Source organism: Gardnerella sp. DNF00497B, assembly GCF_049262725.1.
Classification (GTDB): domain Bacteria; phylum Actinomycetota; class Actinomycetes; order Actinomycetales; family Bifidobacteriaceae; genus Bifidobacterium; species Bifidobacterium leopoldii.
This window is the reverse complement of record NZ_CP058400.1, coordinates 1,211,102-1,268,772: the sequence shown is the minus strand read 5'-3', so window position 1 is coordinate 1,268,772 and position 57,671 is coordinate 1,211,102. Positions and strand designations below refer to the sequence as shown.

At 44.3% G+C, this 57,671-nt stretch carries 48 protein-coding genes, 3 tRNA genes, 2 pseudogenes and 1 riboswitch (1 of these 54 cut by a window edge); of the genes and pseudogenes, 36 read left to right on the top strand and 17 right to left on the bottom strand.

What is annotated here, in order from left to right; genetic code table 11:
- The first annotated feature begins 19 nt into the window (after positions 1-19).
- From rpmB to rsmD, 6 genes are all read left to right on the top strand, one after another.
- Positions 20-214, top strand: a complete 195-nt coding sequence (gene rpmB / locus HXT26_RS04850; RefSeq protein ID WP_004105392.1) for a 50S ribosomal protein L28 — start codon at positions 20-22, stop codon at positions 212-214.
- Positions 215-305: 91 nt separating this feature from the next.
- Complete coding sequence (locus HXT26_RS04845) at positions 306-2,744, top strand: DEAD/DEAH box helicase (protein WP_174143441.1); 2,439 nt, start codon at positions 306-308, stop codon at positions 2,742-2,744.
- 289 nt (positions 2,745-3,033) lie between these two features.
- The gene (locus tag HXT26_RS04840; protein WP_064340538.1) at positions 3,034-4,182 is read left to right on the top strand and encodes a PfkB family carbohydrate kinase; all 1,149 of its coding nucleotides are present in this window, start codon (positions 3,034-3,036) and stop codon (positions 4,180-4,182) included.
- Between the two features lie 72 nt (positions 4,183-4,254).
- Complete coding sequence (locus HXT26_RS04835; RefSeq protein WP_032842335.1) at positions 4,255-5,193, top strand: nucleoside hydrolase; 939 nt, start codon at positions 4,255-4,257, stop codon at positions 5,191-5,193.
- A gap of 60 nt (positions 5,194-5,253) precedes the next feature.
- Positions 5,254-6,687 (top strand): MFS transporter, encoded by a 1,434-nt coding sequence (locus tag HXT26_RS04830; protein WP_112928504.1) that lies wholly within the window; start codon positions 5,254-5,256, stop codon positions 6,685-6,687.
- Positions 6,688-6,847: 160 nt separating this feature from the next.
- On the top strand, positions 6,848-7,432 hold the full coding sequence (gene rsmD / locus HXT26_RS04825) for a 16S rRNA (guanine(966)-N(2))-methyltransferase RsmD (RefSeq protein WP_004105380.1): 585 nt from the start codon (positions 6,848-6,850) through the stop codon (positions 7,430-7,432).
- A gap of 487 nt (positions 7,433-7,919) precedes the next feature.
- Here rsmD and trmD read toward each other — a convergent pair whose 3' ends face one another.
- From trmD to cysS, 7 genes are all read right to left on the bottom strand, one after another.
- Complete coding sequence (gene trmD / locus HXT26_RS04820) at positions 7,920-8,786, bottom strand: tRNA (guanosine(37)-N1)-methyltransferase TrmD (protein ID WP_422112101.1); 867 nt, start codon at positions 8,784-8,786, stop codon at positions 7,920-7,922.
- 31 nt (positions 8,787-8,817) lie between these two features.
- Positions 8,818-9,417, bottom strand: a complete 600-nt coding sequence (rimM, locus tag HXT26_RS04815; protein ID WP_032835294.1) for a ribosome maturation factor RimM — start codon at positions 9,415-9,417, stop codon at positions 8,818-8,820.
- Position 9,418: 1 nt separating this feature from the next.
- Entirely contained in the window at positions 9,419-9,652 is a 234-nt protein-coding gene (locus HXT26_RS04810; RefSeq protein WP_004105376.1) for an RNA-binding protein, read from the bottom strand.
- Between the two features lie 2 nt (positions 9,653-9,654).
- Complete coding sequence (gene rpsP / locus HXT26_RS04805) at positions 9,655-10,116, bottom strand: 30S ribosomal protein S16 (protein WP_004574047.1); 462 nt, start codon at positions 10,114-10,116, stop codon at positions 9,655-9,657.
- A 116-nt stretch (positions 10,117-10,232) separates the two neighbouring features.
- Complete coding sequence (locus tag HXT26_RS04800) at positions 10,233-11,381, bottom strand: endonuclease/exonuclease/phosphatase family protein (RefSeq protein ID WP_410299483.1); 1,149 nt, start codon at positions 11,379-11,381, stop codon at positions 10,233-10,235.
- Complete coding sequence (gene ffh / locus HXT26_RS04795; RefSeq protein ID WP_004105368.1) at positions 11,378-13,048, bottom strand: signal recognition particle protein; 1,671 nt, start codon at positions 13,046-13,048, stop codon at positions 11,378-11,380. The genes HXT26_RS04800 and ffh overlap by 4 nt, the downstream gene beginning before the upstream one ends.
- A gap of 75 nt (positions 13,049-13,123) precedes the next feature.
- Entirely contained in the window at positions 13,124-14,761 is a 1,638-nt protein-coding gene (gene cysS / locus HXT26_RS04790; protein WP_004105366.1) for a cysteine--tRNA ligase, read from the bottom strand.
- A gap of 193 nt (positions 14,762-14,954) precedes the next feature.
- On the opposite strand from cysS, the gene HXT26_RS04785 reads away from it, so the two are divergent.
- The 6 genes from HXT26_RS04785 to rpmF all read left to right on the top strand — a co-directional run bounded on the left by HXT26_RS04785 (position 14,955) and on the right by rpmF (position 19,691).
- Positions 14,955-16,292 carry a nicotinate phosphoribosyltransferase gene (locus HXT26_RS04785; RefSeq protein ID WP_004105363.1) on the top strand — a complete coding sequence of 446 codons (1,338 nt, stop codon included), beginning with the start codon at positions 14,955-14,957 and terminating at the stop codon, positions 16,290-16,292.
- 233 nt (positions 16,293-16,525) lie between these two features.
- A complete protein-coding gene (locus HXT26_RS04780; RefSeq protein ID WP_004105359.1) occupies positions 16,526-16,855 on the top strand; it encodes a DUF3039 domain-containing protein in 330 nt (109 codons plus the stop codon).
- 127 nt (positions 16,856-16,982) lie between these two features.
- On the top strand, positions 16,983-17,531 hold the full coding sequence (gene coaD, locus HXT26_RS04775) for a pantetheine-phosphate adenylyltransferase (protein ID WP_032835291.1): 549 nt from the start codon (positions 16,983-16,985) through the stop codon (positions 17,529-17,531).
- Positions 17,532-17,546: 15 nt separating this feature from the next.
- A complete protein-coding gene (locus HXT26_RS04770) occupies positions 17,547-18,584 on the top strand; it encodes a hypothetical protein (protein ID WP_004105355.1) in 1,038 nt (345 codons plus the stop codon).
- A gap of 2 nt (positions 18,585-18,586) precedes the next feature.
- Positions 18,587-19,216, top strand: a complete 630-nt coding sequence (locus HXT26_RS04765) for a YceD family protein (RefSeq protein ID WP_004574043.1) — start codon at positions 18,587-18,589, stop codon at positions 19,214-19,216.
- A gap of 280 nt (positions 19,217-19,496) precedes the next feature.
- Positions 19,497-19,691, top strand: coding sequence for a 50S ribosomal protein L32 (gene rpmF / locus HXT26_RS04760; protein ID WP_004574042.1), 195 nt, complete (start codon positions 19,497-19,499; stop codon positions 19,689-19,691).
- A gap of 554 nt (positions 19,692-20,245) precedes the next feature.
- Here rpmF and rnc read toward each other — a convergent pair.
- Positions 20,246-21,067 carry a ribonuclease III gene (gene rnc, locus HXT26_RS04755; protein ID WP_004105351.1) on the bottom strand — a complete coding sequence of 274 codons (822 nt, stop codon included), beginning with the start codon at positions 21,065-21,067 and terminating at the stop codon, positions 20,246-20,248.
- A 127-nt stretch (positions 21,068-21,194) separates the two neighbouring features.
- Here rnc and HXT26_RS04750 point away from each other — a divergent pair.
- From HXT26_RS04750 to HXT26_RS04735, 4 genes and pseudogenes are all read left to right on the top strand, one after another.
- A pseudogene (locus HXT26_RS04750) lies at positions 21,195-22,967 on the top strand (ABC-F family ATP-binding cassette domain-containing protein); the annotation flags it as partial.
- 93 nt (positions 22,968-23,060) lie between these two features.
- Positions 23,061-23,291, top strand: a pseudogene (locus tag HXT26_RS04745) (ABC transporter C-terminal domain-containing protein); the annotation flags it as partial.
- A gap of 66 nt (positions 23,292-23,357) precedes the next feature.
- The gene (gene rph, locus HXT26_RS04740; protein WP_004105347.1) at positions 23,358-24,119 is read left to right on the top strand and encodes a ribonuclease PH; all 762 of its coding nucleotides are present in this window, start codon (positions 23,358-23,360) and stop codon (positions 24,117-24,119) included.
- Between the two features lie 22 nt (positions 24,120-24,141).
- Entirely contained in the window at positions 24,142-24,828 is a 687-nt protein-coding gene (locus tag HXT26_RS04735) for a non-canonical purine NTP pyrophosphatase (RefSeq protein ID WP_004105345.1), read from the top strand.
- 31 nt (positions 24,829-24,859) lie between these two features.
- Here HXT26_RS04735 and HXT26_RS04730 read toward each other — a convergent pair.
- Both HXT26_RS04730 and HXT26_RS04725 read right to left on the bottom strand, forming a co-directional pair.
- Positions 24,860-24,940 (bottom strand) — tRNA-Leu (locus HXT26_RS04730).
- A gap of 70 nt (positions 24,941-25,010) precedes the next feature.
- A tRNA-Thr gene (locus tag HXT26_RS04725) sits at positions 25,011-25,083 on the bottom strand.
- Between the two features lie 330 nt (positions 25,084-25,413).
- Between HXT26_RS04725 and pgi the strand changes: the two genes are divergently transcribed.
- The 10 genes from pgi (at position 25,414) to HXT26_RS04675 (ending at position 38,268) form a co-directional block, all read left to right on the top strand.
- Positions 25,414-27,108: a glucose-6-phosphate isomerase gene (gene pgi / locus HXT26_RS04720; protein WP_004105339.1), complete on the top strand. Its 1,695-nt coding sequence runs from the start codon at positions 25,414-25,416 to the stop codon at positions 27,106-27,108.
- A 171-nt stretch (positions 27,109-27,279) separates the two neighbouring features.
- Positions 27,280-27,440, top strand: a riboswitch (M-box (ykoK) riboswitch).
- Positions 27,441-27,544: 104 nt separating this feature from the next.
- Entirely contained in the window at positions 27,545-27,691 is a 147-nt protein-coding gene (locus HXT26_RS04715) for a hypothetical protein (protein WP_004574037.1), read from the top strand.
- A gap of 260 nt (positions 27,692-27,951) precedes the next feature.
- Positions 27,952-29,700: an ABC transporter permease gene (locus HXT26_RS04710; protein WP_004574036.1), complete on the top strand. Its 1,749-nt coding sequence runs from the start codon at positions 27,952-27,954 to the stop codon at positions 29,698-29,700.
- A 104-nt stretch (positions 29,701-29,804) separates the two neighbouring features.
- Entirely contained in the window at positions 29,805-31,319 is a 1,515-nt protein-coding gene (locus HXT26_RS04705; RefSeq protein WP_101886172.1) for a nitrate/sulfonate/bicarbonate ABC transporter ATP-binding protein, read from the top strand.
- Positions 31,320-31,565: 246 nt separating this feature from the next.
- Positions 31,566-31,931, top strand: coding sequence for a 50S ribosomal protein L19 (gene rplS / locus HXT26_RS04700; RefSeq protein ID WP_004105329.1), 366 nt, complete (start codon positions 31,566-31,568; stop codon positions 31,929-31,931).
- Positions 31,932-31,959: 28 nt separating this feature from the next.
- Positions 31,960-32,748 carry a signal peptidase I gene (gene lepB / locus HXT26_RS04695; protein ID WP_004105326.1) on the top strand — a complete coding sequence of 263 codons (789 nt, stop codon included), beginning with the start codon at positions 31,960-31,962 and terminating at the stop codon, positions 32,746-32,748.
- 65 nt (positions 32,749-32,813) lie between these two features.
- Positions 32,814-33,557, top strand: a complete 744-nt coding sequence (locus HXT26_RS04690) for a ribonuclease HII (RefSeq protein WP_422111958.1) — start codon at positions 32,814-32,816, stop codon at positions 33,555-33,557.
- Between the two features lie 12 nt (positions 33,558-33,569).
- Positions 33,570-34,673, top strand: a complete 1,104-nt coding sequence (locus HXT26_RS04685) for a LacI family DNA-binding transcriptional regulator (RefSeq protein WP_422111957.1) — start codon at positions 33,570-33,572, stop codon at positions 34,671-34,673.
- A 268-nt stretch (positions 34,674-34,941) separates the two neighbouring features.
- The gene (locus HXT26_RS04680) at positions 34,942-37,506 is read left to right on the top strand and encodes an ABC transporter (protein WP_410294709.1); all 2,565 of its coding nucleotides are present in this window, start codon (positions 34,942-34,944) and stop codon (positions 37,504-37,506) included.
- Positions 37,507-37,557: 51 nt separating this feature from the next.
- Positions 37,558-38,268 carry an HNH endonuclease family protein gene (locus HXT26_RS04675; RefSeq protein WP_422111956.1) on the top strand — a complete coding sequence of 237 codons (711 nt, stop codon included), beginning with the start codon at positions 37,558-37,560 and terminating at the stop codon, positions 38,266-38,268.
- A gap of 56 nt (positions 38,269-38,324) precedes the next feature.
- Here the strand turns inward: HXT26_RS04675 and HXT26_RS04670 are convergent, their stop codons facing one another.
- From HXT26_RS04670 to trxA, 3 genes are all read right to left on the bottom strand, one after another.
- Entirely contained in the window at positions 38,325-39,920 is a 1,596-nt protein-coding gene (locus HXT26_RS04670; protein ID WP_064340570.1) for an MDR family MFS transporter, read from the bottom strand.
- 164 nt (positions 39,921-40,084) lie between these two features.
- Entirely contained in the window at positions 40,085-41,071 is a 987-nt protein-coding gene (locus HXT26_RS04665) for a G5 domain-containing protein (protein ID WP_422111955.1), read from the bottom strand.
- A 132-nt stretch (positions 41,072-41,203) separates the two neighbouring features.
- The gene (gene trxA / locus HXT26_RS04660; RefSeq protein ID WP_004110313.1) at positions 41,204-41,545 is read right to left on the bottom strand and encodes a thioredoxin; all 342 of its coding nucleotides are present in this window, start codon (positions 41,543-41,545) and stop codon (positions 41,204-41,206) included.
- Positions 41,546-41,652: 107 nt separating this feature from the next.
- Here trxA and serS point away from each other — a divergent pair, with 107 nt between their 5' ends.
- On the top strand, positions 41,653-42,939 hold the full coding sequence (gene serS / locus HXT26_RS04655; RefSeq protein WP_004574030.1) for a serine--tRNA ligase: 1,287 nt from the start codon (positions 41,653-41,655) through the stop codon (positions 42,937-42,939).
- A 196-nt stretch (positions 42,940-43,135) separates the two neighbouring features.
- Positions 43,136-43,220 (top strand) — tRNA-Ser (locus tag HXT26_RS04650).
- 411 nt (positions 43,221-43,631) lie between these two features.
- Here the strand turns inward: HXT26_RS04650 and HXT26_RS04645 are convergent.
- The 4 genes from HXT26_RS04645 to HXT26_RS04630 form a co-directional block, all read right to left on the bottom strand.
- Complete coding sequence (locus tag HXT26_RS04645) at positions 43,632-44,903, bottom strand: hydroxymethylglutaryl-CoA synthase (protein ID WP_422111954.1); 1,272 nt, start codon at positions 44,901-44,903, stop codon at positions 43,632-43,634.
- Positions 44,904-44,948: 45 nt separating this feature from the next.
- Positions 44,949-46,331, bottom strand: a complete 1,383-nt coding sequence (locus HXT26_RS04640) for a hydroxymethylglutaryl-CoA reductase, degradative (protein WP_410297129.1) — start codon at positions 46,329-46,331, stop codon at positions 44,949-44,951.
- Positions 46,332-46,418: 87 nt separating this feature from the next.
- Positions 46,419-47,696 (bottom strand): acetyl-CoA C-acyltransferase, encoded by a 1,278-nt coding sequence (locus HXT26_RS04635; RefSeq protein WP_422112100.1) that lies wholly within the window; start codon positions 47,694-47,696, stop codon positions 46,419-46,421.
- 1,082 nt (positions 47,697-48,778) lie between these two features.
- Positions 48,779-49,360: a xanthine phosphoribosyltransferase gene (locus HXT26_RS04630; RefSeq protein WP_004110321.1), complete on the bottom strand. Its 582-nt coding sequence runs from the start codon at positions 49,358-49,360 to the stop codon at positions 48,779-48,781.
- A 188-nt stretch (positions 49,361-49,548) separates the two neighbouring features.
- Here HXT26_RS04630 and HXT26_RS04625 point away from each other — a divergent pair, with 188 nt between their 5' ends.
- From HXT26_RS04625 to HXT26_RS04590, 8 genes are all read left to right on the top strand, one after another.
- A complete protein-coding gene (locus HXT26_RS04625) occupies positions 49,549-52,476 on the top strand; it encodes an ATP-dependent helicase (protein WP_422111953.1) in 2,928 nt (975 codons plus the stop codon).
- 142 nt (positions 52,477-52,618) lie between these two features.
- Positions 52,619-53,032: a DUF4418 family protein gene (locus tag HXT26_RS04620; protein WP_101885908.1), complete on the top strand. Its 414-nt coding sequence runs from the start codon at positions 52,619-52,621 to the stop codon at positions 53,030-53,032.
- A 38-nt stretch (positions 53,033-53,070) separates the two neighbouring features.
- Entirely contained in the window at positions 53,071-54,282 is a 1,212-nt protein-coding gene (locus HXT26_RS04615) for an FtsX-like permease family protein (protein ID WP_101885909.1), read from the top strand.
- A 2-nt stretch (positions 54,283-54,284) separates the two neighbouring features.
- Positions 54,285-55,103, top strand: a complete 819-nt coding sequence (locus HXT26_RS04610) for an ABC transporter ATP-binding protein (protein WP_422111952.1) — start codon at positions 54,285-54,287, stop codon at positions 55,101-55,103.
- A 328-nt stretch (positions 55,104-55,431) separates the two neighbouring features.
- Positions 55,432-56,058 carry a 30S ribosomal protein S4 gene (rpsD, locus tag HXT26_RS04605; protein WP_004105277.1) on the top strand — a complete coding sequence of 209 codons (627 nt, stop codon included), beginning with the start codon at positions 55,432-55,434 and terminating at the stop codon, positions 56,056-56,058.
- 192 nt (positions 56,059-56,250) lie between these two features.
- Positions 56,251-56,925: a histidine phosphatase family protein gene (locus HXT26_RS04600; RefSeq protein ID WP_119526963.1), complete on the top strand. Its 675-nt coding sequence runs from the start codon at positions 56,251-56,253 to the stop codon at positions 56,923-56,925.
- Positions 56,926-57,072: 147 nt separating this feature from the next.
- A complete protein-coding gene (locus HXT26_RS04595; RefSeq protein ID WP_415689211.1) occupies positions 57,073-57,519 on the top strand; it encodes a DUF948 domain-containing protein in 447 nt (148 codons plus the stop codon).
- Positions 57,519-57,671, top strand: partial view of a hypothetical protein gene (locus HXT26_RS04590; RefSeq protein ID WP_004105270.1) — the 5' portion only. The gene runs 93 nt beyond the window's last position; only the first 153 of its 246 coding nucleotides appear in the window; the start codon lies at positions 57,519-57,521; its stop codon lies off the right edge, out of view. Before HXT26_RS04595 ends, HXT26_RS04590 begins: the two co-directional genes overlap by 1 nt.

Here is a 57,671-nt window from a genome sequence, read left to right as displayed (position 1 = left end):
AAGAAAATAGGAGTCCATTATGGCAGCTCGTTGCGCAGTATGTGGCAAGGGACCGCAGACCGGTTTCAGCGTTTCACATTCGCACATTCGCAATAAGCGCACCTTCCGCCCGAACCTTCAGCCGGTTCGCACCACCATTGATGGCGAAAACGTTCGCCTTCGTGTGTGCGTAAAATGCATTAAGGCAGGCAAGGTTCAGCGCGTTGAGGCGTGAATCGCGTGTTAAATGTAAGGCCCTGAGCAGTGCTCGGGGCTTTTTTGTATTTGCATATTTTTTCGCGCGCACGTTATATTCCTGATTGCGGATGATTTATAATCGAAATATGCTAAATACGCCCACGAACTCAGCCAAAATGCATACTTCGCTTTCTGCGATAATCAGCAATAAGCGACGCGTTTCTGCATTAAAATCTTTGGGCATAGTCACAGTTGAAGACGCGTTAACTTACTACCCGTTTAGAGTTACAAGTCCACTGAGAATTGCGAACTTAAAAGATGTAAAAATTGGCGAAGAAGTGGCTTTCTATGCGCAAGTTCAGTCAATTAACGTTGTGCCTATGAACGCTCGTCGCGGTTTTAGAATCGAAATTAACGTTTTGCAAGATATGCAAGCAGTAGCTCAACTTATTTATTTTTCTAAAAATCGTCAATACGCTCAGTGGCTTTCTGCAAAGATGCATGTTGACGAAATGGTTGTTGTTGGCGGCACGTCTAGTGCTTTTAATGGTAAATTGCAATTTACGCATCCTCAAATTTTAACCGTATCTGCTGTAGAAGAAAGCGATAGCTTACATCAATCTCGCGATACTGTAAGAAGTGTGGAAGATGGTTTGGCGCGTATGAGTGCTCCTATGCCCGTGTATCATGCAAATTCGCGAATCTCTAGTGAGCATATTCACGAAACTATACTTTCTATACTTTCTGCACTTTCTAAAGATTCTGAAGATTTCGCAGCTTCCGCAGCTTCCGCAGATTCTAAAGATTCCGCAACTTGCACTACTGAATCCCTGCAAATCCCAAACATTACGCCTGAATCAGTGCTAAAAAAACGTAACCTCATGACTAGAGCGTCAGCAATATACTCAATTCATAATCCGCAATCAGTTGACGAATTTTACAAAGCTGTTGACTCGTTGCGCTATGAAGAAGCTTTTATTTCCCAAGTAGCTGTATTGCGATCTCGTGAAGATTCTAAAGATAATCAAGCAAAATCCTGTAATAATTCTCTTATAAGAAATGAATTTGTGGAAAGTTTGCCGTTTGAGCTTACTGCAGGTCAAAAAGATGTAATTGATGAGATTGTACGTGACATGCGTGAGCGCCATCCGATGCGTCGCTTGCTTCAAGGTGAAGTTGGTTCCGGAAAAACAGTTGTTGCGCTCGCTGCAATGCTTGAGGCAGTTGGATCAGGATATCAGGCTGTGCTTGTGGCTCCTACTCAAGTTCTGGCGTCTCAACATGCCGAAAATTTGCGCCAAATGATTGCGCGCGCGAATCTAAAAGTGCCTGTAATCGTAGTAACTGGCGGCATGAGACTTGCGGATCGCAGACGTGCGCTAGCGAGTGTTGCAAGTGGGGAGCCTTCGCTTATTGTTGCAACTCATGCAGCGTTCTCGTCGACTTTTAAGCCGACTAATTTAGCTTTGGTAATTATTGATGAGCAACATCGTTTTGGTGTTGAGCAGCGCGATGTTTTGTTACGCAAAATGAGTGTAGATCCGCATGATAGTGCTGAAAAGTCTTTTACACCGCATCTTTTAGTAATGACTGCAACGCCTATTCCGCGCTCTGCTGCTATGACGTGGTTCGGTGATTTGGATGCTTCATATTTAACTGAATTGCCTGGAGGCAGAAAACCTATTCGCACTTTTGTTGTACAAGAATCGGATGCGAATACTATGGCGAGAATGTTTGCGCATATTCGTGCTCGCATTGATGCAGGTGAGCGTGCGTATGTTGTTTGCGCGCATATTGATGATGATTTTAATGAGGATTCTGGTAGGGATTCTGGTAGGGATTCTGGTAGTGCTTCTGCTAGGGATTTTGATAGCGATGAATCTGAAGGTTTTGAAGATGTTTCGCAATCTGTGCAATCTAATCAATCTGAAGAAAATAGCGCAGATTCTTTGCGTAAACTTCACACAGTTAACGGCATTTTGAAGCGGCTTTCAGCTTTGCCGCAATTTAAAGGCGTTACTTTTGCTAAGCTTACTGGTCGCGACGATGATGCTACAAAACGCGAAACGATGGAACATTTTGCACGCGGAGATGTGCAAGTTCTTGTTGCTACAACGGTTATTGAGGTCGGTGTTGATGTGCCTCAAGCGAGTTGCATTGTGATTTTTGACGCGGATCGTTTTGGCCTTGCGCAATTGCATCAGTTGCGTGGACGTGTTGGGCGTGGTGGCACGAATTCTTGGGCATTTTTGGTTGCGCAAACTGAGGATGGAAGTCTTGCTCAAGAACGTTTGCAAGTTGTTGAAAATTCGCTAGATGGTGCCGTAATTGCTAAAAAAGATTTGGAATTGCGCAATGTTGGCGATGTTCTTGGCGATAAGCAGTCGGGTGGTCGCTCGAGTTTGAAGATTTTGCGAGTTGTTAAGGATGCAAAGATTATCGCTATGGCTCGTGAAGATGCGTTGGAGACTTTGCAAAAAGACGCTCATCTTGTTTCGTTGCCGTATCTTGCAGGTGCAGTGCTTGATTTTACGAGAGGCGGAAGTACGCAAATCGTAAGCAATTAAAATTCTAAAGTTCTGAATTTGCTCGCAAAATATCTTATAAAATTAAAATATTGTATGAATAAAATATCCTATAAAGAAAAGTATAAAGAAAAAATTATTGCATATTTATGCACTTAATTTAGTAAAAAATACTGTAAGAAACTATTTTTAATTGATAATTAATATCAACTTTTGTTAGATATAATATAAAAAAACAACAAAATTACATAAATTTACGTGCATATTATGAGAATTGTGAATATCCTAGATAGTAGGCATCATTTGTAATCACAATAGAGATGAGGCGACAATGACTGAACGCGAACAACAAATCTTGACTTGGATTCAACAAAACCCGATGATTAGCCAGCAGGAACTTGCAAATCTCGCAGGAATTACTCGTTCAGGTGTGGCCGCTCATATTTCCAATTTAATTCGCAAAGGCTATTTACGAGGTAAGGGATATATTGTTACTCCTCCAAGTTATGTGACTGTTGTTGGCGGAATTAGCATGGATGTTCTTGGCATTGCTTGCGGAGATTTGATGGATTACACGTCTAATGCCTCCCACGTGCGCTACATGCTAGGCGGTGTTGGAAGGAATATTGCAGTTGCGTTGGAGCGTCTTAATATTCGCACAAGCATGGTTTCTGTCTACGGTGGCGATCACAACGGAGAACTTTTCCGCATTGATGCTGCTGCAAACGGCTTAGATATCGGTTATGCGAAGCAACTTCCTGAGTCGATGACTGCTTCGTACATGTATGTTGGTGACGCTTCTGGTCAGCGTTTGCTTGCTTTAGACGATATGAGTATTTACGATCACATGACTCCTGATTTTTTGCGTGAGCGTATGTCTATTATTGAAAATGCTGATATTTTGGTGTTGGATACTAATATTCCGCAAAAGTCAATTGAGTGGCTATGTGACCGTTATCGCCGTCCTATTGTTGTTCGTGCAGTTACGGATGCAAAAGCTCCTCGAGTGCTTTCTAGATTGTCTCGTATTGACACTCTTATTTTAGATACTGCTGAATCGCAGGCTTTAACTGGCATTAATGCTGTTGACGAGCGTTCTGCAATTCGCTGTGCGAATGTGCTTCTCAAGCGTGGAGTAAAACGTGTATTTGTAAATGCCGGTCGCGCAGGAGTTGCTTATGGTGTTGCAGATGAGGGAGTGTCGTTCTATCCTGTCCCAGTCAAGCGCGTCCAGAGAATGATGCTAACTCGCGGAAATAGCAATGCTGGTGTTAAAGCAGTCGGCAACGACAACGGTTCTAGCGATGCTGCTACTGCGGCGCTTATTTACGCGCGATATAACGAATTTGATTCTTCAAAAACTGGCAGATTTGCGGTTGCTGCTGCAGCTTTGAATACTGAATCTATGCAGCCTGTACATGAGTCGTTTAATCCAGAACTTATTTCTCAACGCATGACGAATATTCATGAGCATGCTTAATTTTGCGTTCTTATGCGAAGTGCATTCGTCACGATTTGCTTCCAAAATACATGTGTTTATGAAGGAGTTAGTATGACTTCCATCATCCTAGATTGTGACCCTGGTCATGACGATGCGATGGCAATTTTATTAGCTGTTGGCAATCCTAGTATCGATTTGCTCGGCGTAACTACGGTTGGTGGAAATCAAAGCCTAGAAAAAGTAACATACAATGCTCGAGCAACTCTAGAAATAGCTCATGCAACTAATATTCCAGTTCATGCCGGATGCGACCGTCCTATGGTTCGTCCTCTAAAAGTTGCTGCTGCTGTTCATGGAGAAACAGGATTAGACGGAGCAAATATTCCAGTGCCAACTAAACCTTTGGATAAAGGGCATGCTGTTAACTGGATTATTGACACAATTATGAGCCATGAGCCTGGCACGATTACGCTTGTACCAACCGGACCTCTTACGAATATCGCTATGGCTGTGCGATTGGAACCTAGAATTGTCAGCCGCGTTAAAGAAGTAGTTCTTATGGGTGGTGGCTATCATAGCGGCAATTGTAGTGCTGTTGCTGAGTTTAATATTAAGACAGATCCTGAAGCTGCGCATGTTGTGATTAATGAAAATTGGCGAGTTACGATGGTTGGCTTAGACTTAACTCACCAAGCTTTGTGCACTTTAGAGATACAGAAGAAAATTAATTCTATTGGAACGCCTGTTTCTAAATTTGCTTGCGATCTTATGGATTACTTCCGTAAAGCTTATAAGAATAATCAAGATTTTGTTGATCCTCCAGTGCATGATCCTTGCACAGTCGCTTATTTGATCGATAAAAGTGTTATTAGCACAAGGCGTTGCCCACTTGATGTTGAAATAAACAGTGACTTAACTCTTGGCATGACCGTTGCAGATTTGCGTGGTACTGAACCTTCTGAAGAAGAATGCCATACGCAAGTTGCTACAAAACTTGATTTCGATAAATTCTGGAATTTGATTATAGATGCGATTAAGCGCATTGGATGATTGTTGGTGACTTTTGAATGACGTTTGAATGACTTTACGTAATTAAGCGGAGGTTAGATTATGGCTGAGGTTGAATCTCCAACATTTTCTACGCGTATGCTAGATAAGGGTGGACGTTCCGTTTTGGCGTTAATGGTGGCGTTTCTTGCTGCTATCTTTGCGTTCCAGCTAAACGTTTCTATGCTTTCGCCAGTATTGACGACGATGTCAAAAGAACTTCATACTACAGATACTCAAATCGCTTTAACGCAAACAATATTCTTTACTGCTGCAGCATTATTTTCGCTATTTTTGCCGCGATTGTCTGATCTAATTGGGCGTAAAAAAGTACTTTCCGGAATTCTTATCTCAACTCTTTTTGGAAGCATTATTTCTGCGCTAGCTCAAGACGTTAATATGCTTATGCTTGGGCGTATTTTGCAAGGTGCTTCCGGTCCTGTATTGCCAATGTGCTTAATTATGTTGCGCGTGCGCGTACAGCAAGAAAAAAGTTACGCAAAGTTGATGGCAATATTAAGTTCCGTAAATGGCGGTATTGCTGGATTTGATGCTTTATTAGGTGGTTGGCTTGCCAGTAAATACGGATTCCGTTCTGTTTTCTGGATTATGGCTTCAATCGCAGCTATTGCTGTTATTATGATTATTGTTTTAGCTGATGAATCTCGCTCGGATGCTACTAGCAGAATGGATTGGCTAGGAGTTGTAACGCTCGGAATTGCGTTTCTTGCAATATATCTTTCTATTAATGAACTTAGTAATAAACTAGCTAAATCTAACTGGCTTATGGTGCTTATTCTTGTGCTTGTTGCTGTGCTGTTTTTCGCAATATTCTGGAAAATCGAAGTTTTAAGCGCGGCTCCGCTGGTTTCTACAACATATATGAAGCAGCGTCGTACATGGGGTTTGCTTTTGTGCACTTTATTGACAATGACTGGCGTGTTTGCTTTGATAAATGGCGTTGTGATAAAGCTTGCTAACGATAGTAAGTTTGGTGCAAATATTGGCACAAATATGGTAAGTTTCGTAACTCTTACTCCTTACGCAATTATTGGGCTATTGTTTGGCACTATTTCGGGCGTGCTTGCTGCAAATTACGGGTACAGGCTTGTGTTGCGTATTGGAATTGCGTTTAGCATGATTTGTGTTGCTTTTGGTGTGTATGTTGCTTATATGCCGTCTGCTTGGGCTTTGGTGCTGTTTTCAGTGTGGGTAGGTGTGAGCTATTCTGGCATGGCAAATATTATGCTTAATGGCTTGGGTATTGTGCTTTCTCCAAAAGATAATCCGGGATACTTGCCGGGTATGAATGCTGGAGCTTTTAATTTGGGAGCCGGCTTAAGTTTTGCAATTTTGTATGCTGTGATGACGAATGTTGCGTCTTTAAGTGGCGTAACATGCGGATACGCTGCTGCGATGGTTGCCGGCGTCGTTTTGCTCGCTTTTGCGCTCGCTTGCTCGTTCTTAATTCCGGATCCTAAGGCGGCGGATAAGTAATATTGTAAAGTTTCGCCGTTTTTTGGCGCGCAAACGGCTTTTCCTTTACACAGCTGCACAGTTTCTGCCGTTTTTTGGCGCGTAGCCGACCGAAACTTTACACGCGCGTAAAGTTTCTGCTGCCGCGTGCGTGTCTGCAGGTTCCAGCTAAGCTAGAAGTATGCACATTATTGCTGGACGTTTTAAATCTTTGCCGCTTACTTCAGCGCAGTCGTGTACAAGACCTACTACAGATCGCACAAAAGAAGCGATATTTTCTAGGCTCGATTCGTGGGATGTTATGCACAATGCGCGCGTACTTGATCTATTTGCTGGCACGGGAGCACTCGGAGTTGAAGCGCTATCTCGTGGCGCGCGTGAGCTTGTTTCTGTTGAAGCAAATTCGCAAGCAGCTGCGCTTATACTTCGTACGTCGAAAGCGTTGCAGAGTTCAAAGGCTTGGGATTCTGCGCTTTCTATGAGGGTTCTTCGAAAGCGCGCGGAGCAGTTCGTTGCGGATTATAGTGGGGAAGCGTTTGACTTGGTTTTTATTGATCCGCCTTATGCTTACGAAACTGCGGATTGCGAAAGTTTATTGGCTTCGATGATTGCGAGCGGAGTTGTGAGCGTTTCTGCAGATACGTTGATTGTGTTGGAGCGTAGCGCGCGAAGTGTTTTGCCGACTATGCCTGAGGGCTGGGAGCTGTTTGATACGCGTAATTACGGAGAAACTTCCGTGTTGTTTATTCAGCCTTCTCGCGACTAATTTATTTTTCGGCTTCGTTACAATCTGTTTTCGCACTCAGGCTGTGGCGCGAGTTTTGGGGGATTTCTCTCCTCGCACGTCCCGTCCTTCAGTCGCTTTGGCTGTTAGATGTTTTGCTGTCTGCTTTGTTCTTTAAAGAACGTTGCTCCATCAGTCCTCTTTTAGTGCTCGTAAAGAAATCCCCCAAACTCTGCGTGTTTAATCGTTAATAACCGTGTCTATCGCAGAGATTTTTCGATTTTTCTTCTTCGCTTGGCGAATCAGCAGCCTGCGGCTCTGACGTTCGCCGCGCTCAGTGCGAAAAATCTCAAATCTCTACCACACGAATATTAGTACATTGAAGTTAGCGTACTAAACAGGTGGTGGTGTTATGGTGAAGGGATTTTGTGTTGTACGTGCGGCAGCAATAATGTTAGTGTTCTCTAATCAACAAGTAATTAACGTTAGCAGGGCAATACTGTTGCCGGAGTATTTCTGGCTTTTGTTGCTAGAGTAAGTTTTTGCGCGGATGATCGCCAGAAACTTCCCATCCGAGCGACATAAGTGTTTTTCGATCCGCCTTATCTATCTTGTGGCAGTCCAATTTTTCAATCAAATCAGGACGAATTTCGCTTGTGCGAGATATAGCTTCATCTCGACGAAAACGATCAACTTTGGCGTGATTTCCGGAAGTGAGTATTTCCGGAACGCTTATACCGCGCCAAGTAGTTGGACGCGTATATTGATGGTGTTCCAAAAGTGCGTCCGATCCTGTGTACGACTCTTCAACAATCGACTCAGGATTTCCCATAAACCCAGGGATTAAGCGTGTAATTGCCTCAAGCATAACGCTTACTGCAACTTCTCCGCCATTTAGCACGTAATCGCCAATTGAATACTCGCGTACGTCAATTCCTTGCGCGCGGTAATATTCTGGAATCCTAGCGTCGTAGCCTTCGTATCTACCGCATCCAAACACCAAATGATTTGCGTTGCTTAATTCCGTTGCGTCTTTTTGCGTAAATAGTGGGGCAGAAGGGTTCGGGAATATAAGGATTGGTTTAGTTGAGTCTATTTTATTAGGCGCGATTTTTGCTTCTTCGCAACTATCGCATGTATCGCACGTATTTTTTACTTCAGATTTTGGCAAGTTAAGCAGCTCGTCTAAGCATTCCGCCCAAACTTCAGGCTTCATAACCATGCCAGCGCCACCGCCAACCGGCGTGTCGTCAACCGATTGATGCACATCGTGAGTCCATTTGCGTAAATTGTATGCGCGAATTTGCAATAAACCATTATTTTGTGCTTTGCCTAACAAACTTAGGTCTAGCATGCGAAAATATTCTGGGAATACGGAAATAATATCGATGTCCATCATAAGGCACTCTACTACGAAAACTACAAAACTACAAAAGCCCCGGAATTAAACCGCCAGGAGGATCAATAGTCAAATACCCGTTTGCAACATCAACTTCCGGCACAATAGCTTCAACAAATGGCACGAGCGCTGTTTTATTCTCTTCGTCAATCGGATGATCTAAACGGATTTTCAGTAACGATTGCGCGCCGTCGAGCACATCCACGACTTTTCCAATAACTTTAGGAGTAAGCCCAAGCTGATTTTCTTCGCACAAACGCGCTTGCAAACCGACCAAATCCTTAATATACCAAGCATTTTCAGCAGCAAGCTCTTGCGCATCTTCTGCATGCACATACAATTCAGTGCCATTAAGTGCTTCCGCATCGTTGCGATTTTGTGATTCTTCGAATAGTAAAATCCAACGATTTTTGAACGTTCTTGCGTTCTCAATAACGAACTCGCGCTCGCCGTTTGCAGTGCACAATATATTTCCAGGCTCAAAACGTTCATAAGGCTCATCTGTAAAAATTTGTACAGTGACTTCACCTTTTAAACCTTGGGCTTTACCGATACGACAAACCCTCAGCAGGTCATTACGACTTTGCTGAGGGTTGTCAAAAGATTGTTGGTCTAATGCCACGTTCATCTCACTTACGTACGTCCATAATGTCAACGCGCACATTGTGGTTGCTCAAAGCTTGCACAACAATGCGAATTGCATTAGCGGTACGACCATTGCGTCCAATAACGCGACCGATATCTTCAGGATTCACGCGTACTCGAAGCAATTCGCCGCGAGCATTTTCGTGAGAACGTACCGACACGTCATCTGGAAAATCTACGATGTTCTTAATGAGATGTTCAACAGCTTGAGCCAGCATGATTACTCAGCCTTTTCCTCGGCTTCGGCAGCTTCAGCTGGGGCTTCTTCGGCTTCGTTTGCAGCGGCTTCAGCTGCAGCCTTAGCCTTAGCAGCGGCTTCAGACTTAGCGGCCTTCAGCTTCTGAGCTTCAGCTTCAACAGCTTCAACGCGAGCCTGTGCGTCTGGGCCAGCTTCAGAAGTCTTCAACGTGCCTTCGGCGCCGTCGAGACCCTTGAACTTCTGCCAGTCGCCAGTGATCTTCAAGAGCTTCAACACTGGTTCGGTTGGCTGTGCGCCAACGCCAAGCCAGTACTGTGCGCGCTCAGAATCAATCTGAATCATAGATGGCTGCTTGTTTGGATCGTAAACGCCGATCTCTTCGATGGACTGACCGTTGCGCTTGTTGCGTGAATCAGAAATGACTACACGGTAGAAGGCATAGAACTTCTTGCCCAATCGCTTAAGACGAATCTTGGTTGCCAAAATGGCTCTCCTTATAACTAGAGTCGTGGAATTTCGTTCGGGTGTGGGGCACTCCTTGCGAGCTTCCACATGTTCCTCACGTGATCGGGAAGAGGGCGCCGATTCACGCGAATAACTTATCCATTATGCCTGCGCGCTTGGACGTTTTTATCTAGTGATTGTAGGTCGATTGCTGCGATGTAGGCTAGGTGATCAGTGCCGTCAACAACTATATTCTTTTGCCATAGTGCGTTAGATTTACAGTTTTTTGCGCAAAATAGCACATGGTCAAGTGTAAGATTTGGCCACTTAAGCCATGTAGGCCATGTGCGTAGACGCTTTCCAAGCGAAAGTGCAACGTCTGTAAATCCGTATTTCAAAAGCGAGCGAAAGCTTGGGTGGTCGACTGTGGAATTAAGATCGCCAGTAACAATAGTAAGAGTTGCTAAATCGCAAGTTTTCGAAGTGGATTCGTCAACGCAATAAGTAGAATCAATAGTCGCAAGTGCGCGAATTCCATTACTCCAAGCAGCACACCCACGCATCGGTGACTTTGGATGTGCAGAAGCAAATTTCACTACAACTTTTTCAGTTGCACCAAAATCTAAGCAAGTTGTAACGCGAGGCACGCTTGCAGCTTCAATTTTTACGGAATTATTGCAAGTAGAAATCGCGGAATATTGCGTAAAAATAGCGTTGAATCCGCCGTTATTATGCTCACTTTGCGCACCTACGCACGAAGTTGGGAAAATTTCGTATATTCCAAGTTTCTCAAGATTTTTTACTAAAGACTCGCTTAATTCTTGTAAAAGTAACGTATTTACGTGATATTTTTTCGTTATTTCTATTATTTCGGATGCGCTCGCTTTTCCGTATCTGCAATTAAGAGTCATCACGCGTATTTCTTGATGCCGTTTCTTGCAGCTTTTGCGCGACGACCTGCTTTCGTGCAACCTACGTAATTTTGCAAACCAGTACGGCGTATGCGACTTAAGCGAAATCAAAAATAGCACAGCGTACGCAATACATAAATATCCGTAAGATTTCGCGTAAGATTGCGCTAAATTAAGCGATTTCGTCACTTTTTCTGCGCAGCATGTATACAGCAAAAAACCGCCAAAATTACACAAAAACAGTGCTCCCATAACGTAAGTTGCAAGTGGAAGCAGCGCAATAATATACGGAAGTGGGTTATATTTATCCGCACCTGTTGGCAGCCAACGCATCAACTGCCACAAAAGAAGCGGCACAAATATAACCCACAAAAACGCCAATACTAAAATCATCGACCGAATAAGCCAGCTAATCCGCCGCCAAAGTTAGGTGGCAGTTGATTATCTTGATTTGCATCTTCGGAATTCATAAGTTCCTTAAGTCCTTCAGGAAGATTCTGAAGATTGGGTTGCTGCGGCTTTGCAAAAGCAGAACCTGCAACATCGTCGCTAGTAGATTCGCCAGAAAGACGCTCACGCAACGCGCGCTCTTCAGCTTCCCTGCGCATTGGATTTCCGGACTTTCCGCCCTTCTTCTTGCCTTTCTTATCTTTGCGCTTCGACTTACTGCCGGCTCCACCGAATCCAGGAATTCCGCCCATGCCAGGCATTCCAGCGCCTCCGCTCATTCGCTTCATCATTTTTGCAGCCTGCTCGAAACGTTGCAAAAGTGCATTAACTTGCGAAACGCTCACGCCTGAACCAGCAGCAATTCTCGCGCGGCGAGATCCGTCAATAATCTTCGTATTTCTACGCTCTTGAGGAGTCATAGAGCGAATAATTGCCTCAGTTCGGTCAATTTCCTTATCGTCAAACTGCTCAAGCTCCTGACGGTGAGCTGCCATTCCAGGCATCATGCCCAAAAGCTTCTTCATTGAGCCAAGCTTACGAACTTGCTGAAGTTGCTCCAAAAAGTCATCCAAACCAAAGCTGCCTTCAGCTATTTTTGCAGCAGCCTTGCGTGATTCTTCTTCGTCGAACTGCTTCTGTGCGTGCTCAATAAGCGTCAAAATATCGCCCATATCGAGTATGCGTGAAGCCATTCGATCAGGATGGAAGATTTCAAAATCCTTCAAACCTTCACCTGTAGAAGCAAACAAAATCGGCTTTCCAGTAACGCTTGCAACCGAAAGTGCAGCACCGCCTCGAGCGTCGCCATCAAGCTTAGAAAGCACAACGCCGGTAAAGTTTACGCCATCGTTAAAAGCTTGAGCAGTGCGAACAGCATCCTGACCAATCATTGCATCAATAACAAACAGCACTTCTTGCGGTTGCACGGCATCGCGAATATTGCGTGCCTGCTTCATAAGCTCTTCGTCAACACCCAAACGACCTGCGGTATCAATAATCACAGTGTCATACATTTTTTCGCGCGCATAATTAATAGAATCGCGCGCAACCTTAACAGGGTCGCCTTTAGTGAACCATGGCAAAGAAATCGCGCTTCCGCCTGTTTGCACACCCTTTTCTGGAGCAAATACAGGAACTCCTGCGCGCTCGCCAACAACTTGCAGCTGTGTGACTGCATTAGGTCGTTGCAAATCTGCTGCTACAAGCAAAGGAGTATGACCTGCATCCTTTAGCCAGTAGCCTAGCTTTCCAGCAAGCGTAGTTTTACCTGCACCTTGCAAACCTGCAAGCATAATTACAGTTGGAGGGTACTTCGCAAAATTAAGCTGCCTATCTACACCTGCGCCCAATACTTGCGTAAGCTCGTCGTTTACAATTTTCACAACTTGCTGAGCTGGATTTAAAGCGTGCGAAACTTCCTCACCAAGAGCGCGCTCGCGAATTCGAGCAGTGAATGAGCGTACTACTTCCAACGCAACGTCTGCATCGAGAAGTGCGCGACGAATCTCGCGAATTGTGCCGTCAATATCGGATTCTGATAGCTTGCCTTTGCTGCGCAAATGCTTAAAAGCATTGGAAAGGCGGTCTGTTAACGAACTAAATGCTGCCATAGTTTTCCATTCTACCTGTTGTTGCTAACGTAACTTTAGTGCAATTGCTAACTAATACTTTTGCGTTACTTTCGTTTATTGCAAATGCCAAGATGATCCTTGCGAAGTATCGACAATTACAATTCCTGCGTTATTTAACGCGTCGCGAATAGCATCTGCAGTAGCAAAATCCTTTGCTTTTCTAGCATCTGCTCTAGCTTTAAGTTGCAAAGTAATTAAAGAGTCCAAAGCTGAGTATTCTTTGCTTTCCTTGCCATTTGAGCCTTCTGCAGACGATTGATTATCGTTCGAAGCCCACGTTTTTGCGTAAGGATCCAAGCCCAAAGTATCTAACATAGCTCGCACTTGCAAAACAGCGAGATATATGAGCTTTTGTACGCTTTCGCTTTGTGCTTGTGAAGAATCTTTGCTGCAGTCGTCAATAAGAGCATTTCCTTGACGAATTGTAGTAAATATTTCTGCGATTGCGCCAGAAACGTTAATGTCATCGTTCATAGCGCGAGTAAAATCTTCTGGAAGCTCGTCTGCGTTAACAGAGTGCACTTCTTCGCAAGTTGGCTTCTTGTCAAGCAATCTGCCAGCTCTCTCAAGGAAGTTCATAATGCGATCGTAAGCCGATTTTGACTCCACCAAAGCTTGGTCGGACCACTCCAGCATTGCACGATATTGCACTGCTCCCAAAGCATAACGCACAACCCAAGCCGAATTATTTGCCAAAACTACTGGTACGGAAAGTCCATTTCCTAAGGATTTGGACATTTTTTCACCTTTTGCGGTAACCCATGCTGAATGCATCCACACATCAGCGCTTTCCCAGCCAGCAGCACGCGTTTGTGCCATTTCGTTTTCGTGGTGAGGGAAACGCAAATCCAGGCCGCCTCCGTGAATATCGAAATCGTCTCCAAGATATCGATGGCTCATAGCAGAGCATTCAATATGCCAACCAGGGCGTCCTTCACCAAAAGGAGTTTTCCAGCGCGCATCCGGCTGATCGAAATCGCAAGGTGCTTTCCAAAGTGCGAAATCCCTAGGATCATGTTTGTCTGGTGAAGCATCTGCAGGATCTGTTGGATTGTAAATATCGTTTTCAGCAGCGTCTACGCTTGGACCCTTTGCGTCTGCAATAGCTGCGGCTTCGTCTGCGCAAGTTTCATTTTGGTTCTGATTTTGGTGTGTTAATTCGCCGTAATGCTCCCAACTTGGCACGTCAAAATAAACATTTCCAGTAGGATTTCCGTCGCTGTCATTAATAACATATGCGTGACCGCGCTCAATCAAACGCTCAATCAGCTCAACCATGTCTGTAATATGACCTGTTGCGCGCGGCTCAACTGTTGGCGCAAGTACCCCTAAAGTATTGTAGGATTTTGTAAATTCGCGCTCGTAAATATATGCTCGTTCCCACCAATTTTGCCCTGATTCATTGGCTTTTTTCATAATTTTGTCGTCAATATCTGTGACGTTTCTAACAAACGTGACTTTGTAGCCTAAACGTAGCATCCAGCGACGGATTATATCGAATGCGATCGCTGCGCGAATATGACCAATATGCGGAGAACTTTGCACTGTGGCGCCGCACACGTACATGCCTACTTGACCAGGCTTTTTAGGTACGAAAGTGTTCGTTGAATGTGAAGCCGTGTTGTATAAGTGCAGGTTTTCTGCGGCTTTAGTAACTTTTGCAGTCTCTTCGTTCAAACTCTTATTAAGCATAATTGCTATTATAAATGCTTCTTTATACTCAGAGTGACTTTGAGAAGTTGCATTTCGTGCGTCGGCTCTTTAGTTAGCGATACAATTATTGCGATTTGGTTTTAGATTTAGCTTTAGTAATCCAATTAGATTCATATCTATTACTTATCTATTACCTAGCTGTTTTTATTTTGTTCGTTACGAAAGGAATATCATGGCTGAGATTTCATCTGCTCTTATGACGGACATGTATGAATACACTATGCTCGACGCTGCTCTTAAAGACGGCACCGCAAATCGCAAGTGCGTTTTTGAAATTTTTACGCGCCACTTGCCTCAAGGCCGTCGTTACGGAGTTGTTGCTGGCATGGGCCGCATTTTGGAAGAGTTGCAAAAATTCCATCTTTCGGAAGATGATTTACGTTTCTTAAGTGATCGCAAAATTGTTAGTACAGAAACCATTGAATGGCTGAAAAATTTCCGATTCCGCGGTAAAATTTCCGGTTATCGCGAGGGTGAGATGTTCTTCCCTAACTCGCCAATTTTGCAAGTAGAAGGCACTTTCGGCGAGTGCACTTTGCTCGAAACTCTTCTGCTTTCCGTTCTCAATTACGATTGTGCTGTGGCGTCTGCTGCAGCTCGCATGGTTTCTGCTTCCGCAGGACGTCCTTGCATGGATATGGGCGGCCGCCGCACGAACGAATATTCTGCAGTTGCCGCATCTCGTGCAGCAGTAATTGGCGGTTTTAAAGGTACTGCAAATCTGTTAGCTGCAAAACTTTACGGTTTAAAGGCAATCGGAACTGCAGCTCACTGCTTCACTCTTGTTCACGACACTGAGCGTGACGCTTTCACTTCTCAAATTGCAGCTCTTGGCAAAGGCACTACGCTTCTTGTTGACACTTATAATATTGAGGAAGCTGTAAAGACAGCCGTGGAAGTTGCAGGTCCAGATCTTGGCGGAATTCGTATTGATTCTGGAGATTTGTGCGCTCTGGCTCGTCGCGTTAGGAATCAGCTCGACGAGTTGGGTGCTAAAAACACAAAGATTACAGTTACGAACGATTTGGACGAGTATGCTCTTGCTTCCTTACAAAATGCGCCTGTGGATTCTTACGGCATCGGCACAATGCTTGTAACCGGCTCCGGCGCTCCAACTTGCGCAATGGTTTATAAGCTTACTGAGCGTGAGGGTGCAGATGGTGTAATGCAGCCTGTTGCTAAGCGTTCTAAGAATAAAGCGACTGTGCCTGGACGTAAATTGGCGTATCGTTCATACGATTACAGCAACGATTCTTGCGGTGTAGCTGATTGCGAACGCGTGATTTCCGGTTCGGAAGTTGCGCTCGCTCAGTTTAAGCCTAAGGATTCGTGGGAGAATCTGCTAGTTGATTACATGGTCGACGGTGAAGCTGACGAACAGTTTATGGGTCACGATGCGATTATGCGTGCCCAGGATTATTGCGCTTCTGCTTTGCGTCGACTGCCTTTGGCTGCGCAAAGTTTGATGCGCGGAGACCCTGCAATACCAACAGAAATTCAAGTACTGTAGAAGTACTGTAAATTGATTTTTTTAAAACTAAACTTTACTAAATAACTAAATAAGATTCGCAAAAGGATCGCAAATAATTTTCGCAAATAATTCATGCGTAAAGATTAGCGTTTCCGACAGCTTTTTGAGTGTTTGTTGCGATAATGCTTTATGCTTGGTTTTGCGAATAAAATTCAATTAAATTTTAGTGCGCTACGAAATTCGTTACACAATGCGTTACGAAAGGATGCGAGATGTTTTCATCTTTAGAAGCAGATAATGCGTTAGATGCTGTTATGGAATCTGGTTCGCAATCCACAGATCCAGACTCTGGTTCCGGCACAAGCACTTCTGTTCTAGAACGTCCAGAAGTTGACGAAGATGCTCGTCTAGATGATGGTGGTAATGCAGATCGTTTTGCGCACTATGTGTCAAAAGACAAAATTGAAGAGTCGCGCTTAACTGGTCGACCAGTAGTAGCTTTGTGCGGTAAAGTGTGGATTCCTCGACACGAAGCAAATGACTACCCAGTTTGCCCTGAATGCAAGCGCATATACGAGGAATTAGGAAAGTTTAATTTTTAAGTAATTATGTTGCGTATTTAAGCAATTTATATTAAATATCAGCGTTACTTCTATCTTTAACGATAAAAGTAACGCTATTTTATTAATATATTTTTGTTCTGAGCGCAATGGGTGATAATCTAAGAGCATGACTATAGCTGTGTGCCCCGGCTCGTATGATCCAGTCACTGCCGGCCATTTAGACGTAATACAACGTTGTACGCATCTATTTGATGAAGTACATGTGCTAGTTGCGGTAAATGCTGCAAAGACTCCGTTATTTCCTGAATCTGAGCGCGTAAAAATTATTCAAGAAGCAATAAATAATTTGCCGCAAGCTCAGAATAGTTTCAATCGCAATTGCAAAATAGTAGTAACTTCAACAGCTGGTTTGATTACTGATTACTGTACAAAAGTTGGTGCTACAGTAATCGTAAAAGGCTTACGTCAAAACGGTGATTATGAGGCAGAACTTGGAATGGCGCTAGTGAACCGCAAATTAGCAGGTATCGAAACGCTTTTTCTGCCTGCTGATCCTGTGCTTGAGCATGTTTCAAGCTCTGTGGTTAAAGATGTTGCTCGTCATGGGGGAAATGTTACTGGCATGGTTCCAGATAACGTAATACCCTTATTAAAAAAGCTTTTTAATGAACAATCATTAGGTGTAGATAATAATTCATCTATGCTGAACAATTGAACAGGAGAGTAGAAGATGACAAATAAAAATGAACTTACTGACGCAACTTCTGGATTATCTAGTGAAGGAGACGACACAATGGAGCGCGAAGTGCAAGTTGATCGCAATCAAAAGCTTCCATTGCATCCGGTTCTTGCAGATGAAGAAGATGCTCAAGACGGCGTTGTAAATACAACGCAATCCGACGTGCGAAGTGCGCGTAAAGGCGACCTATTAGTTGACTCAGATGCTGACAATACAGAAACGTCATCTGTTGCGGCAGTTGGAAGTGTTTCTGCTGCGGAAGATGTGCGAGATAATGGCGCTGATAGTGCAAATAAGAACAATAAAAATAGCAAAGCAGCTTCTTCGCCAGCATCATTTTCTCCTTTCCCTCTTCCAGATTTACGAGAAAGAGAAGACGGTGGCGTTATTGACTTTGAAGAAAATGAATCTGAAACTTCAAAAGTAGCTGCAGAAGCAGTAAGCGATGAAGTGCGCTCAAAGAGTCGCGCTGAATTTACAACAGTTTACGACATTATTGATGCAATGGAAGCAGCCCTTTCGGAAGCAAAGAATGTTCTGTTTGCTGCAGGAATGGTAAAAATTGATCGCGATGAGTTCGTTGACCAGTTAGCGCGTTTGAAAGATATGCTTCCTGTGCAATTGGAGCGAGCTTCTGCATTAATGCGAGAAGCAGAGCGACGTTTGCGTACAGCGCAAGCACAAGCAAGCTCTATTGTTTCCTCAGCGCAATCTCAATCTGCAGAAATAATTGAAGAAGCGCAAGAGCGTGCTCAATTCTTAGCAGGTCAAGAAAACGTAACGGCTTTAGCAAAACAGAAAGCTCGCGATATTCTCGCTATTGCGCAAGCAAAATCAGACAAGCTTACGCAAGGTGCGGATCAGTATTGCGCAACTGTTATGGAAGGCTTAAAGCAGCAGCTAGATAAATTAGAGCAAGACGTGCAAGCGGGTCAGCGAGTGTTAGAAGATCGTCGCCGAGCTGCAGCGCACGTACAAAACGACATTAGCTCATCATTGTATGACGATGATGAAGAGGAAAGGAATTAGTAATGGCTTCGCATCCATCCCAATCACCATGGGCTGTTCCAGTAGCGCAAATGGCTGCGCGCGCTGGTAGTAGCATGTCGTTGCATCGCGTATTTCCGGCGCCGGAAGGCATTGGAGATTACGTTATTGGCGTAAAGCCAGGCAGCGATGTTATGGTTGATGGCGATTTTGATGCTGTGGTTGACGGCTTAATGTTTCAGGGCAGTATTACTGCTCCGGTGCATGCAGAATGTACTCGATGCTTGATGCCGCTTCGTCGCGATTGGAAAGTGGATGTGTGTGTATTCTTCCCATATGCTGACTCGCGTTCTAATCGTTCTGATAATCGCAATACTCGTGGCGATGCGGATGAAGCTGAATCGCAAATTTGGGATGAAAATGACGAGTCAGGCAATGTGTATCCGCTAGTTGCGGGTGGCGATTTTGCGGATATTGAGGCTCTTATTCGCGACACGATGGTAAGTGAGTTGCCGTTGCAGCCGTTGTGCGAGCCGGATTGCCGCGGACTTTGCTCTCAGTGTGGCGAAAACTTAAACGAGCATCCAGATCATCATCACGACGTTACGGATATTCGTTTTGCTGCTTTAGAGGATTTGAAAGCTCAGCTTGAGCAGAATGAAGAGCGGCATTAATTTTAGCGAGTTGTAAAGTTTCTGCCGTTTTTGAGCTGATTCCCGACCGAAACTTTACAGTAGTGTAAAGAAAAGGTCGTTTGCGCGCCTTATTTCGACCGAAACTTTACAGTAGTGTAAAGAAAAGGTCGTTTTTGGGCTGAAAAGCGGCATAAACTGCGCACGTTTGTAAAGTTTCTGTCGCACTAAAGAGAAATTAGGTTGCGCAATTTGTACGGCGCTTGCTGTAATATACAGAACGCTTAAGCTCAATCGATTGAACGAAATAGAGGAAAGAATTATGGCACTGCCTAAGTACAAGACCTCGCGTGCTAATACGCATTCGCGTCGCGCTAATTGGAAGGCGTCTGCCGTGCAGACTGTGACTTGCCCGAACTGCGGTTCTCAGGCATTCCCACACATGGCTTGCCCATCTTGCGGAACCTTCCGTGGTCGTGTTTACCGTGAAGCTATTCGCTCCGAGCACACCAAGTAGGTTTTATTAACAGAAACCCTGCCATCGACGGGTGGCAGGGTTTTTCTTTTTCTTTCGTATTGTGGTTGTTGCGCGAGTTATCGTTTGGTGTGGCGTGAGTTTTGGGGGATTTCTCTCCTCGCACGTCCCGTCCTTCGTCGCTTTGGCTGTTAGAGGTTTTGCTGTTTGCTTTGTTCTTAAGGAATGTTGCTTCCTCAGTCCTCTTTTAGTGCTCGTAAAGAAATCCCCCAAACTCTGCGTGTTTAATCTTTAATAACCTCGTTTTATCGCAGAGATTTTTCGATTTTTCTTCTTCGCTTGGCGAATCAGCAGCCTGCGGCTCTGACGTTCGCCGCGCTCAGTGCGAAAAATCTCAAATCTCTACCGCACTAATATTCGACCTCTCAAGCAACACCCACCCCTCACTACTCAGAAAATGATTAGTGTTTTTGTTGTGTGGTAGTCATTTCGGTGTAGCGATGGCAGAGCAATAATGCTAGTGTTCTTTGATTGATAGTCGCTTATCGTATTCGAAGTATCGATGACAAAGTTCGCAGATCAGGTAAAGTTCGTAGTTACTTACGCGCGTCGAGTGCGTGCCAAGCGATTTCGGCGGCTGCGAGTTGCGCTTTTCGTTTGCTAGAGCCACTTCCGACTCCCAGCACTTCGTCGCCATCCTTATGCGCCAAAACCGCGCGAGCCTCAAATACTGGTGCGTATTCTGGCCCAGAAACAGCCATTCGATACTCTGGATCTTCCAAACCCATATCGTGAGCTTTGACTGTAAGCGAAGTCTTCCAATCGAGAGCTGGTCCTTCAGTTAGCACTTCCGCCAAAGTGTCGTCAATCAAACGATGCACAACTCTGCGAGCTTCATCAATTCCATGCTCAACAAAAGTTGCGCCAATAAGCGCTTCAACAATATCGCACAAAATTGAATCTTTATTATTTCCGCCCTGCTCCATTTCTCCGCGACCGAGAAGAATATACGCGCCAACATGCAGCTTTTCGCGCGCGACAGCAGAAAGCGCCCATTCAGACACAGCTTTCGCTCGCATCTTTGCAAGCTGACCTTCAGTCATGTCTGGATGTGCAGAAAACAGCGTTTCCGTAGAAACTAACTCAAGCACAGCATCGCCCAAAAACTCAAGTCGCTCATAATTTCGTGTGCCAGGATGCTCGTGCGAGAACGAGCGGTGGGTGAGTGCTTCTACCAAAAGATCCGGCGAAATAGTTGTGCCTAAAGCGTTCAAAAGTTCCTGCGTTGGGTCTCCAGGACGTGTTTCATCGCCATCTAATCTCAAAACTCCATCTTCGTTGTGTTGCGCATGTGAGTTGTTTTGATTATTTTGATTGTGTTTGCTCTGCATATTTTGTTGATTGTTCTGAGTTTTCATAGCACGTATTATTATAGTCCTACTACCAACACAAGCGCTTTTAAGCTTCGTGTTCGCATTTGCGATCGCATTTTTCCATATTCCTTCTATATCCTTTCGTATAAGTGTTCAGCTATATTTGTGGATTATGCCTACGTATGATTTGGGATTAGAACGAGTTTCGCTAGAATTTGCTACAAAAACGATTTTTACAGACGTAACTCAAGGTGTTTTTGAAGGCGACAGAATAGGTATTGTTGGAAAAAATGGTGACGGAAAGTCAACGCTACTTCGGCTACTTGCCGGTACAATGCAGCCTGATTCTGGTCGCGTTACAAAGCGCGGAGGGCTTACTTTTGGCATGTTGGATCAGCGCGATCCATTGGACGATAACGCAACTGTGCGCGAGGCTGCTCTTGAAAATCGCGAAGATTACGAGTGGGCTGCAGATCAGCGTTCACGCGAAATTGTAGAAGCGCTTCTTGGTGGCATAAATTTGGAAGCAAAAGTAGGCACGCTTTCTGGAGGCCAGCGCAGGCGCGCAGATTTAGCAAGATTATTGTTGCACGATTGGGATATTTTGGCTTTGGATGAGCCTACGAATCATTTGGACGTTGTGACGATTCATTGGCTTGCGGAGCATCTTCTTCACCGTTGGCAGGACGGTCAAGGTGCGCTTTTGATTGTGACGCACGACCGTTGGTTCTTGGATGAGGTTTGCACTTCGATGTGGGAAGTGCACGACGGCGTAATTGATCCTTTCGAGGGTGGTTACAGCGCTTATATGATGCAACGCGTGGAGCGTGAACGCCAAGCGGATGTGCGCGAAGAGCGTCGCAGAAATTTGGCAAGAAAAGAGTTAGCTTGGCTTTCTAGGGGTGCTCGTGCGCGTTCTACTAAGCAAAAATTCCACGTAAAGCAAGCGCGTGAGCTTATTGCAGATGTGCCGCCGCTAAGAGACACTCTTGAATTGAAGAAAATGGCAACTTCGCGTCTTGGTAAGCAAGTTGTTGATTTAATTGACGTTACGCAAATTTTCGACAACGCTCAGCAGCTAAAAAATATCGATCCGGATATTGTAGAAAACGCATCTTTAGGTGAAGATAATGCAGAAAAATCAAATAAAGTCGATATCGTAGAATCTGCTTTTGCGCAACCAACTCACGTAGGAAGCGTTACTATTGCTGTTGACGAGAGTCAAGAAAATTCTTTTGAAAATACTGCGGAAAATACTTCTGAAAATACTGCTACGAGCGCAGAAAACATTGCAGAAACTTCAGCTGCATCGCGCAAAACTATTACTGGACGCATGATTTTAGACGATGCAACTTGGCTTATAGGCCCAGGCGATCGTTTTGGAATTGTGGGTGCGAATGGAGCAGGAAAATCAACATTATTAAGCATTATTGACGGGTCTCTAAAGCCTACGCTTGGACACGTAAATATCGGCAAGACTGTAAAATTTGCTGTGCTTTCGCAGCGGCTAGAAGAGCTTGAAAAGCTTGGAAAATATAAAGTAAAAGAAGTTTTAAGTCGCTATAAGCCTAGCTATATTATCGATGGCAAAGAAGTGACTCCAGGTCAGCTTATGGAAAGGCTTGGTTTTAAGCCCGAGCAGCTTATGACACCAATTGCGGATCTTTCGGGCGGTCAAAAGCGCCGTATGCAGTTGCTGCTGATTTTGCTAAACGAGCCAAACGTGCTGATTATGGATGAGCCTGGAAACGATCTCGACACTGACATGCTTGCAGTTATGGAGGATTTGCTCGATACTTGGCCCGGCACTTTGATTGTTGTTTCGCACGATCGCTACTTGCTTGAGCGCGTAACAGACCAGCAATTTGCGCTTATTGACGGCAAAATTCGTCACCTTCCAGGCGGTGTAGATGAGTATTTGCAAATTGTAGAAAAGTTGCAGCGTGATCACGAAAATAGCATTAGTACTGCGAGTACTGTGAATGCTTCAAGTACTGCAAATTCTACAACTAAAGAAAGTTCAGAAAGTACAGTAGCTGAGCCAAAACTTACAGGCAAAGCCTATCACGATGCTGCAAGGCGAGTTTCTGCAATCGAGCGAAAACTTACAAAGCTTGAAGAAGAAAAGTCGCAAATTGAAGCGCAAATGGCTGCGCATAACCCAAGTGACTTTGTTGGACTTCAATCTCTTAACGAAGATCTCCAAAAAAACGAGCAAGAAACCAGTGCTCTTGAGGATGAGTGGATGAAGCTTTCTGAGCAGCTTTAGTACAAAATTGCTGCGCGCTAAGAAGAAGAAATAGAAGATAACAGCCACGTGCTAAATTTGTGAGGTATGACTCAAATCAAGGATATGTTGGAATCTGTAAAACCAATTCGCGTTGACGGTCGTAATGTTGACGAGCTCCGACCTGTGCGCATAACACGTAAATTTACTGATGTTCCTGAAGGTTCTGTGCTTATTGAGTGTGGCAATACGCGCGTAATGTGCACTGCAACTTTTACGGTTGGTGTGCCTCGTTGGCGTAGAGATTCCGGTTTGGGTTGGGTAACTGCCGAATATTCTATGCTTCCTAGAGCAACAGCTGAGCGAACTGATCGCGAATCTGTGCGTGGAAAAATTGGTGGTCGCACTCACGAAATTAGTCGTCTTATTGGTCGCTGCTTGCGCGGTGTAGTCGATATGAAAGCAATGGGTGAGTGCCAGATTCAAATTGATTGCGACGTGTTGCAAGCGGATGGTGGAACTCGTACTGCTTCTGTAACTGGAGCTTATGTAGCTTTGGTAGATGCGCTTAATTGGGCAGAAAAGAATGGTCATATTCGCTCTGCTGCAAGTGTTATTAAGGATTCTATTTCCGCTGTTTCTGTAGGCGTTATTAACGGCACGCCTATGCTTGATTTGCCTTATGTTGAAGACAGTCAAGCTATGACAGATATGAACGTAGCTATGACAGGTTCCGGCACTTTCATTGAAATTCAAGGCACTGCAGAACATCGTCCATTTAATCGCGACGAATTAAATACGTTACTTGATTTGGCAACTAAAGGTAATCGCGAATTGCAAGCTGCTCAAAAAGCCGCTTTAGCAAAATAGAAGAGATTGAAGGAGAACGGGCGTGAAGCTTATTGTGGCAACACATAATGAGGGAAAACTCGTTGAAATTAAGCAAATTTTAGAGGAGCAATTGTCGAAGCTGGCAAACAGTTTCGAGTTAGTAACTGCAGGTTCTCTTGGCTTGCCTGATCCTGTGGAAACTGGCGTGACTTTTGAACAGAATGCTTTGCTCAAAGCGCGTGATGTTGCTGCAAGAACAGGTTATCCTGCTATTGCAGACGATTCGGGTCTTATTGTCGACGTGCTTGGTGCTGCCCCTGGTATTCTTTCTGCCAGGTGGAGTGGTGTGCATGGGGACGATAAAGCTAATAATGAGCTTCTTTTGCGCCAACTTTCTGATATTCCAGATCAATGTCGTACTGCTCGTTTTCGTTGTGCTGCAGCTCTTGCTATTCCGGATGGGTGCAGTGAGGTTCCTGAAGGCAGTGTTATGTCGCATTCTCACGGCTTTGAGACTGTTCGAGTCGGAGAAATGGTTGGTCACTTGTTGCGCGAGGTGCACGGAACTAACGGTTTCGGCTATGATCCGCTATTTGTGCCAGATCTTCAGCCTATTCGCGATGGTGTGCAAATGAAAGGTTTGACTAGCGCGGAGCTGACTCAAGAAGAAAAGAATGCTATTTCGCACAGAGGTAATGCTTTGCGCGCGCTTTTGCCGGAGTTGCAGGCATTATTTATTACCGAATAAGCATTTATTACTGAATAAGCGAAAAATTTCGTGCGCGAGATGGGACTTGAACCCACACGTCGTAAGACACAGGAACCTAAATCCTGCGCGTCTACCATTCCGCCACTCGCGCATAGACTCATATAAATAATCGAGCGAATAAAAACAAATCAAAAGTATTAATACACTCGAGCGAGTCAGAGAGCCGCTTGACAGAATCGAACTGTCGACCTTCTCATTACGAGGGAGACGCTCTACCGACTGAGCTAAAGCGGCATGTTGCCCGAGACGCATTCGCGACTCGCGCACAAATCAATTACTATATATCATATTTTTAAATTTGTCCAATGGGCGCGCCGTACAAAATATAATAGTCATTAAGCAAGTATTGCATAGTTTGTATTGCAATTCGTTTAGTGTGGCGCGAGTTTTGTGGGATTTCTTTCCTCGCAGGCGCGACGACCTGCTTTCGCGCAGCACCAGTGTGATTGTGTTCATTTTTGTGTTAAGCTTCGCGTGTTTCTGTCTGCTTTTGTGAGTATCTTGTGAATTGGACTATAGTGACGATTGCTGTCACGTAAGTTGAAGAAATGAAAGGACCTAGAAATGGCCATCAATCCGCCAGTTGACGCCGTAAAAACCCCAGAGTGGGCTGCATTGCAGAAGCATTACGACGAGTTGCAATCAGAAGGTGTTTGCCTGAAGAAGTGGTTTGCTGAGGATGCAAATCGCGTGGATAAGTTGAGCTTCGAAGCTGGAGATCTCCACTTCGATCTTTCTAAGAATTTAATTAAGCCTGAAACTCTTAAGCTTTTCGCAGACCTTGCAAAGGCAGTTAAGCTTGACGAGCGCACTAAGGCAATGTACACTGGCGTGCACATTAATAATACAGAAGATCGTGCAGTTTTGCACACTGCTTTGCGTCGTCCTGCAGAGGATGCTGGCAAGTTCATTGTTGACGGTCAAGATACCGTTGCAGACGTGCGTGAAGTGTTGGGTCGCATTTACGATTTCGCTAACGAAGTTCGTTCCGGCGCTTGGAAGGGCGTTACCGGCAAGAACATTAAGACCGTTGTAAACATTGGTATCGGCGGCTCTGATTTGGGTCCGGTCATGGTTTACGAAGCTTTGAAGCCATATGCTGACGCTGGTATTAGCGCTCGCTACGTTTCTAACATTGACCCAAACGATATGGCAGAAAAGACCAAGGATTTGGATCCAGAAACCACTTTGTTCATCATTGTTTCCAAGACCTTCACTACTTTGGAGACTTTGACCAACGCTCGTACCGCTCGCACTTGGTTGCTGAATAAGCTTCAGGAGTGCGGTGCTATTGACGGAAGCGACGCAAAGAAGGCTGAAGCTGTTGCTAAGCACTTCGTGGCTGTTTCCACCAACCTCGAAAAGGTTGAAGAGTTCGGCATCAACCCAACCAACGCTTTTGGCTTCTGGAGCTGGGTTGGCGGTCGTTACTCTGTGGATTCCGCTGTCGGCACTTCTTTGGCTGTTGTTCTCGGTCCAGAGCGCTTCGAAGAGTTCTTGAAGGGCTTCCACGCAATCGATACTTACTTCGCTGAGACTCCATTCGAGAAGAACGTTGTTGTGCTTCTCGGTATGCTCAACGTTTGGTATCGCAACTTCTACAAGGTTGCTTCTCACGCTGTGCTTCCATACGATCAGTACTTGCACCGCTTCCCAGCTTATTTGCAGCAGCTCACCATGGAATCCAACGGTAAGTCTGTGCGCTGGGACGGCACTCCTGTAACAAGCGAAACCGGCGAAATTTTCTGGGGTGAGCCAGGCACCAACGGCCAGCACGCTTTCTACCAGTTGATTCACCAGGGCACTCAGCTTATTCCAGCTGATTTCATTGCTTTCGTGAACACGCCAAATCCTACTAAGGATGGCGATCAGGATGTGCACGAGCTCTTCTTGGGCAACTATCTTGCACAGACTAAGGCTCTTGCTTTCGGCAAGACTGCTGATGAAGTTCGCGCTGAAGGCACTCCAGAGGAGATTGTGCCAGCTCGCGTGTTCAAGGGCAACCGTCCAACCACGTCCATTTTCGGCGATGCTTTGACTCCATTTAGCCTGGGCGAGCTTATTGCTCTCTACGAGCACATTACCTTCGTTGAAGGCACTGTGTGGGGCTTGGATTCCTACGATCAGTGGGGTGTGGAGCTTGGCAAGCAGCTTGCAAAGCAGATTACTCCTGCAATCTCTAAGGATGATGAAGCTTTGGCAGCTCAGGATGCTTCTACGCAGAGCTTGATTCGCTTCTATCGCGCTCATCGCAAGTAAGATAGTAGTCATATAGGCAATCGTTTTTAGCGATTGTTGATTTATAAGCCTCTTGGCGTCAATTCGTCAAGAGGCTTTTTGTTTAGCATCTGTCGCTGAGTTTTGTAAGTTTCAAATGCATCGCAATGTGTTTTGCTGCATGTTGACACAACTGCAACAATAATTTATAATGAGCACGGTCGGTAGGTAAGGCTACCACGGGGATACGGGTTGCTGCCGCAACACAGTGGAGACACTGCACGCTGGTTAACAGTCGTTGTCGAATTCAAGGCTTCGACTAATGCAACGCCACCGCCCTGCGAAGCTGAAGCTTGAACGACGTGGCACGCTTAACATGCGTTTGTGTGTTTTGGTGCGCCTCTGTTCTCTTGTAAACCTCCGATTCAATGATGAAGATTTGCGCCGGCAGCGCACTAACTTAAGGAGGTGATTTGCCGTGAAACATGACAGTAAAAGCCATAATTCTAGTACTCGTACTGATGAAGGCTCCGACACTATTGGCAGTAGTAGTTCGGATGTTCCTCCTGAATATATGAAGCCGGCAATCACCGAATTTAGGTTGCAAAACTTGCGAAATATATAACTTACGAAATATAACTTATGAAATATAATTTGTGGAGTTAAAACGTGAGTTCTAGTTATTTGCGCCTGTAACGTAATCAATGGTGATACGGCTACGCAAGAATTTACACAAGAAAAGTTACGCAGATCTTTACGCAAGAATTTACGAAAATCTAAATAGAAATTCGCATAGAAATCTCAATAGATATCTGCGTAATAAATGAATAGAAATAAAAAATACACGAAAGTGAATCCACTTATTGCCTATTCGAGGACTTTATTATGACCGTATTTACAACTTCGCGCAAAGAAAGCGCAGGCGCGCAAGTCGACGAGAACACTCGTTTCTGGTCGGACATTATTGTGTGCGTTGGCATTATTGCCGTTTTTGGCGTAACTGCCTTCCTTATTCAGCGCATAAATCAACCGATTGGTCCAAGTGGCATACCATCTAAGGTATCCACGGACTTAATCAATCTGCCTTACTACACTTTGCGCTCAGTATTTCGCATGCTGATCGCATTAGTTGCATCTCTTATCTTTACTATTGTTTATGGCTCTCTTGCAGCTCGCAGTCGTAGGCTTGGCAAGGTGCTTATTCCTCTTCTAGATATTTTGCAATCAGTTCCAATTCTTGGCTTCCTTTCGGCAACTGTCACGATTTGGTTGGTAATTTTCCCTGGATCGATGCTTGGTGTTGAAGCCGCTTCGATTTTTGCTATTTTTACGAGTCAAGCATGGAATATGACTTTTTCGTTCCACCGTTCGCTGCTCAGCGAGCCAAAGGAACTGGATGAGGCAGTTCGTAGTTTGCAACTCACGCATTGGCAACGTTTCTGGGTGCTAGACATGCCTAACGCAATGATTCCACTGCTTTGGAATTGCATGATGTCTGTTGGAGGCGGATGGTTCTTCCTTACAGCTTCGGAAATGATTTCCGTAAATAATCACACTTACGCTCTTCCTGGCATCGGTAGTTTTGTGGCACAAGCTGCTGCTGAAAATAAGCTTGGTCTTATTTGGTGGGCTATTGTGTCGATGGTGATTGTTGTTTTGGCACTTGACTTCTTCTTGTGGAAACCGCTTACAGCTTGGGCTGAGCGTTTCCGCATTACGCAAAGCGCATCTGATAATGAGCGTCACAGTGCTATTTTGACTCTTATTCGTCACTCTCATGCAGATGAAGTTATTAGTAAACTGTTTTTGCCAATTCGCGAGTGGCTTGAAAAAGTAACGCGCCCATTCGGTCGCACAGGCTCCAAGTGGCCTCACAAGGCTGCTCAGCATAAGCTTGGTGATTGGGTATTTAACGTTATTATGCTAATTATTGTGGCTGCTGGCGCTGCCCATATGCTTTACTTTGTGTATACAACTGCAGGTTTGCATGAGTTTATTACTGCAGGCATGCTTGGTGGCATCACTTTTATACGCGTTGCTGTGTTGATTTTAATAAGCTCGCTTATTTGGGTTCCTGTTGGTGTTGTAATCGGCATGAATCCTAAGATTTCGCGTATTATGCAGCCTATAGTGCAAATTCTTGCTAGCTTCCCAGCAAACTTCATCTTCCCGTTTGCTATGGCTTGGTTTATGGCTTGGCATATTGATCTTGGTTGGGGAAGTATTATTTTGATGGCTCTTGGCACGCAATGGTACATTCTGTTCAATGTTATTGCAGGTGCTAGTGCTATCCCTGATGATTTGCGTGAAATGACGCGCAGCTTCCGCTTGGATCGTACTTTGCGATGGAAGACGCTTATTTTGCCGTCTATTTTCGGTTCATGGTGCACTGGCGGTATTACAGCTGCAGGCGGTGCATGGAATGCTTCGATTGTGTCTGAGATTGTGGAATATGGAAAGAACCACATGGAAACTCAGGGTTTGGGTGCATATATTACTAATGCAACCACTTTAGGAGATTCTGCGCGCACTTTAGTTGGCGTAACTGTTATGAGCTTGATTGTTGTTTTAAGCAACCGATTATTCTGGTCGCCAATGCAACGTATTTCCGAAAAACGTTACGTATTGAATTAAATCGACTAATAAATCGACTAATAAATCGACTAATAAATCGACTAATAAAATTACTAATAAATCGCTTAAAATAACAAAATTTTATGAAAAAGATTGGCAAAATTATGAATACTTTAAAGAGCAATGCAAAAAAAGTGCAATCCTCAATTACAAGCGATATTATCGACGCAAAGCACATCAGTCAAAGCTTCACTTCTGACAGTGGCACTACTCAGCACGTTTTGCACGATATTTCTTTCACCCTTCGCGAAGGTGAAATCGTAGCAATATTAGGACGTTCTGGTGCTGGAAAATCAACTTTCCTACGCACAATGGCTGGTCTTGTGCAGCCAACAGAAGGCACAGTAACGTATCGCGGACGCGAGCTGACAGGTCCAAACCCAGGTGTTGCAATCGTATTTCAAACCTTCGCTCTTATGCCGTGGCTTACAGTACAAGACAATGTGGAACTTGGTTTGCGTGCTAGAGGCGTTAGTAAAGAAAAGCGTACTGAGCTTGCTTTAGCTGCAATTGACGCAATCGGTTTGGACGGCTTTGAAACAGCATATCCTAAGGAACTTTCCGGCGGTATGCGTCAGCGAGTTGGTATTGCGCGCGCGTTGGTGCTACGACCGGATGCATTGTTTATGGACGAGCCATTCTCTGCTCTCGATGTGCTTACTGCAGAAAACTTGCGTCAGGAAGTTCTTAAGCTGTGGTCTAGCGAGGAGCGAGATATTAAGTCTGTGCTTATTGTGACGCACAATATTGAAGAAGCTGTGCAAATGGCTGATCGCGTTGTGGTTCTTGGATCTCATCCAGGTCACTTAATTGCTGATGTGAATGTTGATTTGCCTCGTCCTCGAGATAAGCACAGTGCTGAATTTGAAGCGATGGTTGATAATCTGTATGCTATTTTGACTGGTTCTGCTCCAGAAAGCACTGCAGAGCAAGACGCTTCCGAAGATGCTGATTCTCAAGATCAAGCAAATAATGCAACTAATGAAGATGCTGAAGATAACGAAGCTGCAGCAATTGCAGATATGCTTATTCAGCGCCACCATGACGATGAAGATGAAGATAAGCAAAGTGAGGATGAAGCTGAAGCAGGTGAGGCAAAGGCAGAGCCTGTGGCTGTTCATTTGCTTCCAAACGCTACACCAGGTGGTATGGCTGGTTTGCTTGACGTGATTTCTGAAAACCCAGATGGCATTGATTTGGCTGATTTGGCAGCTGATTTGTCGTTTGAGATTGATGATTTGTTCCCACTTGTCGATGCGGGTACGATGCTTAATTTACTTACTGCAGAAAACGGTCATATTACTATTACTTCTGAGGGTGAAGAGTGGCATAATGCCGATATTTTGCACAGTAAGCAAGTTTTTGCTCGTCTTGCGATTGAACATGCACCTCTTGTGCACGCAATTGATCAAGCTTTGAGTAGGAATCGTAACGGAAAGCTTCGTGGCGAGCTGATTTTGGATTTGTTGCGCAGTAAGCACACGGATGCTTTGGCACGTCAGCAGTTTGATATTGCAATTAGCTGGGGTCGTTACGGCGAGTTGTTTGATTATGACGCTGATGATGACGAGTTGACTCGTACAGTTGAAACTGCTCCTCTCGATGGAGTTGTGCGCTGAAATAGTGCGGAATAGTGCGGAATTATGCTCAATAATGTCCATTATTGAGCATAATTTGGTATTTGTATGCTTTCGATAAAGGGATGCCGCATAGTTCTTTTATCTTTTAGGTCTAGTCGCTTCTTATTTAAGATTGCGCGGATCGGAAGCCCCCTAAAAAGCGAACTTTTTGGGGAAAGAATTGCGTAGCACATTTGTTGCTAACGCTTACTATGCGTCGATATGCGGCGGCGATGGAGGAATATTATGGTAAATGCTGTAGAAGCATTTGATGCTAAGCATCTTAAGGCTGCTGAAGAAATTCCAGCTTTCCGTCCTGGCGATACCGTTGATGTCAATGTTAAGATTCAGGAAGGCAACAACACTCGTATTCAGACTTTCACCGGCGTTGTGATTGCTCGTAAGGGTGCTGGCGTGCGTGAAACTTTCGTTGTTCGTAAGGTGAGCTTCGGCACTGGTGTTGAGCGTCGTTTCCCACTTCATTCTCCAGCTATCGATTCGATTAAGCTGGTTCGTAGCGGTCGCGTTCGTCGCGCTAAGCTTTACTACTTGCGCGCTTTGCGTGGTAAGGCTGCTCGTATTGCCGAGCGTCGCGATAACTCTGCTAAGTAAAATGGAACTTATGTGAAGGGTATTTGTTATGACTGATGACACGCAAATTAGCGATACTCATATCGTTTCAGTAGCGGGTCATGGTATAGATCCTTCACCGGTTCCACCAGAGCCGGAAGGAGATTTACCTTCCGGCTCTCGCATGTTTAAGCGCAAAAATAGAAAAGGTAAGCATTTTGCACATTCTAAGCGTGCTAAAAATGACCGCCTAACTTTGCGCGATGCTATAACATGGTTCGGTATTCCAGTATTAGTAGTGATACTTATTCGTGTGTTCCTATTTGGAGCTTACACAATTCCTTCTGGCTCTATGCTAGATACTATTCATATTGGCGATTATGTTATTACGACTAAGCTAACTCCGCGCTTATTCCCATTAAAACGTGGAGATATTGTTGTTTTTGAGGATCCTGCACATTGGTTGAGTGGTGAAAATTCTTCCGGTGCTGTTGGCAAGGATTTAATTAAGCGTCTTATTGGTTTGCCTGGAGATACTGTTGAATGTAAAGGCGCTGGGCAGCCTATTGTTGTGAACGGTGTTCCAATACGAGAATCTTCCTATATTCGTCCTGGTGTTGACCCGAGTGCTTTTCCATTTAAAGTAAAAGTCAAAGCCGGTCACGTGTTTGTTTTGGGTGATAATCGTTCTAATTCTGCAGATTCACGATACCATCGCAATGATGGCGATGACGGTTTAGTTCCTATTTCCAAAATCGAGGGCGTTGCTGTGTTTAGATCGTGGCCGCTTGATCGAATTGGTCTTTTAGACGAACATCATGATGATTTTAACAATGTGCCTGATCGTCCTGCAAAATAAAAGTATTAGCGCAATTAGTATTAACGAAATTGTATTAGCGCGACTTATATCAACTGATTTCAATTATGCCAAATAAATCATCCAATATACCGCTTGTTCCATCATTTAAATATGAGCAAGATCTGCTTTGCGAAGGCTATGATTGGGTTATTGGTCTTGATGAAGTAGGAAGAGGCTCTCTTGCAGGTCCTGTGATGGTAGGAGCTGTAGTTATTGGAATTAAACAAGTAAAAGAAAACTATATGCCTGAAGGCTTAGCTGATTCTAAATTGCTGAGCGAAAAGCGTCGAGAAGAGCTTTATGAACCGTTGCAAAAATGGTGTACAACTTGGGCAGTTGAATCTTGCACTAACACAGAAATTGATGAGTGGGGCATTAGCTATGCGCTTGGTGTCGCTGCGTTAAAAGCAATTTCTAAAGTTGAGGAAGATATTAAAAAGCTAAGTTTTAGCGTAAATGCGAATACGTGTGAGAATACGCGTGTGAATTCAAACTTTCGTATTGCCGCAATATTGGATGGACCTTGCGATTATATTGACAAAGTCGCAAATACTTTTGACGCTCCTTATGTTCCTGAGCCTGTAAAAGTTCATACTTTAGTAAAAGCAGACAGGCAGTGCGCGAGCGTAGCTGCGGCTGCAGTTTTGGCAAAAGTTACTAGGGATAATCTTATGGTATCTCTTGCTAAAAATCCGCAATATGCAGCCTACAATTGGGCAAGTAATAAGGGTTACGGTTCTTTAGCTCATCGCAATGCCATTAAAAAAGTAGGTCCTAGCGATTTGCATAGACTGTCTTGGCATTTATAAGCGAGGGTGCATATGGCAAAAAATGAAGCAAAACGCGTGTCAATGATCGATGTTGCGCACGCTGCTGGTGTAAGTCATCAAACTGTTTCTCGCGTTATTAATAATTCTCCTGATGTTTCTGCTAGCACGCGAATTAAAGTTCTGCGAGTTATTGAGCAGCTTGGGTATTATCCGAGTAATTCAGCACGCGCATTAGCAACTAAGAAATCGCGTACTTTAGGGCTTATCGTTGGTGCAGAAAATAGAACATCTCGAAACATTATTGCTCCTATAGAAGCGCAAGCAAAATCTCGTGGTCTTTTTCTTTCTATTAGCATGGTCAACGAAACATTATGTGAACAAAGTGATATTCAAGATTTATGCGAGAGTTTTGAAGAGCAAAATGTCGACGGATTAATAATTGACGCTCCAACAGATGCAATATTTACGTCACTGTGTCGTACGCGTATTCTTAAGCCGTGCGTATGCGTTACTGCTACTCATGGTGCAATAAGCGCGCATGAAGGCATGAATATGTTGCGTTCTCATAGCAACGTTGAGTATTCAATGATTGGTATTAATCAATCTCGCGCAATGAACGATATTGTGTCACTTATTGCGCATTATGGACATCGAAATGCCATTTATATAGCAGGTCCTTCGCAATGGAGAGGTGCTGCAACGCGACTCATTGCATGGCGTTCACTTTCAACTGCTCAAGGTATTCATTCGCATATTGTGCAATGTACTTCGTGGAAGTCTTCTGAAAGTTACGCGCGAATGAATCATATGATTGAGAAATTTGGCATAGATGGCATTGCATTGCCGACTGTTATTGTTGCTTCAAGCGATGAGCAGGCAGTAGGAGTTATGCGTTCCTTGTATGAGCACGGTTTGAAAATTCCGAGTGATATTAGTGTTGTTGGTTTCGGCGATATTCCGGCAATAAGTGATTTTTTCCCACCTCTTACAACTGTGAGTCTCGATATGCAGCAATTAGGGTCGTTGGCAGTGCGTGAAGCTTTGAGATTAATGAATCATGGGCCTGAGCCAGCATTCCCAGATATGTCTCATGGAGTTGGGCAAATACCTGCTGGCTTAAAATTGCGTTCTTCTATTGGTGCCGTATTGAGATAATTTTGCGATTGTGAAAAATTGCATTAAAAATTATCGAGAATAGAATTAAGAATGGTATTTTTAATTATTTTTTTGATTATTTAAATATTGTGTGAAACAGTTGTGAAACAACTTATTTTCTTAATGCTAATATCTGGCAAAATGGCTTAAAATCAGCATAATTACGCGGATGCCGGCGTGTTGATGGTGTGTGTGAAGCGTAATCTTAACATCAGTTGGGAGTGTGTGGTTTTTTGAATAAATATGGAATAAAGAAAAGGATCAGGAGATGATAAATCGCTGCTTTGCGTTCGTGCCAGGAATTAAGCATCTAGTTATTTTAAGGTCGGCGTGTCTTGCGATTTCTTATCTTGTAAACATAGCTTTTGTCTACGTTTGCGTTGGGATGTTGTCTCCAGTATTAAGACCTGTTCGTTCTACTGGAACTTCTTTAATGAGTTCTGTTGAATTTACGTCTTACATTATTGCTTTAGCTGCTATTATTTTGCTGAAATATGCAGTTTTTTACTGGTCGTGTACTGTTTGTGCAGAAATTGAGTCGCGAATAGCTATGCGTTTGCGCCCTAAAATGTTGCACGCAATGTTATCTCTACGTTCTGTAGATATTGAAGATTCTCATGACATTACTTCTTTGCGTGTAAATGAAGATATTTTTGCAATACAAAGTTTTGTTGCTTCTTTAGTTCCACAAATTATTGCAGCTATTCCTGTTCCTGTAGTCGTTTCTGCAGCACTATTTACAGTTAACCCTGCTATAGCCGGGATTTGCGCATTAGCTGCATTGTTTAATGTCGCTTCTCTTATATTCTCGTTGGCACTAAGCCCAGTATCGTGGCGTTGTGTAAGTGCGTTATTTGCCTATGTTATTGCTGGACTCGCAATTGTTGCAACTGTTTGGTTATCTTCCGTTAAAGGTGTAGGTCTTGCTGCAGCTCTGTTAACAATGCCCTTGTTAATGTTAAGCGTCCAGCCACTGAGAATTGTTGGTAAGAATATGCATGTAGTTAAGCATGCTGTTCATGGTTTGGATCATGTTGAAACATTGTTAAAAATGGTTACTGATTCTCCTGCTCCAATAGCATTTAGTGACGATGGTTCAACATTATCTTTGCCTGATGGCTCAACCAATATTGCTTTGCGTATGCGATGCAATATTTTGGAAAATAATGCGAATACTAATGAAGCTCAGCGTTTATCGATAATTGCAAAATCTGGTGAATTGCAAGTTATTCCAAGTAAATATCATCATGTTATGCGTGAGAAAATACTTTCTGGTACAGGTTTTAACAAATCTGCTGACATATTGCTTTCTTATAGCGACCGTTATGATATTCATGAAGACGACGTTTCTCCATTTGTAGTTTCTGAAGTATTTGACGCAAACGATAGTGCATCTTACTTGTCGTTGAATGATGCAAGTTCTGCAGCTTTAGCAGATATTGTTACTATAGTTAGCGAGCGAAGTCATCTATTTTCCACAACATTGCGAGAAAACTTACTTTTGGCTGCTCCAACAGCTACGACTACTGCGATGTGGGATGCATTGCGAGCTGTGCGAATAGATGGCGTTGTTTATGCCGATTACGACGGTCTAGATATGCCAATAGATAGACTTTTTAATAATCCTGAAGCATCCTATAATTCTGAAGATTTAAAGCGTCGTGTTATTCTTGCTAGAGCAATTTTAAGACACACTAAAGTGTACGTTTTTGATTATTCCCAATGTGATATTAGCAATCATGAAGCTGAAGAAATTGTTAAAATATTGCGTCGCATAGCGCGTTATGCGAATGTAATAGTGTTAATGCCAAATGATGCTGGAATTAGCGCAACTGATGAAATAGCAACTGTAGAATCGTATCGTCATGTTGCTAATGATAGTTCTAAAAATATTACGCAACTAAATCAATTAAACGAATCTCAGAACTCGCAAAACTCACGAAACTCGCAAAACGTTGAGCAAGCTCAGCAAGATCCTAATAAAAACAAGCATATTTCTTCTATTGCAAGTATTGCTTACACTTATGAAGTGAGAACAATCTCAAAGTTCAAACGTGCTATTTTTGCTTTTATATCAATGTTTAGTACTGCTCTCAATCTTGTTTCTGCAGTATGTATTCCTGTTGCTATTGTTTCAGCAATGTTTGCTGTTGCAGGACGTCCAATATTTGGTTTTGTAATGCAACAGTGTGTGCTTGTTGCTGTTGCTTGTATGGCAGTTCGTGCATTAACTCTTGTTACAACATTTGCAGGTGTAGATATGCATCACGAACGTTGGCATAAAGCTCATATCAGCATGAATGTTGGAATGATATTTGCAGTTGTGCCGCTTATGGTTGTTTTGTACTATTTCGATGCGAATTTGTCTTATGTAGCTATTGCTTCGTGCGTGTTTATTATGTTTATTGTTCCTCGATACTTACTTATACGCTCCAAGCATATTGCAAATAAAGTGCGCATTGAACAACATGAAGTTGAGAATGAAGTAAGTGATATTGAACTTGGTATCGATGAAGTACTTGCATTTAGGCAAGGTGAGCATTGCGTTAATCGAATGGTTACTTCAATGCATAAAGTTTCTCAACAAAGAATGCGTTTGGCTCGTAAAAGTGGAGGCATGTCGGCACTTGTTCTTGCTATATCGTTAATTAGCATTTCTGTAGCCGCACTAGTTGTTTCTCACACTATCCATCCAGTTCCAGCTAATATTCCAGCATGGAGCACTGTTTATGCTGTTATGGCAATGGTTTTGCTTGTAATTATGATTCAGCAAGTTGTAGATGTTGTTTTACAAAGAATACCGTCTGTTATGAGAGTTAAGAGCAGTAACTAACTTTAATTTAAAAAATATAGAATATGCATAAGTTGGGTTGGGGGACTGGACATGCGTAATCGTTGTAACAAGAGGCAGTTTCTTGCGCTGTTTTGGATGCTGCTGTTTGCTGTTTTATGTGGGATTGTTATTGGCTTGTTGCTTCCTAAAATAAACAGTAACGTTGGGAAGATTACAGGAGAATATGAAGCAAGCGGAGAAGCTGCGCAAGCATTGAAAAAATTGCGTATATCTAAGCCTTATCGTTACGGGTACGAGCGTCAAGTATTCGGATATCGTACTACTGACGATGACGGTAACGGATGTGACGTTAGGGAAGATGTTTTAGCGCGTGATTTACAAAATGTGAAATACAAGTACGCAGGATCTTGCCAAGTGCGTTTCGGCTTGTTGCATGATCCGTATACTGGCAAAGATATCAACTTCGTGCGTGGGCGAAAAACTAGTGCCTTAATTCAAATAGATCATGTTGTTGCATTACAAAATGCGTGGGAATCTGGAGCATGGAAATGGAATCGTGCAAAACGATTAAAATTTGGCAACGATATGATGAATCTACTCGCGGTTGAAGGAGCTTCTAATCAAGAAAAAGGTTCCGCGTCCGCAGCTTACTGGCTTCCTTCAAACAAAACCTTTAGGTGCGAATATGTTGCTAGGCAAATAGCTGTTAAATATAAATATGGTTTAACTGTAACTTGCGAAGAAAAGCAGAGTATGGAAAGCGTATTGCATAACTGTTCTGCACAGAAATTGCCAAAGTAAGGATTTTGCTCAGTCTAGTATCCTTAAAAGCGACTTAGTAAGCGTTTAATAAGCATTTAGTAATGATTATGGGTGTGATCGTGCATTACGTCGTGATGCTCTGCTGAATGAGGAATATGCAAAACGCGCATACGGTCAATAGCTCTACGCGCAAGATTGTGAGCAGAACCTGTGCCTTCGCCCTTGACTCCAAAAATAACGATAAGAGCCATAATTCCCGTAATAATAGCACTAATGCGCAAAGTCCATTGAACTCCAAAAATACTAGCAGCAACATCGGCAGCGTGACCTGTGCCAGAATGGTGAAGAGTTGTCAATACTGTCATTGTAACTACTAAAACAGGTGCTCCAATAGCGCCCCAAAGCTGACGCATAGTATTAGTTACAGCCGAACCGTCGCCAAGCTCTTCCTTACGCAAACAATTAAGTGACCACGTAGTTATTGGCATAAGCAAGAATCCCATGCCAATTTGGCGAGTAAACTGCCAAATGGAAATCCACCAAATCCACGTATCCATGTCAATAAGACTCATCATTACAGTGCCAAAAAACAGAATAATAGAGCCTGCCATAGCAACTGGGCGCACTCCAAAGCGATCTAGCATACGACCACCAAAATACTGCGAAATAGCCATGCCGAACGCTCCAGGAAGCAGAATTAAGCCGCTCATAGTTGCTGAAAAACCACGATCAGACTGAATATAAAGCGGAATAAGCACCATAATTGAGCTGAAAGCAAAAAATGTAAGGCAAGCGCAAATAGTACCTACCATAAAGTAGCGGTTTTTAAGCACATTAAGACCAAGAAGAGGAGTGTGACCGCGTTTTTGCGCTCGCAACTGCCTTATAACAAACCAAGCAATTCCAAAAGCACCAATAATCATAGGAGCCCAAGATAATGGGTGGGAAATTCCGCATCCTTCAATATTAGTGAATCCAAACATGAGTCCGCCGAAGCCGATAACCGAAAGACCAACCGAGAAGAAATCAGCATGCGCGTTAAGATCATGTTCTCCAAAATTATGCAAGAAAAATACTGCTAAAACGACGGATAGCGCTCCGATAATAGTAAGAGAGCAGAAAATAGAACGCCATCCATTAATATCAGTTTGCAAACCGCCAATAGTAGGACCGATTGCTGGAGCAATACTCATAGCCATGCCAACGCTTCCCATTGCCACACCTCTGCGAGTAACAGGGTAGACGGAGAATACGGTAATTTGTAAAACAGGCCACATTACGCCAGTGCCAATAGCTTCAAGAGTTCTGCCAACAAGTGCCATCATAAAGTCGCTACTAAGCCATGCAAGTACGGATCCAAAAGTAAAAAGCGACATGGAAGTAATAACAATTTGGCGAGTAGAAAAGCGTCTTGTTAAAAATGCTGTAAGTGGAACCATAATTGCCATAATCAGCTGGAAAATAGAAGTAAGCCACTGACCAGTTGTGACGCTTATGCCAAATTCTTGAACTATTGTTGGCAATGCTGCAGTAAGTTGTAATTGTGCGAAATTGCCAATAAATGTAATAAACGTAAGAATAGCAAGAGAAATTAAAGCAGGACGTGTAAGACGATTGTTATTGTATGCTTCTTCGCCTGTTAGCGCATGGCTGAGATTTTGGCTTTTATTAGACAGCCATGTTGAGTGCATCAAAATAAAACATCCTTTTTTATTCTTAAACGTAGTTTTTCTTAAGCATATTTTTAAGCATAGGTGGCAAAAGTCAATCGACTTAAGTCTATTCTCTTATCTATTACAACGAAAAATTGTAAGACTTAATTTGCGCAAAACAATAGTATCTAGACTGATTCTAATCAGTAGCTGTGGTAGGAAAGCCAATGATTGTAAGCGCCTTGAATAGAGCCATAACGACCATTGCAATAATTCCAGAACCAGCGGAGCTGAGTTTGATAGTTAGTTGCCCAATCAGCTCCGGCAGAAGCCATTTTTCCGCCTGGCAAAGCTTGAGGTAAACCGTAGGCGCCAGAAGGATTCATTGCGTTTACGCGCCAGCCAGATTCATGAGAAATAATAAATACTGTTGCAGTAAAATCAGCTTCACTATAACCGTTAGAGATAAGCCAGTCGTGAGCCCATTGTTGCATCTCGCCAGCAGGAACAGTCGTACCGATAGAAGCAGCTAAGCCAAGTCCGGCAGAAGAGCCGCCAGTTCCAACAAGAATAACCTTATCTTTTGGAGCTTTTTTAACATAAGAAGCAAAAATATTAGAGGAAACTATTTTCCCCTTAGCTCGAGTAACTATTTTTGCTGTTTCCATTACGCCGTTAGCGCCTTCACTCTGCACCTTCTCAGTACCTTTTGGAAGTGCAGCAGTTTCCTTTTTTACGACGTTAAATGCAATTGGGTCGTCGGAATTCTCTAATTTTGCGCCTGCGCGATTAATCGTAATAACAGTTGATTCGCTAACTTTAGTTGTAAGAGATGGAGTAACAACATCGTGTGGCTCAAGAGTGATATCCCCGGCATCAAGAACGGATTTTACATCAGTGAAATTATTGCCCAAAATAGTACGATGGTGACCATTTATAACAACGTTAACATATGAAGTTGCGCTATCATGCAACATGCGACGGCTAGCACTACGAGAAACTTGCGAAGAATCGGTTGCCGAATAAGAAGTAACCTGAACAGCGTGACCTTTAGACGAAGTGTAAAAATCTCGCGAGGCAAAACCAAGTATCACCAAAGCAATGAAGCCTAAAATAACCGCGCTAACTCTAGCCCACTGTCGTAAACTGAGTGAACCAAGCGTAACAGTATGCTTACGGTGACTGGCCATAACCCTCCTTATTTCTGCAATTATTCTATTGATACTTGCAAACGCTCGCAACGTAGACTAATAAACTAAAATGTATGTGCAAAACGTATATGCAAAACCTCACATATTATATCTCATGGCATAGTCTATAAATCAGGATTCAGAATCATTAGATTCGTAAGATTTAGCTTGTTCAACCAAATCTTCTAAATCAGAAGCTAGTAATGCTCCAGCTTGTCTATAAATAACTTCGCCGCGCTTAATAACCATTACTGTTGGAACAGCTTGGATTTGAGCAGCTGCAGCAATCTCGTTGCTTTTGTCAATATCAACTTTTACAAAAGGAATTTCGGGATATTTTTCACTGACCTTCTCAAAAATAGGACCAAAAGACCTGCATGGACCGCACCACGTTGCCCAAAAATCGACAACAACTATTTCATTTGTCGAAGCAATCTTCTCAAAATTTTCTGTAGTAGCATGTATTGCTGCCATATTACTCCCTCAATATTTTGCGTATTTGCTTCATTGTACGTGCCGCCTTGCATAAATGTTGTCGATAGTGCGCTTATCTGTCGTCTTGCGGCACTAGGCTAGGAGTCATGCTTGATATCCAATTTATTCGTGAACATGCCGACGTAGTTAAGGAATCGCAGCGCAAGCGCGGTGAATCCGTTGAGCTCGTCGATGAAGTATTGCACAACGATGACTTGCGTCGTACTGCTCTTAAGGCTTTTGAAGAGGCTCGCGCTGAGCAAAAAGCTATTGGTAAGAAGGTTGCAACAGCTAGCGCGGAGGAAAAGGTTGCGCTTATTGCTGAAACTAAAGAATTAGCTTCGAAGGTTGCAGAGTACAAAGCTGAATCCGAAAAAGCTACTGCCGACTACACTACAGCAATGTGGAAGCTTTCTAACATCGTTGAAGATGAAGCTCCAGAAGGCGGAGAAGACGACTATGTTGTAGTTAAGAAGGTTGGTACGCCTCGCGATTTTGCAGCTGAAGGTTTCGAGCCAAAGGATCATTTGACTCTTGGAACTGGCGTTGCTGGAATTGATATGCGTCGCGGCGTGAAGGTTGCAGGATCTCGCTTCTACTTCTTGCGCGGTGCTGTGGCTCGCCTGCAAATCGCAATGCTTACTATGGCTGTTGATCAAGCCGAAGAGCACGGTTTTACGCTTGCGATTACGCCAACGCTTGTGCGCCCGGAAGTAATGCGCGGAACTGGCTTCTTGAATTCTCATGCGGACGAGATTTACCGTTTGCGCGAGCCAGATGATCAGTATTTGGTCGGTACTTCCGAAGTTGCTTTGGCTGGTATGCATGAGGATGAGATTCTTGACTTAAGCAATGGTGCTTTGCGTTATTGCGGTTGGTCGAGCTGCTACCGTCGTGAGGCTGGTGCTGCCGGAAAGGATACTTCTGGTATTATTCGCGTGCATCAGTTTGATAAAGTTGAGATGTTCGTTTATTGCAAGCAGGAAGATTCTCGCGCTGAGCATCAGAAGTTGCTAGGCATGGAGCAAGAAATGCTTGCTAAGGTAGAAGTGCCTTACCGCATTATTGATACTGCTGCAGGTGACCTTGGTTCTTCTGCCGCTCGTAAGTTTGATTGCGAAGCTTGGGTTCCAACGCAAGGACGTTACCGTGAGCTTACTTCTACTTCTAACTGCACTGAGTATCAGGCTCGCCGCTTGAATGTGCGTGAACGTATGGAAGATGGTGGAACTCGTCCAGTTAGTACGCTTAACGGCACTTTGGCTACTACTCGCTGGCTTGTGGCTATTTTGGAAAATCATCAGCATGAGGATGGTTCGATTGATATTCCGAAGGCTATGCAGGCTTATATGGGTGGCAAGGAAGTCATTGAGCCAACTAAGTGGGAAGCGTGAGTTTGCTCGTGCACAAACACGGCGTTTGTTTCAAAAAATCGTTTAATTAACTATAAAGCCCGGGAAATTACCTGGGCTTTGTTTTTTAGTTGATAAGTTTTTTGAATCTGGGTGTTGTGTGTTGCGTTCTATACGTGATGATATGCTTACCACTTGTGCGTTAAAAGCGGCAATTTGATTGCTTTCGCGCGCAAATGGATGGGTGTCCGAGCGGTCTAAGGAGACGGTCTTGAAAACCGTTGTAGGGAAACCTACCGCGAGTTCGAATCTCGCCTCATCCGCAGAATAATAAGCTTCAAGCTGCATTTCGCGCTTGAAGCTTTTTTATTCTGCCGAGCTTGCTCAGGGTTGGAAGCACAGTGTGCTTCCAACGCAAGCGAGGTCTTTCTGCGTCAATAAAGACGCAGAAAGTGTGGGCTAGTGTGTTTAACGTAGTGTGTCAGGTTTGTGTTGCTGCATTTCGCGCTTGAAGCTTTTTTAATTCGCCGAGCTCGGGAAATTAGCAAATTGCGGCAGAAACTTTACAGCGGTGTAAAGAAACGGTCGGTTGTGCGCGGAATAACGGCAGAAACTTTACAGCAGCGCACAGTTTATGCCGCCTACGCACCAAAAAACGGCAGAAACTTTACGTGGGTGTAAAGAAACGGTCGGTTGCGCGCGAGAATCCGATTGAAACGTGCGCTCGCTCGATTTTAGCGCGTGGAATAATGACGCTCTTGAGAAGTGATTGAGTCAAGGAAGAAGCTTGCACCTTCGCGGCAAGACGTGCTGCTTTCGAAATCTTCCGGAGCGTAAGGCGCAACGCTTTCAAACATCTCCTCGTAATCAGCAACGCTTAAACGCACGCGCGAATCAAGCATATCCGCATGCTCGCGCGCAAACAGCGCATTTCTAAATCCTGGCGCAATCGTGCCGCTGAAAAATTCACCAACAGCGCCGGAGCCGTAAGAAAATAGCCCAATCTTATCGCCGCTTTTAAGTGCAGTAAGATTACTATTTTCGCAAGTAAATTCGTCTAACTCAAGTAAAGACAGCAATCCCAAATACAGGGAACCCGTATAGATGTTGCCTACGCGACGGCTGTACTTCGTGCTGGTTTCATAGCGCGAAAGTAAGCGATTGCGCGACGACTCGCTTAGGTTGCTATTATCGCAAGAATCCATCGCAGCCTTAAGCGCCTTCAAACCCATTTTCGTATACGGCAAGTGGAAGCACAATCCGGCAAAATCGTTGAAATTACAACCGTTTTGCGCACAATACTTTTGCCACACATCGCAGAAAAATTGTATGTACTGCTCAGTCGAAAACTTTCCGCGAGCAAGCGCAGTGTCTTGGTAAACAGGTCGCCAAAAGTCCTGAATATCAGCGGATTTCACAACGCTATCGTCGTTAATTTTAAGCACGTGCGGATTCGCGCTCACAAGCATTGCTACAGCCCCTGCTCCCTGCGTTACTTCGCCAGGTGTAGCAAGACCGTAGCGCGCAATATCGGCTGCAATAACAAGCACTTGCGGATTTTTTTCGGCGTGCGCGCGCACGTAGTCACATGCCATCATCAAAGCCGCGGTGCCGCCGTAGCAAGCTTCTTTTACTTCAATAGAGCGCACCCACGGCGTGAGTTTTAGCAGATTTTGAACGTACAGAGCACTCGATTTACTTGCGTCGACGCCGCTTTCTGTGCCGACGATTAGCATTTTGAGGCGATTGCTATCGATGTGGGGTAGCAGTGGGAGGGCAGCTTGCGCGGCGAGAGTGACGATGTCTTGGTGATTTGGTGGCACAGATTGTTCGCTTTGACCGATTCCGATTGTGAATTTGTTAGGGTCGATTCCACGGTGTTCCGCCAGTTCTTCGAGGTTTAGGTAATAGTGCGGCGTTGCGAAGGAGATGCGGTCGATGCCGACGGCAAGGGGAGTGGTTGCGGAGGTTGTGGTTGCTGATGTTTCGGTATTTTGTGTGTTCATTTGTCCTAAAATTCCTAAATTTTTCTTAATTTTTCTTAATTTTTCTTAATTTTTACTTGATTCTCGTAACTTTTGAAGTAATTGCATAACTTTTTCTGTAGTTCTTTCTGCAGGGCTAAGTTGCAAAATATCATGCGCGATTTCCGCGATTTCCGCACCTTTGGCACCTGCTGCAATTGCTAGGTTTGACGACTGTAATGCCATATGACCTGCTTGAATTCCAGGGCCTGCTAGTGCGCGAAGAGCCGCAAGATTTTGTACCAAACCGAGCGCGGCAAGCGTGTTTCTAAAGTCGTTTGCGTTTTTGTAATTGCCGATTTTGATCGCGAGTTTTGCCATTGGAAGCGATGAGATTGAGCCGCCAACAATGCCGATCTGTAGCGGAATTTCAATACTGCCATGGAGTATGGTTTTTCCGTTTAAAGTTTCGGTGTTCCACTTTGACAGTGGTAGGTAGCGACCGGAGCGCGCCGCCCACGCGTGTGCTGCCGATTCTAGCGCTCGCGTATCATTTCCTGACGCGAGCGCGGCTCCTGCGATTCCGTTTAGGATTCCTTTGTTGTGCGTGGCGGCGCGCGCAGGGTCGCTGGCGGCAAGCGCGCTCAATGCCGCGATTCGGCGCGCAAGGCGTTTTCCTTCGCTCTCTCGCTCAGAGTCTTCCAGCCGCCTGGATGCTAGTGCTTCAACCGGTATATGCACTTCTGCTGTGGTGGGAACGCGGCTGGTGTTTGTGAGTATTGCCACTAGCGCCTGCACGCCGAGCCAGCTCTCCAGCTGGGCTTTGACGGCTTCGCCCATAGTGTTTACTGTGTTGGCGCCCATTGCGTCGCATGTGTCTACGTCAATCTCGAGCTTTGCGAAGCCGTGCAAAGCTGAAGCGCGGCATTTTCGCGCGCCGCCACCCCTTTTACTCATTGATGGGTGTGACTCGTTTGCAATGCGCAACAGTTCTGCAACCTTTTCTTTATCTTCAACGATTCTGCTCAAGCGCGCCGCCACGCTCCCGTCTGCGTCCTCAAAAGCTATTTGCGCTGTAGTCACGTATTGTGGGGAGCGCGCAATAATTCCGTATCCAACGTCAGTCGCCGCGTCAAATCCAACGTCAGTCGCCGCGTCAAATCCAGCGCCAGTCTCCGCCGCAATCCGCGCCCCATTGCACGCAGCTGCAATCACGGACGGCTCTTCGGTTGCAACCAGCACGTCCCGCACTTCGCCGTTCACAATCAGCCCACGCACAACGCCAACCGGCAGCGTATACTTTCCAATTTGATGCTCAATCATATGATTTGCAACGTCTGCAGGAATTGTAGTATCAGAACTTTCCGCAAACTGTTTAAGCAAAAATGTTGCATCAGCATCGTTAATTGCGCCCTCATTTTGCAAGGTTTTTATGCGATTTTCCACGCTTAATTCGCGAAAAGCAGTCATCGAAATCACCTCATGATTTGTAGACTACGAATGCTTCTGATCGCTTCGCATTCTGACTTAGTTGTTTTGCAGTCTGACTTTATTGTTTTACATTTTGGCTTGATTGTTTCGCATTCTAATTTGCATAGAAACGCCGATTCCGCCGCCGACGCACAGCGCAGCAACTCCATTTAACTTATTGCTATCTCGCAAAGCGTATATAAGCGTCGTCAAAATCCTAGCTCCGCTAGCGCCCAGCGGATGACCGAGTGCAATTGCTCCACCGCGTACGTTTAGTTTTGACTCGTCAATATGAAGTTGCTCCGAAACGGCAATGCTTTGCGCTGCAAACGCTTCGTTTATTTCGAATAAGTCAATGTTGTCAACGCTGCTGCCGGTCGCATTTAGCATGCGTTCCATCACATGTTTTGGAGCGTATCCCATTAAATCTGGGTCGATTCCACCTTCTGCGAATCCCACAATTTGCGCAAGATATTCAATTCCGTGCGCTTGCGCGTAATCTTTGCTCATAAGCACTAGAGCTGCAGCTCCGTCGTTAATTCCGCTTGCGTTTCCGGCAGTTACAGTCGATTCGTGCTTGCAAACTTCGTGCTTGCAAACTTCGTTCTCGCTAATTTCGTTCTTGCCAACTTCGCAAGTCGCGCCCGAAGTTTCTTCCGATGCTTTAAAAAGCGTGCGCAATTTCGACAACTGCTTTAAAGACGTATCTTCGCGAGGATGCTCGTCTTGAGTTATAACAGTTCCGTTTGCAAGCGTTACTGGCACAATTTCAGAAGCAAAATCGCCTCGTTTAATAGCGGCAACAGCTTTTTGGTGAGATTTAAGTGCAAAAATATCTTGTGCTTCGCGAGTGATACCAAATTTTGCTGCAACATTTTCTGCAGTAACGCCCATTGCGTCGCCAGTAAAAGCGTCGTTTAAGCCGTCTCGTTGCAAACCGTCAATAAGCGCAAAATTCCCGTATTTGTGTCCGCTAAATCGCGAATTAGTTGCGTAAAACGGTACGTTGCTCATGCTTTCAGTGCCGCCTGCAACAACAACTTGCGCGTCTCCCATAACGATTGCGGATTGTGCTAAGCGCACTGCTTTTAAGCCCGATCCGCATACTTCGTTAATTGTCATTGCGCAGCTAGAAGTATCTAAGCCTGCTTTTAACGCAATTTGGCGAGCAACGTTTTGTCCGCTGCCTGCTTGTAATACGTTTCCAAAAATAGCTTGATCCACGTCGTGTGAGCTAATTCCAGCGCGTTCTATTGCTGCTTTTGCTGCGATTGTTCCTAAATCAACTGAGGAAAGCGAAGATAAGCTGCCGCCGAATTTGCCAATAGGCGTACGTACAGCGCTTGCAATCACCACATCAGTCATATGTTTAGCCACCTAATCAATTGTTTGTTGCAATACGTGTTGAAGTATACCAACCGGACTACTTTATCGTATTTTTCGACAAAATTACCATTTGCGAAAAATTTTTCTCGTTTCCTTCACAATTAAACGTGCTTCAGTGAGTTCGCTCACCCGAATCCGGCATAAACTTTACAGCGGTGTGAAGTTTCGGTCGGCTACGCGCCTGAAAGCGGCATAAATTTTACAGCGTTGTAAAGTAACGGTCGTTTGCTCGCCAAATAGCGGCAGAAACTTTACAGTCGTGTAAAGTAATGGTCGGCTACGCGCCTGAATCTGGCATAAACTTTGCGCTCGTGTAAATTAAGGGTCGTATTTTCCCAAACCTCCTGAAGCTTTGCGCCAGTGCTTCTGCGAAAAGTGGTTTTGTAGCTTTGCGCCTGTGCTCTGCAGACGTTGCGTCTGTAGCTTTGCAGTAATGCTTTGCTAACGTCGATTACTTATTGCTTAGTGAACTTTAGCAATAATGTTCTGCAGACACTGATTACCTGTTGTTCAAGAACAACTAACGTCATTGCTGCTGCACACATCACGCCAGACACTCCTACCACACCACAAAACACTAGCGGTTTTACTAGTAGTGGGAGATAGGAATTGCTTGGTCGGAACAAATATTCGTGCGGTGAGATTTGAGATTTTTCGCACTGAGCGCGGCGAACGTCAGAGCCGTAGGCTGCTGATTCGTTAAGCGAAGAAGAAAAATCGAAAAATCTCTGCGATAAAACGAGGTTATTAAAGATTAAACACGCAGAGTTTGGGGGATTTCTCTACGAGCGCTAAAAGAGGACTGATGGAGCAACATTCTTTAAAGAAAGGCGAACACAATAAACGCCTTTAACAGTCAAGGCGACTGAAGGACGGGACGCGCGAGGAGAGAAATCCCCCAAACTCGCGCCACGGCAAGCAAGAGCGGAGCGCTGTCCTCACGGCTAATCGCCGTTCGGCTGAGCTTGCACGGAAAGTCCACTGGACTTTCCGCCTGAGCAAGCTCACGCTCCGAATTGCTTTCGCGTGCTACGTTCTAAGCGCGAAAGCAGGTCGGAGCGCTACTTACGGAACGAAATCGACCCATCAACAGGATCCATCGCGTCAACAATCGCCAGCGAATCCAAGTCATATCCGGCTTCACGAAGCGCATCTCCGCCACCTTGGAAGCCCTTTTCGATAGCGATTCCAATGCCTGCAACGCTAGCTCCAGCATGATTGCAAATGTCGATTAATCCTTGTAGAGCTTTGCCGTTCGCCAAAAAATCATCCAAAATAAGCACGCGATCTTCCGCACTTAAATACTTACGTGACACAATCACCGGAAACTCGCGCTGCTTTGTAAAAGAAAATACCGTAGATACGTATTGGTCGCCATCGAGATTAATTGACTGAGCTTTCTTTGCAAAAACCACAGGAACTCCACCAAAATGGCGTGCTGCAACACATGCGATTCCAATACCAGAAGCCTCAATCGTAAGAATCTTAGTAATATTTGCGTCGCGGAAATGCTCAGCCCAAGCGGCTCCCATATGATCAAATAAATTCACATCGCACTGGTGGTTCAAAAAAGCGTCTACTTTTAATACATTGCCTGGTTTTACGATACCATCTTGGAGAATGCGTTCTTCCAATTCTTGCACGATGCGCCCCTTCTTACGAACAATTACTTGCAGTACGCTCAAGCATACCCACGTTCGTGACACAATACGAGTAAAAACGACTGCAGCATGTGGTAAACCTGATTAGATACGTGCGCAATTAAAACGTGGGGGCGTTTTATTGCTGAAGCTAAAACGTAGGTAATTGGCAGCATCAATGGAGTACAAGTATGAGCGTAAGTATGGGCGCAAGTATGAATGCAAATATGAGTGCAAAAGATAGCAATTATGGATATGTAAGTGATTTGTTGGGGAATCCAGTTGATTCGTTCGATTCTGACGATCATTTTTATGAGAATGTTGCGGATGCGAATGATTATGCCAACTACAGTTACGACGAGTATGCTGACGCTTACGCTAAAGAGCCTGATTTTACGCAGCAAGAATATGCGTCTGATCAAGAATCAGTGCCTCCTCAAGAATCTCAAGAATCTCAAGAATATTCCCAAAATTCTGCACATTCTAGAGTTGCAGTTGACGCGCAAAAACTACTCGACGGCTTAAATCCGCAACAATCTCAAGCAGTCCAATACGACGGACCGGCACTGCTTATTGGAGCAGGAGCTGGAAGCGGCAAAACGCGAGTTCTTACGCGAAGAATAGCTTGGATATTAAGCCAAAAAGGTGCCTGGCCAAGCCAAGTTCTTGCTATCACTTTTACAAACAAAGCAGCTGCCGAAATGCGTGAACGTTTAAGCAATCTTATTGGCAGCGAAGCAAATACTATGTGGGTTTCGACGTTCCATTCTGCATGTGTGAAAATACTTCGTAGATCAGGACAGTATATTGGCTTAAAATCAGGCTTTTCTATTTACGATACTTCCGATTGCGAGCGATTAGTAAAAATTATTGCAACAGAGCTTAACGTTGATATTAAGCGTTTTACGCCACGCAGCATTTTGGGCAAGATTTCAGATTGCAAAAATAGTTTAATCACTTGGCGTGAGCAACTAGACATGTATGCTAACGATTACAAGCCGGGTGTTGCAGGTCAACAAATTGCGCACGCTGGCAATTCTGAAGCTGTTTACGCAATTATTTATGCGGAATATCAGCATCGTTTATCTCAAGCAAATGCGGTTGATTTTGACGATTTAATTATGCGAACTGTGCAACTCATGCGCGAAGTACCAGAAGCTGCGCAATATTACCGCCATAAGTTCCGCTATATTCTCGTAGACGAGTACCAGGATACGAATCACGCTCAATACGAGCTTATTCGCGAGCTTGCAGGAGTGGATGTAAAGCAAAATAACGCAAATGCATCTCAGCAAAATAGCACTCCTGCATCAATCACAGTTGTAGGTGACTCCGACCAGTCGATTTACGCTTTTCGCGGAGCAGATATTCGCAATATTCAAGACTTTGAAAAAGATTTTCCAAACGCTACAACTATTATGCTTGAGCAAAATTATCGCTCTACGCAAACTATTTTGGATGCTGCAAACGCAGTTATTTCGCATAATCAAGGACGAAAGCCTAAAAAATTGTGGACGGCCTTAGGTAAGGGCGCTCCAATTACCGGTTATGCAGCAGACAGTGCTCAACAGGAAGCAGCTTGGGTTGCGCAAGAAATAGCGCGATTAGCAGGTGAGGATGGTGTTGCTTATTCGGATATGGCGATTATGTATCGCGCTAATGCACAGTCTCGTTCGCTGGAAGATGCGCTCGTTAAAGCAGGTCTTCCGTATCAACTTGTTGGCGGCACAAAGTTTTACGAGCGTCGCGAAGTAAAAGATGCGCTCGCATACTTGCAATCTATGGCAAACCCAGATGACGATGTGAATATGCGCCGAATTTTGAATGTGCCTAAGCGTGGGCTTGGAGCGCGTGCGGAGGCTTTGCTAACGCTTTACGCTCAAACACAAGGAGTTAGCTTCTGGCAAGCTTTGGAACATTTGGAGTCAATCGAAGGCATGCCAACTCGCACCGCAACCAAGCTTAAAGAGTTCCGCGAGCTTATGCACAATTTAATTACTTGTATGCAAAACGATGACTCGAAACCTTCTAAAGTTATTGACAGCATACTGAACGACAGTGGTTTGCTGGAGGATTTGCAACGTTCTGAAGATCCTCAAGATGCCGCTCGCGTGGATAATTTGTCGCAATTGCAGTCGGTTGCAGCTGAGTATGAGCAGAATACGCCGGATGCTAGTGTTGCTGGATTCCTTGAAACGACGGCGCTTGTGGCTGATTCGGATCAATTGCCGGATGAAAATGAGGACACTGGTAAAGTTACGTTGATGACGCTTCACACAGCTAAGGGCTTGGAGTATCCGGTTGTGTTCCTAACTGGCATGGAGCAGGGAACTTTTCCGCATTCTCGCGCTTTGGAAGACGATGGCGAGCTTTGCGAGGAGCGTCGTCTTGCTTATGTTGGTATTACTCGAGCTAAGCAGCGTTTGTATGTTACTCGTGCTGCTGTTCGTGCGCAATGGGGGCAGGCTCAAGATATGCTTCCAAGCCAGTTTTTGGATGAGATTCCAGATAATTTGATTGATTGGAAGCGCAGAGAGTCTGATGTTGAGCGTTGGGGCGCTTCGTCTAGACGCGGCGATGATTTCGATAGCGATTTTGATAGTGATTTCGGTGGCGATTTCGGTGGCTGGGATGACGATTATAGCGATGCGTTTAGTGAAAAAACAACTTATGGTGGAAGCAGTTACGGTTCTGAAAAGTCGCATGGCTCTAAGTCTTACGGAAGAAATAAATCGTATGGCTCTAAGTCTTACGGCTCTTCTTACGGAAAGTCTTATAGCAAGTCTTACGGATCTTCTTATGGCTCGTCTTATGGCTCGTCTTATTCTAAATCGAATTGGTCTAAGTCAAGTGCAGTAAAAACGCGCAAAGTTACTGCAAAAACTGCGACTTCAACAAGTGCAACAAAAGTTGGTTCAACTTCTGCAGTTATGAATAAAGACAATCATCTAAATATTCAAGACTTCCAAGTTGGCGACAAAATTACTCACGATACTTACGGCTTAGGAACCGTGTTAGCAACGCAAGATAAGGGCAGAAACTCAATTATTACAGTCGATTTCGGCTCCGATGGAGTAAAGCGACTAATGCTTAGAGTTGCACCAATCGAAAAATTGTAAAATCTTTTATTTATGCACTTTAATGTAAGATAAATTTTTAACAAGGACGTGGCGTTTGCTGGTGTGAGCGCTGAGAAGCGTGTTGCATTAACGAAAATGTGACACTAAAAAATAAAAACATACATTTCATGAGGTATAAATTATGAAAAACAAATTATTCGCATCAATTCCTGCAATTATTTTCGGCCTGCTTATTGCCGTTGCACCATTGACGTTTGCAAAGCCATGCTCAACCGGAGGCATGCACAAAATGCATATGATGATGCAACCTATGGCATGCTACTACACAGGTCGTGCAGCTATTGGAATTGGTTTAGTTATTGCAGTACTTGGAATTATTGCGCTATTTGTTAAAGAAAATGTTCGCATTGGTTTAAATATTGCTGTAGTTGTGAACGCTTTGCTTATGCTCGCTGTTACAACATTCCTTATTGGCGTGTGCAAGAGCCCAATGATGCACTGTGCATCGGTTATGCGTCCAACACTGATTGTTCTGTCTGTGCTCGCATTAGTGTTCGCAGCTGTTTCCGTGTATTTGGATAATAAAGAAAATTAATAGTTCAAATAGTTCGAAAAGCTTAACAAAGCAAAATTATGCGCACTATTACGCTAAAGCGATTGCCGCTGGAAAATCTTAAACGCAAGCCATTGCGCACGGCTGCACTTATTGTTGTATCTGCGTGCTTGTCTGCAATATTTTTCGGCGGCTCGCTGATTTCTATGAATCTTGAACGCGGCTTGAACAGTATGCGAGAACGCATGGGAGCCGATATTATGGTTATCCCTCAAGGTACGCATACTAAAGCAGAAGCGCTGCTTACAAACAGTGGTTCAAGCACTTTTTATTTCACTAACGATATTGAGAATTTAGTAAGACGCTCTCCGGGTGTGCAAAAGGCGAGTGCACAAACGTATATTTCTTCGCTTTCTGCAGGATGTTGCGCTGAAAAATTACAAATTATTGGTTTTGATCCCGATTCTGATTTTGTTATAGGTCCTTGGATTTATTCTCAACATAAGCAGAAGTTACAAAAAGGCGAGATGATTGCTGGCGCAAATGTAATCGTGTCTTACATGAATACTGTTCGTCTTTTTGGACACCAATGGCCTGTAGCTGCGCAGCTTGCAAAAACCGGCACAAGCATTGATAATTCAGTGTTTGTGCGACGCGAAAGTGTGCCGCAAGTAGTTGAGTATTCAACGAAAGTAGGGCATACCGCTATTCCAAAGGAATATGCTAAAAAAGCAGTTTCTGCAGTTCTCGTAAAAGTACAAAAAGGTTACAGCGCGCAAGAAGTTGCAAAAAATATCCGCAAAACAACTGGTCTTTCAAGCATTGGCATAGTTTTTCCGGGCGGAATTACAGCAACTACGCAAGCTAATCTTGGTGTTTTTACTCGCACGTTGACTTTTATAATTGCTGCGTGCTGGCTAGTTGGATTGCTAGTTTTAGTTGCAGTGTTTTCAACATCTGTAAACGAGCGTAAAAAAGAGTTTGCTTCTCTTCGCATACTTGGCACAACAAGAAATATGCTTTTAGGTGTTGTAGTTAGAGAATCTACGATACTTGGCTTAGTTGGCGGAGTATTGGGTGTTGCGTCTGCAAGTCTTATATTGTTCCCTTACAGTTCTCTTATTTCTGAACAATTGCAGCTTCCGTATTTGGAAGTGACTGCTCTACCAGTAGCAGTGCTTATGTTAGCGTCTGTGCTACTTGCGCTTGTTGCAGTTGTTGTAGCTTCAGCGCTTACTACATTGCGTATTGCTATGCGTGAAACGTATTTGACACTTAGGTCAGGTGAGTAAGTATGGAAGATAAGAGTCAAAAACTTCCAAGTAATGAGTTTGATATTTTACCTGTTGTTGAACTTACTCGTGTAACTCGCGAATTTATGCGCAGAAAGCACAAATTTTTTGCAGTAAATAACGTGAGCTTTGTGCTAAATAGCGGCGATTTTGTGGCAATCGTTGGAAAGTCAGGTAACGGAAAATCTACTTTACTAAATTTGATTGCTGGGTTATTGAAGCCAACGCATGGAAGTGTAAAAGTTTGCGGCGAAGAGATTTCTGAACGCACTTTTAGTGATGCCAAGATGTCTCGTTTGCGCGCATGTGATATAGGTTTTGTGACGCAATCGCAGACGCTTTTGCAAAATCTTACTGTGCATGACAACATACTTTTACCTGTGCAAATTGCAGCTAGTACTTGTGAAGTAAGTAAGTCTGAAGTAAGTAAGTCTGCTGAAAGTAAGTCTTCTGAAAGTAAGTCTTCTGAAAGTAAGTCTGAAGTAAGTAAGTCTGAAGTAAGCGAAGATTCAAACGAGACTCGCGCGTTAGAACTTTGCAAGCAATTGCATATTGAAGATTTACTGTGGTGCTACCCAAATGAGCTTTCGGGTGGTGAAATGCGTCGCGTAATGATTGTGCGCGCGCTAATAAACAATCCGAAGCTTCTTATTCTTGACGAGCCTACTGGTGATTTGGATTTAGAGCATACTCGCATAGTGGTGAAAATGTTGCGCGAGGCTGCAAAAAATGGTGTGGCAGTGCTTATGGTAACTCACGATGTTGAGGCTGCTCGCTGTGCGGATCGCACATACACAATGGATGCTGGCTCCCTTCGCTGAAATTAGGTCTCGCGTTTGGAGGGTTTGGTGTGGTGTATCGCTCCAAACGTGCGCAATTAAATCGCAAGCAAATTATTCTTACGGGTGTGTAGAATTAGAAACGATGCCTATTTTGTGTAAGCATCATCTGGAGCCTTAGCCCATCAGTGGGTCGGCGTGCGGTAGTTATGGCGTTATTTCAACGTTTTAATACTTGCGCGTTCGTGTGCTAGCACGAAGAAGCACTGGAGAGGCCGGCTCAGCGTGAATAATTTTTAGGCGATTTTGCAATCGACTAAAAACTTGGTTCACGTTCCGTTCAGATAACGACAGAATTAAAGGATTAGTTATGACTAATATTCAGCGTTCTCGCCGTCAGGTGCGTCTTTCTCGCGCCCTCGGCATCGCTTTGACCCCAAAGGCTCAGCGTATCTTCGAGAAGCGTCCATATGCTCCAGGTGAGCACGGTCGCACTCGTCGTCGCACCGAGTCCGATTACGCAGTACGTCTTCGCGAGAAGCAGCGTCTTCGCGCTCAGTACGGCATCTCCGAGAAGCAGCTTCGTGCTGCTTACGAGAAGGGTACGCACACTGCAGGCCAGACCGGTGACGCAATGCTCACCGATTTGGAAACTCGTCTTGATGCTTTGGTTTTGCGCGCAGGCTTTGCTCGCACCACCGCCCAGGCTCGTCAGTTTGTTGTACATCGTCATATTTTGGTTGATGGCAATCTTGTCGATCGCCCATCTTACCGTGTGAAGCCAGGCCAGACCATTCAGGTTCGTGCCAAGAGCCAGACCATGGTTCCATTCCAGATGGCTGCAGAAGGCGTTCATCGCGACGTTTTGCCAGCAGTTCCTGGTTACCTCGATGTGAATCTTGCCTCTTTGAAGGCTACTTTGACTCGTAAGCCGGAAGTCGATCAGATTCCAGTTGAAGTCAACATTCAGTACGTCGTCGAATACTACGCTCGTTAATTCGCCGATTTAATTCTTAAGGACATACCGCTTGACCCCTGCTATGCGATTGCGTGGCAGGGGTCAATGCGTTTTTGTCGATTTCATCGGTTGGTTTGGTGTTTTCGACAGTTTCGTTGCGAATTTTGTTTATTTCACCAAATGGTTTGGTGTTTTCGACAGTTATGTACCGCTTAGTGCAATAATGGAGTTATGTTGCTGCATCTTTATTTAGTGCGTCACGGACAGACGCTATTTAATCGCTATAATCGACTGCAAGGATGGTCAAATTCTCCGCTTACTGAAAAGGGTTTGAAAGATGCGGACACGGCTGCAAAAAAGCTAGAAAATATTGCTTTTGCTGCAGCTTACTGTTCGGATACTACTCGTGCGCAAATCACAGCACAACGTATTCTCGATGCAAATGAAGCTGCCGGTAACGTGCGTCCGACGCTTATAAGCGATATGCATTTTCGCGAGCAATGCTACGGCTATTTTGAAGGTCAAGATATGCAAATGGCTTGGTGGGCTGCAGGAGCGCCTCACGGAGCTCACACTTATAACGAAATCGTTGAAAAATTTGGGCTTGCGGCAACGCGAGACATGCTTAAAGAAGCGGATCCTTTTCACGATGCCGAATCAGATATCGAATATTGGACTCGCGTAGAAGAAGGTTTTGCGTTAATTGCTTCAAATTCTTCGCTTAACGATGGAGATAATGTTTTGCAAATTTCGCATGGCAACACTTTGCTAAGTCTTATGCACCGTTTTGCGCCTGCAGGTTACGATTTAAGCGAACGCCCTCAAAACGGAAGCGTAACCAGACTTGATTTTGACACTACCAAACCTATTGATAATGCCATTACTATTCGAGGCTATAACGAGTAGATTCTACTGTTTAACTTTGTTATATGCGTCTTTACCGTTCGTTAATCTTAAGTCATTGCGAAGGGTTTTAATACGTAGTTTGATTTGCTGTTGTATGGCTTTTGATACTGCGAAATCTTAGGCAAAATGGTATAGAAAGAGGTTACGATGAGCGTTGGAGACATAGCTGCTCTTATTGCTGCGATTGCGTTTGCCGTGCTTTCTGGCTTTTTGATTTATCCGTTAATCAGATTAGGCAGATTGTTTGATCAGATTGCGAAAACAATTAAAGAGTCGGGTGAGCATGCAATGCCGGCAATCGATGAGTCTGTTACAACTATTAAGCAAGTTAATAAGACTCTTGACGACGTAAACGCTGTTTCAGGAGCTACTCGCACAACCGTTACAAATATTAGTGCTCTAACAGATTTGTATGGTGCTTTCCTTGGAAAACCGCTCGTAAAAATTGCAGCTGCCGGTTACGCTCTAAAAGATACTGTTTCTTCTTTCTTTAATAAGCCGACTGTGCCAACAGACAAGAATAGTGCCAATCGTAACGCTTCAAAAGAATCCTCTGACAAGAATGCAACTAAGAACGCAAGCAGGGGGGAGTAATGTTCAAGCGTTTATTTTGGATGTTTGTTGGCATTGTAATTGGTGTTCTTACAGTTACGAAGGCTCGTGCATATGTTAAGGCAAAAATGCCGTCTTCTGCTAGTCGTTTTATATTTGATGAGGAACCGAAAAATATCACATTGCGCACAGTA

What these genes read in the sequence shown, in the direction of transcription:
- rimM (WP_032835294.1), bottom strand. Translation starts at nt 9,417, where the DNA reads ATGAACGTGGCATTAGACCAACAATCTTTTGACAACCCTCAGCAAAGT.
- HXT26_RS04610 (WP_422111952.1), top strand. Translation starts at nt 54,285, where the DNA reads ATGGAAGATAAGAGTCAAAAACTTCCAAGTAATGAGTTTGATATTTTA.
- HXT26_RS04830 (WP_112928504.1), top strand. Translation starts at nt 5,254, where the DNA reads ATGGCTGAGGTTGAATCTCCAACATTTTCTACGCGTATGCTAGATAAG.
- rpmF (WP_004574042.1), top strand. Translation starts at nt 19,497, where the DNA reads ATGGCACTGCCTAAGTACAAGACCTCGCGTGCTAATACGCATTCGCGT.
- HXT26_RS04640 (WP_410297129.1), bottom strand. Translation starts at nt 46,331, where the DNA reads ATGACTGCTTTTCGCGAATTAAGCGTGGAAAATCGCATAAAAACCTTG.
- coaD (WP_032835291.1), top strand. Translation starts at nt 16,983, where the DNA reads ATGACTATAGCTGTGTGCCCCGGCTCGTATGATCCAGTCACTGCCGGC.
- rpmB (WP_004105392.1), top strand. Translation starts at nt 20, where the DNA reads ATGGCAGCTCGTTGCGCAGTATGTGGCAAGGGACCGCAGACCGGTTTC.
- HXT26_RS04625 (WP_422111953.1), top strand. Translation starts at nt 49,549, where the DNA reads ATGAGCGTAAGTATGGGCGCAAGTATGAATGCAAATATGAGTGCAAAA.
- HXT26_RS04780 (WP_004105359.1), top strand. Translation starts at nt 16,526, where the DNA reads ATGTTTTCATCTTTAGAAGCAGATAATGCGTTAGATGCTGTTATGGAA.
- rpsD (WP_004105277.1), top strand. Translation starts at nt 55,432, where the DNA reads ATGACTAATATTCAGCGTTCTCGCCGTCAGGTGCGTCTTTCTCGCGCC.
- HXT26_RS04785 (WP_004105363.1), top strand. Translation starts at nt 14,955, where the DNA reads ATGGCTGAGATTTCATCTGCTCTTATGACGGACATGTATGAATACACT.
- HXT26_RS04635 (WP_422112100.1), bottom strand. Translation starts at nt 47,696, where the DNA reads ATGACTGATGTGGTGATTGCAAGCGCTGTACGTACGCCTATTGGCAAA.
- cysS (WP_004105366.1), bottom strand. Translation starts at nt 14,761, where the DNA reads ATGCTTAATAAGAGTTTGAACGAAGAGACTGCAAAAGTTACTAAAGCC.
- rph (WP_004105347.1), top strand. Translation starts at nt 23,358, where the DNA reads ATGACTCAAATCAAGGATATGTTGGAATCTGTAAAACCAATTCGCGTT.
- ffh (WP_004105368.1), bottom strand. Translation starts at nt 13,048, where the DNA reads ATGGCAGCATTTAGTTCGTTAACAGACCGCCTTTCCAATGCTTTTAAG.
- HXT26_RS04810 (WP_004105376.1), bottom strand. Translation starts at nt 9,652, where the DNA reads ATGCTGGCTCAAGCTGTTGAACATCTCATTAAGAACATCGTAGATTTT.
- HXT26_RS04770 (WP_004105355.1), top strand. Translation starts at nt 17,547, where the DNA reads ATGACAAATAAAAATGAACTTACTGACGCAACTTCTGGATTATCTAGT.
- pgi (WP_004105339.1), top strand. Translation starts at nt 25,414, where the DNA reads ATGGCCATCAATCCGCCAGTTGACGCCGTAAAAACCCCAGAGTGGGCT.
- HXT26_RS04665 (WP_422111955.1), bottom strand. Translation starts at nt 41,071, where the DNA reads ATGGCCAGTCACCGTAAGCATACTGTTACGCTTGGTTCACTCAGTTTA.
- HXT26_RS04845 (WP_174143441.1), top strand. Translation starts at nt 306, where the DNA reads ATGATTTATAATCGAAATATGCTAAATACGCCCACGAACTCAGCCAAA.
- serS (WP_004574030.1), top strand. Translation starts at nt 41,653, where the DNA reads ATGCTTGATATCCAATTTATTCGTGAACATGCCGACGTAGTTAAGGAA.
- HXT26_RS04835 (WP_032842335.1), top strand. Translation starts at nt 4,255, where the DNA reads ATGACTTCCATCATCCTAGATTGTGACCCTGGTCATGACGATGCGATG.
- lepB (WP_004105326.1), top strand. Translation starts at nt 31,960, where the DNA reads ATGACTGATGACACGCAAATTAGCGATACTCATATCGTTTCAGTAGCG.
- trxA (WP_004110313.1), bottom strand. Translation starts at nt 41,545, where the DNA reads ATGGCAGCAATACATGCTACTACAGAAAATTTTGAGAAGATTGCTTCG.
- HXT26_RS04645 (WP_422111954.1), bottom strand. Translation starts at nt 44,903, where the DNA reads ATGAACACACAAAATACCGAAACATCAGCAACCACAACCTCCGCAACC.
- HXT26_RS04670 (WP_064340570.1), bottom strand. Translation starts at nt 39,920, where the DNA reads ATGCACTCAACATGGCTGTCTAATAAAAGCCAAAATCTCAGCCATGCG.
- HXT26_RS04690 (WP_422111958.1), top strand. Translation starts at nt 32,814, where the DNA reads ATGCCAAATAAATCATCCAATATACCGCTTGTTCCATCATTTAAATAT.
- HXT26_RS04800 (WP_410299483.1), bottom strand. Translation starts at nt 11,381, where the DNA reads ATGATTTTAGTATTGGCGTTTTTGTGGGTTATATTTGTGCCGCTTCTT.
- HXT26_RS04600 (WP_119526963.1), top strand. Translation starts at nt 56,251, where the DNA reads ATGTTGCTGCATCTTTATTTAGTGCGTCACGGACAGACGCTATTTAAT.
- HXT26_RS04765 (WP_004574043.1), top strand. Translation starts at nt 18,587, where the DNA reads ATGGCTTCGCATCCATCCCAATCACCATGGGCTGTTCCAGTAGCGCAA.
- HXT26_RS04615 (WP_101885909.1), top strand. Translation starts at nt 53,071, where the DNA reads ATGCGCACTATTACGCTAAAGCGATTGCCGCTGGAAAATCTTAAACGC.
- HXT26_RS04710 (WP_004574036.1), top strand. Translation starts at nt 27,952, where the DNA reads ATGACCGTATTTACAACTTCGCGCAAAGAAAGCGCAGGCGCGCAAGTC.
- HXT26_RS04680 (WP_410294709.1), top strand. Translation starts at nt 34,942, where the DNA reads ATGATAAATCGCTGCTTTGCGTTCGTGCCAGGAATTAAGCATCTAGTT.
- HXT26_RS04675 (WP_422111956.1), top strand. Translation starts at nt 37,558, where the DNA reads ATGCGTAATCGTTGTAACAAGAGGCAGTTTCTTGCGCTGTTTTGGATG.
- trmD (WP_422112101.1), bottom strand. Translation starts at nt 8,786, where the DNA reads ATGGACATCGATATTATTTCCGTATTCCCAGAATATTTTCGCATGCTA.
- rnc (WP_004105351.1), bottom strand. Translation starts at nt 21,067, where the DNA reads ATGAAAACTCAGAACAATCAACAAAATATGCAGAGCAAACACAATCAA.
- HXT26_RS04620 (WP_101885908.1), top strand. Translation starts at nt 52,619, where the DNA reads ATGAAAAACAAATTATTCGCATCAATTCCTGCAATTATTTTCGGCCTG.
- rsmD (WP_004105380.1), top strand. Translation starts at nt 6,848, where the DNA reads ATGCACATTATTGCTGGACGTTTTAAATCTTTGCCGCTTACTTCAGCG.
- HXT26_RS04595 (WP_415689211.1), top strand. Translation starts at nt 57,073, where the DNA reads ATGAGCGTTGGAGACATAGCTGCTCTTATTGCTGCGATTGCGTTTGCC.
- HXT26_RS04685 (WP_422111957.1), top strand. Translation starts at nt 33,570, where the DNA reads ATGGCAAAAAATGAAGCAAAACGCGTGTCAATGATCGATGTTGCGCAC.
- HXT26_RS04840 (WP_064340538.1), top strand. Translation starts at nt 3,034, where the DNA reads ATGACTGAACGCGAACAACAAATCTTGACTTGGATTCAACAAAACCCG.
- HXT26_RS04705 (WP_101886172.1), top strand. Translation starts at nt 29,805, where the DNA reads ATGAATACTTTAAAGAGCAATGCAAAAAAAGTGCAATCCTCAATTACA.
- rplS (WP_004105329.1), top strand. Translation starts at nt 31,566, where the DNA reads ATGGTAAATGCTGTAGAAGCATTTGATGCTAAGCATCTTAAGGCTGCT.